Source organism: Tuberibacillus calidus DSM 17572 (assembly GCF_000430685.1).
GTDB lineage: Bacteria > Bacillota > Bacilli > Bacillales > Sporolactobacillaceae > Tuberibacillus > Tuberibacillus calidus.
Window position 1 is genome coordinate 1 of sequence record NZ_AUMM01000028.1, and the last position, 50,561, is coordinate 50,561.

Annotated in this window: 44 protein-coding genes and 2 riboswitches; of the genes, 27 read left to right on the forward strand and 17 right to left on the reverse strand. The window is 44.9% G+C overall.

Annotated features, from left to right (window positions below; all coding sequences use genetic code 11):
- Positions 1-294: transposase (locus H532_RS18290; RefSeq protein ID WP_245566436.1), on the forward strand; the 294-nt coding region annotated here is incomplete at its 5' end.
- A 470-nt stretch (positions 295-764) separates the two neighbouring features.
- Here H532_RS18290 and H532_RS0108265 read toward each other — a convergent pair.
- Positions 765-2,240 (reverse strand): amino acid permease, encoded by a 1,476-nt coding sequence (locus H532_RS0108265; protein WP_051263221.1) that lies wholly within the window; start codon positions 2,238-2,240, stop codon positions 765-767.
- Between the two features lie 104 nt (positions 2,241-2,344).
- A riboswitch (Lysine riboswitch) is annotated at positions 2,345-2,537 on the reverse strand.
- Between the two features lie 517 nt (positions 2,538-3,054).
- On the opposite strand from H532_RS0108265, the gene H532_RS0108270 reads away from it, so the two are divergent.
- On the forward strand, positions 3,055-6,231 hold the full coding sequence (locus tag H532_RS0108270) for an efflux RND transporter permease subunit (RefSeq protein WP_027725092.1): 3,177 nt from the start codon (positions 3,055-3,057) through the stop codon (positions 6,229-6,231).
- Positions 6,232-6,289: 58 nt separating this feature from the next.
- On the opposite strand, the gene H532_RS0108275 is transcribed toward H532_RS0108270, so the two are convergent.
- From H532_RS0108275 to H532_RS0108290, 4 genes are all read right to left on the reverse strand, one after another.
- Complete coding sequence (locus tag H532_RS0108275; RefSeq protein ID WP_027725093.1) at positions 6,290-6,481, reverse strand: alpha/beta-type small acid-soluble spore protein; 192 nt, start codon at positions 6,479-6,481, stop codon at positions 6,290-6,292.
- Positions 6,482-6,649: 168 nt separating this feature from the next.
- A complete protein-coding gene (locus H532_RS0108280; protein ID WP_155995014.1) occupies positions 6,650-7,381 on the reverse strand; it encodes a hypothetical protein in 732 nt (243 codons plus the stop codon).
- Between the two features lie 556 nt (positions 7,382-7,937).
- Positions 7,938-8,597 carry a SurA N-terminal domain-containing protein gene (locus H532_RS0108285; protein ID WP_027725095.1) on the reverse strand — a complete coding sequence of 220 codons (660 nt, stop codon included), beginning with the start codon at positions 8,595-8,597 and terminating at the stop codon, positions 7,938-7,940.
- Between the two features lie 14 nt (positions 8,598-8,611).
- On the reverse strand, positions 8,612-9,118 hold the full coding sequence (locus H532_RS0108290; RefSeq protein ID WP_027725096.1) for a hypothetical protein: 507 nt from the start codon (positions 9,116-9,118) through the stop codon (positions 8,612-8,614).
- A 355-nt stretch (positions 9,119-9,473) separates the two neighbouring features.
- Between H532_RS0108290 and H532_RS0108295 the strand changes: the two genes are divergently transcribed.
- The 10 genes from H532_RS0108295 (at position 9,474) to H532_RS18295 (ending at position 20,060) form a co-directional block, all read left to right on the forward strand.
- Positions 9,474-9,662 (forward strand): hypothetical protein, encoded by a 189-nt coding sequence (locus H532_RS0108295; RefSeq protein ID WP_027725097.1) that lies wholly within the window; start codon positions 9,474-9,476, stop codon positions 9,660-9,662.
- Positions 9,663-9,887: 225 nt separating this feature from the next.
- Positions 9,888-10,751 carry a proline iminopeptidase-family hydrolase gene (locus H532_RS0108305; RefSeq protein WP_027725098.1) on the forward strand — a complete coding sequence of 288 codons (864 nt, stop codon included), beginning with the start codon at positions 9,888-9,890 and terminating at the stop codon, positions 10,749-10,751.
- 453 nt (positions 10,752-11,204) lie between these two features.
- Entirely contained in the window at positions 11,205-11,543 is a 339-nt protein-coding gene (locus H532_RS0108310; protein WP_027725099.1) for an SCP2 sterol-binding domain-containing protein, read from the forward strand.
- A gap of 331 nt (positions 11,544-11,874) precedes the next feature.
- Positions 11,875-13,020 carry an acyl-CoA dehydrogenase family protein gene (locus tag H532_RS0108315; RefSeq protein WP_027725100.1) on the forward strand — a complete coding sequence of 382 codons (1,146 nt, stop codon included), beginning with the start codon at positions 11,875-11,877 and terminating at the stop codon, positions 13,018-13,020.
- Positions 13,020-14,234 carry an acyl-CoA dehydrogenase family protein gene (locus H532_RS0108320; protein WP_027725101.1) on the forward strand — a complete coding sequence of 405 codons (1,215 nt, stop codon included), beginning with the start codon at positions 13,020-13,022 and terminating at the stop codon, positions 14,232-14,234. Before H532_RS0108315 ends, H532_RS0108320 begins: the two co-directional genes overlap by 1 nt.
- Before the next feature lie 75 nt (positions 14,235-14,309).
- Positions 14,310-15,107 (forward strand): enoyl-CoA hydratase/isomerase family protein, encoded by a 798-nt coding sequence (locus H532_RS0108325; protein WP_027725102.1) that lies wholly within the window; start codon positions 14,310-14,312, stop codon positions 15,105-15,107.
- Between the two features lie 17 nt (positions 15,108-15,124).
- A complete protein-coding gene (locus tag H532_RS0108330) occupies positions 15,125-15,967 on the forward strand; it encodes an SDR family NAD(P)-dependent oxidoreductase (protein ID WP_027725103.1) in 843 nt (280 codons plus the stop codon).
- A 13-nt stretch (positions 15,968-15,980) separates the two neighbouring features.
- Complete coding sequence (locus tag H532_RS0108335) at positions 15,981-17,126, forward strand: thiolase family protein (protein ID WP_027725104.1); 1,146 nt, start codon at positions 15,981-15,983, stop codon at positions 17,124-17,126.
- Positions 17,127-17,152: 26 nt separating this feature from the next.
- Positions 17,153-18,058, forward strand: coding sequence for a R2-like ligand-binding oxidase (locus tag H532_RS0108340; protein ID WP_027725105.1), 906 nt, complete (start codon positions 17,153-17,155; stop codon positions 18,056-18,058).
- 154 nt (positions 18,059-18,212) lie between these two features.
- Complete coding sequence (locus tag H532_RS18295) at positions 18,213-20,060, forward strand: AMP-dependent synthetase/ligase (protein ID WP_038111877.1); 1,848 nt, start codon at positions 18,213-18,215, stop codon at positions 20,058-20,060.
- 87 nt (positions 20,061-20,147) lie between these two features.
- On the opposite strand, the gene H532_RS0108350 is transcribed toward H532_RS18295, so the two are convergent.
- A complete protein-coding gene (locus H532_RS0108350; RefSeq protein WP_027725106.1) occupies positions 20,148-21,674 on the reverse strand; it encodes a response regulator transcription factor in 1,527 nt (508 codons plus the stop codon).
- Positions 21,675-21,832: 158 nt separating this feature from the next.
- Between H532_RS0108350 and H532_RS20610 the strand changes: the two genes are divergently transcribed.
- The 6 genes from H532_RS20610 (at position 21,833) to H532_RS0108380 (ending at position 27,360) form a co-directional block, all read left to right on the forward strand.
- Positions 21,833-21,982: a hypothetical protein gene (locus H532_RS20610; RefSeq protein ID WP_169721027.1), complete on the forward strand. Its 150-nt coding sequence runs from the start codon at positions 21,833-21,835 to the stop codon at positions 21,980-21,982.
- 170 nt (positions 21,983-22,152) lie between these two features.
- Entirely contained in the window at positions 22,153-22,794 is a 642-nt protein-coding gene (locus H532_RS0108360; protein ID WP_051263222.1) for a response regulator transcription factor, read from the forward strand.
- On the forward strand, positions 22,794-23,921 hold the full coding sequence (locus H532_RS0108365) for a sensor histidine kinase (protein ID WP_027725108.1): 1,128 nt from the start codon (positions 22,794-22,796) through the stop codon (positions 23,919-23,921). Before H532_RS0108360 ends, H532_RS0108365 begins: the two co-directional genes overlap by 1 nt.
- Before the next feature lie 175 nt (positions 23,922-24,096).
- Complete coding sequence (locus tag H532_RS0108370) at positions 24,097-25,041, forward strand: ABC transporter ATP-binding protein (RefSeq protein WP_027725109.1); 945 nt, start codon at positions 24,097-24,099, stop codon at positions 25,039-25,041.
- A 50-nt stretch (positions 25,042-25,091) separates the two neighbouring features.
- Positions 25,092-26,213 (forward strand): ABC transporter permease, encoded by a 1,122-nt coding sequence (locus H532_RS0108375; protein WP_027725110.1) that lies wholly within the window; start codon positions 25,092-25,094, stop codon positions 26,211-26,213.
- 1 nt (position 26,214) lies between these two features.
- The gene (locus tag H532_RS0108380) at positions 26,215-27,360 is read left to right on the forward strand and encodes an ABC transporter permease (protein ID WP_027725111.1); all 1,146 of its coding nucleotides are present in this window, start codon (positions 26,215-26,217) and stop codon (positions 27,358-27,360) included.
- Between the two features lie 77 nt (positions 27,361-27,437).
- Here H532_RS0108380 and H532_RS0108385 read toward each other — a convergent pair whose 3' ends face one another.
- The 11 genes from H532_RS0108385 to H532_RS0108440 form a co-directional block, all read right to left on the reverse strand.
- Positions 27,438-28,277, reverse strand: a complete 840-nt coding sequence (locus tag H532_RS0108385) for a MetQ/NlpA family ABC transporter substrate-binding protein (protein WP_027725112.1) — start codon at positions 28,275-28,277, stop codon at positions 27,438-27,440.
- A gap of 28 nt (positions 28,278-28,305) precedes the next feature.
- A complete protein-coding gene (locus H532_RS0108390; protein ID WP_027725113.1) occupies positions 28,306-28,968 on the reverse strand; it encodes a methionine ABC transporter permease in 663 nt (220 codons plus the stop codon).
- Positions 28,969-29,997: a methionine ABC transporter ATP-binding protein gene (locus H532_RS0108395; RefSeq protein WP_027725114.1), complete on the reverse strand. Its 1,029-nt coding sequence runs from the start codon at positions 29,995-29,997 to the stop codon at positions 28,969-28,971.
- A gap of 83 nt (positions 29,998-30,080) precedes the next feature.
- Positions 30,081-30,191: riboswitch (SAM riboswitch) on the reverse strand.
- Positions 30,192-30,492: 301 nt separating this feature from the next.
- Positions 30,493-31,017: a hypothetical protein gene (locus tag H532_RS0108405; RefSeq protein ID WP_027725115.1), complete on the reverse strand. Its 525-nt coding sequence runs from the start codon at positions 31,015-31,017 to the stop codon at positions 30,493-30,495.
- Entirely contained in the window at positions 31,014-31,559 is a 546-nt protein-coding gene (locus tag H532_RS0108410; protein WP_027725116.1) for a PilN domain-containing protein, read from the reverse strand. Before H532_RS0108410 ends, H532_RS0108405 begins: the two co-directional genes overlap by 4 nt.
- Positions 31,559-32,509, reverse strand: coding sequence for a type IV pilus biogenesis protein PilM (pilM, locus tag H532_RS0108415; RefSeq protein WP_027725117.1), 951 nt, complete (start codon positions 32,507-32,509; stop codon positions 31,559-31,561). Before pilM ends, H532_RS0108410 begins: the two co-directional genes overlap by 1 nt.
- Before the next feature lie 15 nt (positions 32,510-32,524).
- The gene (locus tag H532_RS0108420; RefSeq protein ID WP_027725118.1) at positions 32,525-33,274 is read right to left on the reverse strand and encodes a prepilin peptidase; all 750 of its coding nucleotides are present in this window, start codon (positions 33,272-33,274) and stop codon (positions 32,525-32,527) included.
- Between the two features lie 18 nt (positions 33,275-33,292).
- The gene (locus H532_RS0108425) at positions 33,293-33,712 is read right to left on the reverse strand and encodes a prepilin-type N-terminal cleavage/methylation domain-containing protein (RefSeq protein ID WP_027725119.1); all 420 of its coding nucleotides are present in this window, start codon (positions 33,710-33,712) and stop codon (positions 33,293-33,295) included.
- A 37-nt stretch (positions 33,713-33,749) separates the two neighbouring features.
- Positions 33,750-34,958, reverse strand: coding sequence for a type II secretion system F family protein (locus H532_RS0108430; RefSeq protein WP_027725120.1), 1,209 nt, complete (start codon positions 34,956-34,958; stop codon positions 33,750-33,752).
- A 1-nt stretch (position 34,959) separates the two neighbouring features.
- Positions 34,960-36,006 carry a type IV pilus twitching motility protein PilT gene (locus H532_RS0108435; RefSeq protein ID WP_027725121.1) on the reverse strand — a complete coding sequence of 349 codons (1,047 nt, stop codon included), beginning with the start codon at positions 36,004-36,006 and terminating at the stop codon, positions 34,960-34,962.
- On the reverse strand, positions 36,003-37,673 hold the full coding sequence (locus H532_RS0108440; RefSeq protein ID WP_027725122.1) for a GspE/PulE family protein: 1,671 nt from the start codon (positions 37,671-37,673) through the stop codon (positions 36,003-36,005). The genes H532_RS0108435 and H532_RS0108440 overlap by 4 nt, the downstream gene beginning before the upstream one ends.
- A gap of 274 nt (positions 37,674-37,947) precedes the next feature.
- On the opposite strand from H532_RS0108440, the gene H532_RS0108445 reads away from it, so the two are divergent.
- From H532_RS0108445 to H532_RS0108490, 9 genes are all read left to right on the forward strand, one after another.
- Entirely contained in the window at positions 37,948-38,361 is a 414-nt protein-coding gene (locus H532_RS0108445) for a type IV pilus modification PilV family protein (protein WP_162142920.1), read from the forward strand.
- An 11-nt stretch (positions 38,362-38,372) separates the two neighbouring features.
- Positions 38,373-38,801 (forward strand): PilW family protein, encoded by a 429-nt coding sequence (locus H532_RS0108450; RefSeq protein ID WP_162142921.1) that lies wholly within the window; start codon positions 38,373-38,375, stop codon positions 38,799-38,801.
- A gap of 8 nt (positions 38,802-38,809) precedes the next feature.
- A complete protein-coding gene (locus H532_RS0108455) occupies positions 38,810-40,279 on the forward strand; it encodes a pilus assembly PilX N-terminal domain-containing protein (protein ID WP_027725125.1) in 1,470 nt (489 codons plus the stop codon).
- 262 nt (positions 40,280-40,541) lie between these two features.
- Positions 40,542-42,269: an ABC transporter ATP-binding protein gene (locus H532_RS0108460; protein ID WP_425426251.1), complete on the forward strand. Its 1,728-nt coding sequence runs from the start codon at positions 40,542-40,544 to the stop codon at positions 42,267-42,269.
- Complete coding sequence (locus tag H532_RS0108465) at positions 42,266-44,095, forward strand: ABC transporter ATP-binding protein (RefSeq protein WP_027725127.1); 1,830 nt, start codon at positions 42,266-42,268, stop codon at positions 44,093-44,095. The genes H532_RS0108460 and H532_RS0108465 overlap by 4 nt, the downstream gene beginning before the upstream one ends.
- A 17-nt stretch (positions 44,096-44,112) precedes the next feature.
- Positions 44,113-45,156 carry a threonine aldolase family protein gene (locus tag H532_RS0108470; RefSeq protein ID WP_038111885.1) on the forward strand — a complete coding sequence of 348 codons (1,044 nt, stop codon included), beginning with the start codon at positions 44,113-44,115 and terminating at the stop codon, positions 45,154-45,156.
- Positions 45,157-45,272: 116 nt separating this feature from the next.
- Positions 45,273-48,401 carry an alpha-mannosidase gene (locus tag H532_RS0108475; protein WP_027725129.1) on the forward strand — a complete coding sequence of 1,043 codons (3,129 nt, stop codon included), beginning with the start codon at positions 45,273-45,275 and terminating at the stop codon, positions 48,399-48,401.
- A gap of 447 nt (positions 48,402-48,848) precedes the next feature.
- The gene (locus H532_RS0108485) at positions 48,849-50,102 is read left to right on the forward strand and encodes a DHH family phosphoesterase (RefSeq protein WP_027725130.1); all 1,254 of its coding nucleotides are present in this window, start codon (positions 48,849-48,851) and stop codon (positions 50,100-50,102) included.
- A 111-nt stretch (positions 50,103-50,213) separates the two neighbouring features.
- Complete coding sequence (locus H532_RS0108490) at positions 50,214-50,405, forward strand: hypothetical protein (protein WP_027725131.1); 192 nt, start codon at positions 50,214-50,216, stop codon at positions 50,403-50,405.
- The last annotated feature ends 156 nt before the right edge of the window (positions 50,406-50,561 follow it).

Genomic DNA, 50,561 nt, shown 5'->3' on the forward strand with positions numbered 1-50,561 from the left:
CCGAAACTGGGCCGGCCTTTAAAAGACAGTGAGGAAGACAGCGCCCAAAAACGAATAGAATACCAGGACGCCTTGGATCGGAACGCCGTCGAAGGCAAATTTGGCGAGGGCAAGCGTACATATGGGCTTGGTCTTATTCGAGCACGCCTTCGACAGACAAGTGAAACCGTCATTGCCCTGCAGTTTCTGGTTATGAACCTTGAAAAGATCCTTCGGGATACTTTTTTTTCCTTTTTTCACTTGATCATTCGTCAGGTATTTTCATGTCACAAACTGCGAGTGGTAAGCTTTTGATCAAAATGTAGGTTGTTCAGTAGTCCCTAATTAGCTGCCGGCTTACCTAATGGTGTGGGAGATATATAGCAGGTTACCTTAACTTTTTTATTTTTATCGGTATACTTCCTAAACCTCCAGAAAATATCCTTCACCTGAAGCACATTATCTTAAGCCACCATGGCAAGCAGGAGTGGGGCTCTCCGGTGCGCCCAATGACACCGGAAGCATCCCCATATCCTGTCTTACCCTCTCAAGATACTCCGTCGCCACATGCATATGTCCTAATAGTTTCCCAAAGAAAAACATACCGTTGTTTTTTACGGGTTTCGGTACTCTCTCAGTTTTCGGTATAGGAATTTTAGTTTCAGGTTTCGTATAGAAGCATGGAATGTAATTAGAAAGCATAAGTAAAAAGGTTCGGGTCGTTTTTATAGACGTCCCGGACCTTTTTCGTAAGACCATTATTTTTGAAGTATTCATCGTGCTATTTATTTTACTTCCAAATCACATTTTTCAAGCGGGATCACTTTTGTTTTCTTTGTCCATTTATAACCGAGCCATAAGATGATGAAAAGCGGCAAACCGATGTAGGAGACGAGCACGCCTTGCCAGTCAATATGCCCGCCGATAAAAGCCGGATAATTTTGTCCCAGAATAACGATGGCACAAAGGACGAAGGCGAAGATCGGACCGAACGGATAAAATTTGGATCGATAAGGTAGGGCACGCAAATCTTTGCCTTGTTTCACATAGGCGCGGCGGAAGCGGTAATGGCAGATGGCAATGCCGAGCCAAGCGATAAAGCCGGACATGCCGGAAGCATTGAGCAGCCATGTATATACAACCCCGTCGCCGAAGAAAGAAGCTAAAAAGGCTAAAGTGCCGACAAGCGTTGTGACAATCAAAGCATTCACCGGAACCCCGCGCGGATCCAATTTGGCAAGAAACTTTGGCGCTTTTCCTTCCCGAGCCAAATCCCAAAGCATGCGGGTTGAGGCATACATGCCAGAGTTTCCGGCGGAAAGCACAGCGGTCAAGATAATCGCGTTCATGACTGATGCCGCAAAGGCAATCCCGGCCTTTTTAAAGACCAAAGTGAACGGACTAAGCGTGACATCACCTGCTGCCAGATTGTCATTTGTAAAAGGAATAATTAAGCTGATGATAAGGATGGCGAGCACGTAGAATAACAAAATTCGCCAAAAAATAGACCGCATCGCCCGAGGAATGTTTTTCCCAGGATTGTCGGTCTCACCAGCCGCCACCCCAAGGAGTTCGGTTCCTTGGAACGAAAAGCCTGCCGCCATAAACACACCAAGCATCGTGAAAAACCCACCGTGGAATGGGGCATCACTGATCGTGAAGTTTTTAAGACCAATCACCTGGCCACCTAAAATCCCCACAATCATTAATAAGCCAACAATAATAAAAACGATAACGGTAGCCACTTTAATGAAAGAAAACCAGTATTCAGCCTCACCGAAGCCTTTGACGGATAAATAGTTCAATAGAAACATGATGACAAGGCTGATGGCGCTCCAAATAATGGAGGGGGTATGTGGAAACCAAAACTTCATGATCATTGTCACGGCAGCGAGTTCTGCCGCAATCGTAATCGCCCAGTTATACCAATAGTTCCACCCAAGAGCAAACCCGAGTGCCGGGTCAACAAATTTTGTAGCATACGTACTGAATGTCCCGGAAACCGGCATGTAGGCGGCCATTTCCGCAAGGCTTGTCATTAAGAAATAAACCATGATTCCGATGAGGACATACGACAAGAGAGCTCCGCCGGGTCCCGCGGTATGAATGGCACCGCCGCTTGCCAGAAATAAACCCGTGCCAATGGAGCCGCCGAGGGAAATCATCGTTAAATGGCGTGATTTTAACTTCCGCTTTAACTGTGGTGTTTCTATAGAAGCGGATGGCTGTATGAATTTTTCGTGTGCATTAGATGAAAACATAAATAAAATCTCCTTTTTAAGTTTTTCTGAAGGAGACGGCATTAATTAAAAAAACCGTTGAACAGTAGTCAACGGTTAAATTAAAAAATCCCGCATCATACCCTTCGAAAGATAGCGCAACACGTTTAGTTGGGTCCTAAACGTGACAGTTCTGTTCCTGTTCGGAGACAGCCCCAGCCCACCCATCCAGAAAAAATGAGTGGACTTCGGCGACTTTTCCTTTCCAGCCAACCTCAAGCGATGTTTTCTGCATCTCGGTTGACTTTACTCATAAAAGCCGCGACCTCTACCTCACCGATTTTGATGAGGATTTAACTATGAAGTTTTATCAGTTAGCTATTCTAGTTGTTCTATCTCTATTAGTCAAGTGAAAACCATGAAGAAAGTGGCGGTTGCTCTCCATTTTCCTAGATATAGAAGTTGTAGGCAAGTGATTTTTACCGAGAAAATGTGGTTTTCGCGTCAATAGTATTCATTTCTATTAAAACTTAATTATCCGGTTGGGTATTGAAGTCCGTTTTTGTCTGGTTGTGGTTAATCTCAAAAAACACTTCTCTCTCTTGGTTTGGTGCAGGCGTACAGTTCAACGGCCCCATCCTCCATGAAACCTTTAATGTACTTGAACCGTAAGTCTTGTTGAAAATTCACTGCCTGTCCATTCGGTCTTCACATTTCCGACACATCTCGGGGTGGGAAGGGCATAAGGCGTTCGTTTCGGTTTGAATTTGCCACGGTTTAGCGCTATATTCTTATTATCATGACTGGCCGGTCAGTCGGGCAGAAATAGTTTTAATCAGTATCAAGGAGTGACAGCATGCGAGGAATCATTAATTTTTGTATGAAAAATAAATTAGCGGTATGGATTTTGATCGTGATCGTTGTGGCGGCTGGTCTTTATTCGGGTATGAAGATGAAACTCGAAACCATCCCGAATATCAATATTCCGGTTTTATCTGTCGTGACGACGTATCCCGGGGCTTCGCCGGATGAAGTCGATGAAAAAGTGACCAAGCCGATTTCCCAGCATGTCCGAAGCCTGCCGGGAGTAAAGGTGGTCAGCTCGACCTCTCGGGATAGTGCGTCGGTCATTCAAATAGAATACAGCTATAAAAAGGATTTAGATCAAGCGGAGACGGAAATTAAGGAAGCCTTGGGGCAAATCAATCTTCCGGACGGAGTCGGCGACCCGAAAGTTGCTAAACAAGACTTTAATGCGTTTCCGGTCATGGCTTTCAGCATCTCCAGTAAACATCAATCCCTCGCTGATTTGACCGATCGGGTCGAAAATGACATTCTGCCGGCGATTGAAGCCATTGACGGTGTCTCTTCCGTGCAAATTTCCGGGCAAGAGATACAGGAAGTCGATATTAATTTTAATAAACAAAAACTGGCGCAATACGGCCTCAGCGAAGATACCATTAAAGGCATCATACAAGGTTCAGCGGTTAAAGTGCCTTTGGGATTGAAGCAATTTGGTCAGACTGAAAAGACCGTTGTGATTGACGGGGACGTTACAACCATTAATGATTTGAAAAACTTGCGCATTCCGGTCTCGGTGGGGAAGCAACCTGACGTGGCGAAAACCGGCACTGATGGAAATAGCCATATGACAAAAGGTGGACCGCAAACGAATGGAGCGATGCTGGGGCAAGCACAAAATGCATCGCAGCTCGCTGGTCAAACCCCTGCATTCAACGGGATTCCAACGGTTAAGTTGAGTGACATCGCGACAGTAAAACTCGTGTCCAAGGCGGAATCCATTTCCCGAACGAACGGAAAAGATGCCATCGGATTTCAGGTCGTCAAAGCCCAAGACGCCAATACGGTGGATGTCGTCAACCAAGTGAAAGAGAAATTGAAAAAGATCCAAGCCGAAGACAAGGACCTCAATATCGTGACCACCTTTGACCAAGGGCAGCCGATTAAAGAATCGGTAGATACGATGTTAAACAAAGCGATGTTTGGAGCGATTTTTGCGGCCCTGATCATTCTCCTTTTCTTGAGAAATATTCGGACGACCTTGATTTCTGTTGTCTCGATTCCTTTATCCATATTTATCGCACTCCTCCTTTTAAATCAAATGGGGATTACGTTAAACATCATGACATTAGGTGCGATGACGGTTGCCATCGGGCGGGTCGTCGATGATTCCATTGTCGTTATTGAAAACGTCTATCGGCGCATGTCACAATCCGGTGAAAAATTGAAAGGCAAGGCATTGATTCGCGAGGCGACGAGAGAAATGTTTTTGCCGATCCTGTCATCCACCGTCGTGACAGTGGCCGTATTCCTCCCGCTTGGGTTTGTGCAAGGGACCGTTGGCGAGCTGTTTTTACCCTTTGCTTTGACGATTGTTTTTGCATTAGCAGCTTCATTATTGATCGCCATTACGGTCGTACCGATGCTTACTCATACGCTTTTTAAAAGAAAGGCCGTTAAAAAGACAGGATCTGAAGGCGAACCGTGGCGCCTGGCCCGCTCTTATAAAAAAGTGTTGAACTGGTCGCTCAATCATAAATTGCTCACCTTTGGGCTTGCGATCTTGCTGTTAGTCGGGAGCCTGTTCCTAGTACCTTTAATCGGGGTCAGCTTCCTGCCCTCAGATGAGCAAAAAATGGTGATCGCCACCTTCAACCCGGCCGTCGGTGAATCCAAGCAAGATGCGGAAAAGACGGCGGCAATGGCCGAAGACTTTTTCTTAAACCGGAAAGGTGTGCACACCGTTCAGTACTCCCTTGGTGGGGAAAACCCGGTGAACCCAGGCGCATCCAACCAAGCGCTATTCTTTGTGGAATACGATAAAGACACGCCGAATTTCGATCAAGAATCGGAGCGTGTCATCAAAGAACTTAACCGAAAGACGGAAAAAGGCGAGTGGGGCACGCTCGATATGTCCCCCACAGGCAGCAACAATTTAGAGCTCTACGTTTACGGCAATGATGAAAAGGACATAAAGGACGCCGTTAAACAAGTGACCCATGAGATGGAAAAAGAGAAAAACCTCACCGATATTGATTCCGGCCTGGCACGCGCATATGATCAATATACACTAGTGCTAGATCAAGAAAAGTTGAGTCAGTATGGGTTAACCGCCGGCCAAGTCGGGGCTTCCCTCAGTTCCGTCGGGGAGCAAAACGCCTTGACGACGCTCAAAGTAGACGGGAAAGACGTCAACGTTTATGTCCAAGCGAAAAAAGGAACGTATACGGATGTCAATGACTTGTTGGATACTGAGATTCCAACACCACTTGGAGGAAACGTCAAGCTGTCCGATATTAGTGATGTGAAGAACGGCAAGGCACAAGAGACGATTACACGCCGCGATGGGAAACTCTATACTTCCGTTCAGGCGAAAGTGAAAACGAATGATGTCGGAAAAATGTCGGCGGATTTGCAGAAAAAAATCGATAAAATGGATTTGCCTGACGGCGTGTCGGTCGAGTTTGGCGGCGTCACCCAGCAAATCAACGAGTCGTTTTCGCAGTTAGGGCTTGCGATGCTTGCGGCGATTGCCATTGTCTATTTCGTGCTTGTCGTGACATTTGGTAATGGTCTTGCGCCGTTTGCGATTCTCTTTTCATTGCCGTTTACGGTCATCGGCGGTTTCTTGGCGCTATATTTAACAGGAGAAACGATAAGCATCTCCGCGATGATCGGCGCGCTTATGTTAATTGGTATTGTCGTGGCTAACGCCATCGTCCTCATTGACCGGACAACGCGAAAACAAGAAGAAGGTCTCTCCACTCGCGAAGCGTTGTTGGAAGCGGCTGGCACCAGGTTGCGGCCGATTTTAATGACGGCAATTGCCACGATCGGTGCTTTATTACCGCTTGCGTTCGGTATGGAGGGCAGTGGCCTCATCTCGAAAGGTCTCGGCGTTACCGTCATAGGCGGTTTGGCCAGCTCGACCCTTTTGACTTTGCTGATCGTGCCGATTGTCTACGAATTTTTAATGAAGTTCCGCCGGAAACATCCAGCAGCAGATGAATAAAGTATGATTTGGTGTTTTAAATCAAATGAAAGAGGCCAGACATGCCGGCCTCTTCTTCTTATTTTTCCCTGCGCAGGTTTTCTTCGGCGAATTTGATCATTCGTTTGACCATCTCGCCACCCACTGATCCGTTCGCCCGTGCCGTGGTATCCGCCCCGAGGTCCACGCCGAATTCATTGGCAATCTCGTTTTTCATTTGATCCAGGGCATCTTCAGCCCCCGGCACTAACAATTTGTTGTTATTGGCCATACGGGATCACTCCTTGTGGGTTTTGAACAACAAAATGTTGTTCAGTAATAAATTCTGAAGATACCCGCTTTTTTATACTAGATAAGAAAGACTATTACTTTTCAAGCTAGGATATGAACAATTCAAATTCTTTTTTCGCCCAAAAGGCTTGGCAGAGCCCCATTTCCTCTAATTTACCGCCTCACCGTTTCGGGCGAGGAGATCAAAGTACATAAAAGCTATGCTTACGTTTGGGATAAAGTGCACGAAAAGCGCAATAATATCCTTGAGTGCCTCGCGGACTAATTCGGCTTCGAACAACAATCCAAACAGGATATTCAGAATGCTTTCAATGATAGTAGCAATGATGTTTAAAACAATAAACCACAGAAATAACCGCCAAAAATGATCTTTCGTTAGCTGCCAGCTCTTTTTCAAACCTGGCACCGCCTCACCAAAAAGGACAGCTGGAGCAAAAAAACTCCAACGGGTATCAAGGAAGATTAGAAAAGCCGCAACCACCAAAAATAAAATGAAAGTGATGGGTCCAACAGCGAGACTCACCCAAAAAATGAGTAATCCTGCGAGTACTAACAGACCATAAAAAATAAAGGCATAAACGACATTGCTTCCAATCAAAGGCCAGTAGCGGGAAAATGCAAAGGTCATCGCGCTTTGAGCTGTGACCGTTTGGTTTTCTTCATCCTTCTTGAGTAATGCGACGATTGAGGCGGAAGCCATGGGTGTTAAAAAGATATAGCATAAGCTACTCAAGAAAAAAAATAAGCATTGTTGAAGACTCCAATGGAATTCAAACGATAATTTTCCTGTTTTTCCAGTGAAGTAATCGGTGAATGACGTAATAATAGTTTTAGTAAGATCTGATTGAGTTGCGAACGCACTTCCGATTAAATCAAACAAATAATATGGGCCTGCCAATGCAAAAGTGATGAGTGTGAGTGCCACAAAATGCTTTTTAATAAATTTAAACGTTTCCCCGAGAAGTTCCCTGAGCGTCATCGGCTCCATCCAGCCGCCCCCCTTTTATCTATTTGCTTTATTTTACCACGGTTATCCTTAAAATAGGTATTTTTCTTTATACTGGTAAGAACATTTATTATTTTTATAGTCAGCATAAGCACAACTCTAGCAAGTTTAACGAAGAACAAGTAACGATGTTCGGAAACAGCTTGCCGATGTATGGCCTGGTCATCTGTTTGAACTTACTCCATTTATGTGTATCTTGAATCAGACATCAATAACGGACAAAGTAAGGGGATAATAAAAATTTGTTTTTTAATCCACCTAAAAGTGGTTGGTACAAAAGGGGTAATGAGGTTGCTCGAATCCCAAAAAAATAACCCCTTATCACTCTAAGTGGTACAGGGTTATTGGTTTTAATGTAACTTTATTTATATAAGTGGGGACTAAATTTTTTGAGGAATTGGTTTATGTCCAAGCCCCTTCTTTATATTTTCTATTGTAATTCTTTGACAGATGCAGTTGTGGCTTTTTTTTCTGTATAATTCTCCCATTCTTTTAAAACTGTGTTATAAGGTTGGTGTTTCCATTTCATACTATTGAAGAACGACTTTTTTAGTTTTACTATTGTAAGGTCTTCTTGATACATCGGAATAGCATAATCATTCCAATATTGATCTTCAGTTAGCCCAAGTGCTTCCCTAAAATTCTTAATTTCTTCTCTTACTTGTTGGTCACTAGGCTTAGTTGAATTCTCTAAAATTTCCCTAACGTGATTAGCGTATTCTGATGCTTCTTCTTTGGTTGTATAAAGCTTATTTTTTTTAGCTTCGTCTAATAAAGCCTTTCTCTTAATAAACTCATGTTTTGCTTGTTTTTCACTCAATGCTGGTTTATTGTCCTCAATTTGAGCTAAGTCTCTTCTAGCTTTAAACTTTTCAAATTCTTTATTTGTATATTTGGTTCCATTTATTTCAATTATATAAGTTGCTTTTTTATTGTTAATTTTTTGGGTTTTCTCCTTAAAGTCCTTTAATGCTACCTGCTTAATTGATTCTGCGTCTGCCTTATTTACTGGATTGAGTTTGTTATAAGCAGTAAATCCAAACACAATAATTACAGCAAAGATCAATACAAACAAAAATGACTTTTTCACATTTTTCCCTCCTTTCAATCAACTACAGCTTCTGTTGTATCAACTAAGATGTAACTTGGTATTGTATCTGCACTGGTGTAAACAGATGAACCAATGGCTTTATAAGTGTACTTAGCCGATAGATCTGAATATGGATTATTTGCTTTATAATCATCTACATAACATGAACTAGTAATATAAGTAACCGGTGTAGATGGTCGGTGTGTTGATAAATATGCCCCATTTTTATAATATTTTATAGTATATGTGTTTAAGCTAAACGAAAATGGGTATTCGCAACCTGTTTTATTGACTGTATACAGTTCTTCTCTTGTTATTACTTTATCAGCCTGCCTAACTGTTATATACATATATAGGTCGATACCAACTGGCCACGTAATCCAGTCGGAATCTTTAACAATATATGCTTCATAGTCATGAGAGATGTTAGTATGTGTTTTGGCATGGGAAATATTTGGTGCAAATAACAATTCTAATAATAGTAGGATTGCAAAAGAAATTGGAAAAAATTTTTTTAACACATTATCAACTCCTTTTTTAGTGAAAGTAAATTTTGGCAAATACCTTAGTTTAAGGTAAAGTATACCAATAAATTGAATATTATCAATACAAAATTTTCATTCTCTACAAAAATAGGAAATTATACCCACCCATAAAGTTTAATAGGCAGATCTTTAGACCTATATTTTGTATATTGGTTTGAATAATAACAACAGAATAATTAAAATTATTATTAAACATAAATGTTATTACATGCTACTAAACGAAGATGGCGACTGAGTAGATGATTCATGAAAAAAATAAGTTAGTCATATGGGAGAGACGAAAGTCTTTATGAAGTTAATTTTCGACTAGAAATTTAAAGGAGGCTTTAATTTGGACAAAGAGCCCAAACCGTTTAACGATGTGATTGAGCACTTGGAAAAAATTGAAGGATTTCCAATTAGTCCTGCAAAAGTTAAGCTAAAAAGCTTGCCTAAGCCTATTAGAGTTTTCGGGTATATCGTGATAGCATTTTTTTCTATATCCTTTTTGTTAATAATTATATTAAATATATTAAACTGACATAGCCAAGAAAGAAGTCGATCGCTTTTTAGTCTTTTTTCGTGATATTATCTTTTTTATAATAAATATTATCCTGATTTTCCGGGTACGGTGTAACCAGGTTCGGTTCATCCGTATCCTTTTTTTTAGGAAACGGAGTTCTTCCCATTCCCTGATTTTCAGGAAATGGCTTAATCGTTTCTGAGGCTAAATTTTTCATATCTTCAGGTGGAGAGGAGCATTTAAATGGAGGAAGGCTACATCAAGGTTACAGGCGGAAAGGTTTTTTATAAGAAAGTTGGCGACGGGGCAAAGCCACCGATTATTTTACTTCATGGCGGCCCCGGCGGCACGCATGTGTCAATGCGCGCCCTTGAAGCTTTGGGAGATGAACGCCCGGTTATCTTTTATGACCAGTTGGGTTCGGGAAAATCGGACAAGCCCACGGATAAATCTTTGTGGAAGCTGGAAAGATTTGTGGATGAGCTCGGTCAAATCCGGGAGGCGCTTGGCCTTAGGTCGCTACATATTTTGGGGCATTCGTGGGGCACGATGCTTGCTGCCTCGTATTTATTGACTCAGCCCAAGGGCATTCGCAGCGTCATTTTTTCTGGCCCTTGTTTGAGTGCGCCGCAATGGATGTGTGACCAAATCGCTCACCGTAAGGCGCTTCCGCAGGATGTTCAGGATATTTTGGCGAAGCACGAAGCCGCCGGCACAACGGATTCAGAGGAATATGAAGCAGCCGTCAAGGAATTTAACAAGCGTTTTGTCAACCGGATGGAGAAAAAACCGGAATGGCTGGACACCGAAAATGCTCAGTCCAATAAAGAAGTCTACCTGACGATGTGGGGACCGTCGGAATTTTACGCAACCGGAAATTTAAAAGATTTTGATGTGACATCTCGCCTTTCTGAAATCAAGTTGCCAGCCCTCTTTGTTTGTGGCCGTTATGATGAAGCCACTCCAGCCACAACCGAAGCCTATAGCAAGCTGATCCCTGGCGCCAAATTCCATGTATTTGAAAACAGCGCCCATGTCGGTTACTTAGAAGAGCCGGATGAATATGTTCGTGTCGTTCGCGAATTTTTAAGGGAAGTCGAGGCATAATCCCATCTTCGTGGTGGTGTTTGTCCGTTTGGATTCTAGTAGAATGTGAAGGCTTTTAATTGATAAAAGGTACATACGGGATTGCGAGACGCCATTTTCCAAGCTTTGCATCCTGTTGAGCATATTTTAGGAGTATGAATGGGACGCCATTTTCGCTTGCGTCCCATTTTCATTTTGATTTGACAGAGAAATGGGATCAAAATCCCTTTTAACGGGCCATCCAAAAGGTTGATCCTCTTCAAGTGTTTGATGTCACCACGCCGTTAAGGAATTCTTTTGGGAGGGTTGCGGAGGGTATTTTCTATAAAAATAGGGATGGTTTCGTTTTCGAGATGTGTATATCACGACAATTATCGGAATTGGTGTCGGATTATTCGAATTATATAATCATTACTGAAAGCACCGCCGCTTTAAAACGGTGCGCCCAAACAAATTTTTTGAGGAGGAAACGTCATGCCAACTTTGGATGAAGTGTTTCAAATGATCAATACCGCACTTAAAGAAGATCCGAGCCGTTCCCAAGGCTTAAATGCGGTTTATCAGTTCAATTTAAGCGGGGATGAGGGAGGGACTTATCAAGTCGTACTTCGTCCAGATGGTAGCTATGCGGAAGCTGGGGAAAAAGAAAAACCGGATTGCACGCTTTCCATGGATTCGGAGGATTTTAAAAAACTCGCTCAGGGTGAGATGAACGGAACACAGGCTTTCTTAAGCGGGAAACTCCGCATTGAAGGGGATATGGGGCTTGCCTTAAAGCTGCAAGACGTTTTATCGGCCTATTACGCGTCCTGATAAATCGCTCTCGATCAGAGCCACTTTTGCGTTCAATCAAGCTGGTTCATCTCTCGTTGTCGTACCATTTTGCGTTCAACTAAGTCGGATTATCTCTCGGGCTCGTCTCATATCGGGTCCAGCAGTCGGTACCTTTATGTGTGTCTGGACGGGTGGGCTGCTTGATGTCCAATCTGGTGTGCATACGGGAGTGATGAGGCGAGCGGCTAATTTTCTCCCCTATTGCTTTAACATGGCGGGTAACGGCGAATCTCGCCCCCAGCGATGGCATAAAGCTGTCGTGGCATTCGGTCCGAGGGAGTAGCCGGCTTAGATTGTGAGGAGGAACGTCATGATTTCATTTCAGCCCACTGATGAAGAACAATCGTTTGCGGAGATGGCGCTTGATTTTGCCATCAAACACATTCGCCCGAATGCGAGGCTTTGTGAAAAAGAACGAACAGTTATTAGCGATATCGCACAAAAAGCCGTCGAACTTGGATTTAGCACGCTCGAACTTCCGGAAAGCTGGGCGGGGTTGGAACTGCCTTTAATTTCTCAAGTACAAATATGGCAAGCGCTTAGCTATGGTGATCTGGCGGTCGTCCAAGGGATACCAGGCGCAGGTGATGCCGCATCTCTTATACGGCTTGATCCAGATGCCCCTCCCTTGCAGGCGTATAAAGACCTAGGCATGGGAAGAGACAGCTGGCCGCCAGTTGCCTTTATTGATGTCCTTAATCGGGAACGGTTGTACAAGTCCGACTTAACCCTAACCCCCTCTGGCAGCGGTTACGTGCTCAACGGGACTTCACCGCCCGTCATACAAGCTCGTACAGCGGAATCCGCGGCGATCGCAGCCGTGGATGACCAAGGGGAAGCGGCCGTATTATGGCTGAATCATGGTGGCTGGCAGGTGAAGGAAGGTGATTTTCGCCTTGGCCTGTTAGCAGCTGGACTAGGCCGACTCTCCTTTAATGAATACCATGTCGGTGCTGAAGAAGTCATTGCGAGGGGTCAGGCCGCTTTAGAGCTGATGAAAAAAGTTGAAAACCGCATCCGGGTTTTGCAGGCGGCTAAGGAAGTCGGGCTCATGGAAGCGGCATTGAATTATGTTGTGGAATATACAGCCGGTCGCAAAGCGTTTGGCCAAGAAATCGCCAAGTTTCAAGGGGTATCGTTTACCGTCGCTGATATGGCTTTTGAGACGGCCGCATGTCGCCACTTGGTTTGGCGGGCGGCGTTAAAAGTGGAAGAAGAGCCAAGCGATTCGTTAGGTACAAGCCTCAGTGCCTTATACAGAGCCCATAAAGCCATGCGTTTTGTGACGGATTCAGCCGTACAACTCCTCGGCGGCCATGGATATGTGCAAGAATATCCTGCAGAAAAATGGATGCGTGATGCCCAAGCACAAACCGTCCTTTATGGCCGTGAAAAAGACCTTTTAATGAGGCGCGGAGAAAAAATTTTAGAAACGGCAAAGGAGGAGATTCGCTGATGATTTCTTATGAGATGTCTCCTCAACAAAAGCAAATAAAGGAACTCGTCCATTGGTTTGCCGAAAATGAAATGCGCCCGATCTCCTTGGAAGCCGACAGGCAAGAGAAAGTGCCCGATGAATGGCTGGAAAAAGTCAATCGGATGGGCATTCAGTTAAATACTTCCTCTTTCGTCGGAAGTGCGCGCTCCGGTGATACCGAAAAAAGTGCCAAGAAAAAGGAAAGGGAAGGCAACCGTTTGGCCGTGATCGCTTCTGAGGAAATGGCTTGGGGGGACCCGGCGATTGCGCTATCGCTTCCAGGTCCGGGCCTAGGTGGTCCACCTGTACAAAGCAGCGGAACCCCGGAGCAAAAACAGCGTTTTCTATCCATTTTTACAAAGGATAAACCGCGCTGGGGCGCATATGCCCTGACAGAACCGGAGGCAGGGTCGGATGCATCCGGCATTCGAACAACGGCTAAAAAAGTCGATGGCGGCTATGTCTTAAACGGTCAGAAAATCTTTATCACAAACGGCGGTCGAGCTTCGTGGGTCGTTGTCTTTGCCACCGTCGACCGCAATCTGGGACGTGCTGGCCATAGAGCATTTGTCGTAGAAAAAGGGACGCCCGGCTTCCGCACGACACATCTCGCCCATAAAATGGGATTGCGCGCAAATGAAACTGCTGAGCTCTTATTTGAAGATTGTTTCGTCCCGGCAGAAAATCTTCTAGGCGGAGAAGAATTGTATGCAAGTGCGGGCAACCGTCCGTCCGGGTTCCAAGTCGCGATGAAAACGTTTGATAGCACGCGGCCGATCGTCGCTGCCATGGCCGTTGGCATTGCTAGAGCTGCCTATGAATACACCAAGGCGATCGTCAAACAAGAGTACCCAAAGCATGGTCAACTGTATCATCAAGCGGTGATGATGCTTGCCGACATGGAACAAGAAATTGACGCGGCGCGCTATCTCACATGGGAGGCGGCGTGGCTCGCCGATGTCGGGAAGGCCAATGCCAAAGAAGCGGCAATGTGTAAAGCCGTAGCCGGGAAAATGGCGCTGAAGGTTTGCGCCGAATGCTTGGAACTGCTTGGCCCAGAAGGACTGGACGGCCATTTAGTGGAGAAATTATATCGCGACGTGAAGGTATTCGATATTTTTGAAGGCACAAACCAAATCCAACACTTGGTGACGGCGCGTCGGCTATATGCGCCGTATGGGGTGCATGTCTAGTTCGGCGGATGATCATGCTGCCAATTCCCCGATATGTCCAAGCGGATCACTTTTATAAAGAAAGAAGGATCGTACGTGTCCTACCAAACGCTTCATATTGAAAGACGTGAAAAAGGCATTGCTTGGGTTACAATCGACAACCCTCCGGCGAATGCCATCAGCGAGACATTAATGCAAGACCTTGAAAGCTGTGCAGAGGAACTCGGCTCAGACGATGCTGTGCGTGTCATTGTCGTCACCTCCGCCCATCCTAAGACGTTTTTAGCCGGTGCGGATCTTAAAGGCATGATTATGAACGGGGCGCAATACGCTGGTGATGAGAACGGTATTGCCAAACAAAGTGCGAGAATGCAAGCTTGTTTTGACCGTTTTGCCAAGTTACCAAAGCCTGTGATCGCCGCGATTAATGGTTATGCACTGGGCGGAGGATGTGAGTTTGCCCTTGCTTGTGATTTTCGCCTGATGGGGAAAGGAAAAATCGGATTAACCGAAGTATCGCTCGGCTTGATTCCTGGAGCAGGGGGGACGCAACGGTTGACACGTCTCATCGGCAGAGCGAAAGCGACAGAACTTATCTTTTTGGCTAAAAAGTTGGAAGCCCAAGAGGCACAAGAAATTGGCCTCATTACAAAAGCTGTGCCACCGGAAAACTTGGAGCAGGAAGCGATGGCGTTTGCCGAACAGCTTGCTGAAGGAGCCGTGAAGGCCATGGGTCTCGCCAAAAGAGCGATTGATAGAGCAGAAGGCCCGATCGAACCGGGTTTAGAAATAGAGGCACTTGCTTTTCAGGATACGTTTAAAACCGGTGAGCCCGGCGAAGGGTTACAAGCCTTTTTTCTTAAAAGAAAACCGCAATTTCTTCGTAAGAAATGATAAGGGGTGAGAGAAACATGTCATCATGGGATCAGCTTTTGAAAGGAAAAGTAGCCATTGTCACCGGCGCCTCGCGCGGCATTGGCCGTGCGGATGCCTTGGCGCTTGCCGAAGCCGGAGCGGATGTCGTCATTACGGATATTCTTATTGAATCCGACGAAGAGAGCGGAAAAATCGCGCAAAAATATGGACCTCTGTCACAAGTCATGCAGAGCACCAAAGTCGTCTACGCCGAAAAAACGGCGAAAGAAATTCAAGAGATGGGGCGGCGGTCTTTTGCCATAAAAATGGACGTGACAGACCGCGAGCAAGTCAAGGAAGTTTTTGCCCGCGTGAAAGAAGAATTCGGTTCCATTGATATTCTCGTAAACAATGCCGGTACACTTGATCATGTGTCGCAAATCGAAAACCAGAGGGATGATTTCTGGGAACGCGACTTGAATGTCAATCTCACCGGTGCATATAACTGTACAAAGGCGGTTTGGCCGTATATGAAGGAGCAAGGTTGGGGCCGGATCATCAATATGTCCTCGGTGGCGGGCACGCTCGGCGGATTCGGTCAGGCGAGTTATTCCGCGACAAAAGGAGGGCTGCTTAGTTTTACCAAAAGCATGGCGCTTGAAGGAGCGCGCCATGGCATTAATGTGAACGCCATCGTGCCTGGCATTATTGCCACCGAAGCTTTCAAAATGACAAATCCAAAAATGAATGAGCGAATGATTAACCGCACAGCCTTCCGCCGCCCTGGTGAGCCAGAAGACATCGCTAACGCCATTGTCTTTCTTTGTTCGGACAAAGCCAAGTACATCACCGGCATCGGCTTAAATGTTTCGGGCGGCATTGAATTATTCACTTTCTAAGGAGGGAAGACGAATGACAGAAGCCGTCATTGTCGATGCCGTGCGGACGGCGATCGGCCGCCGCAGGGGGATGCTTGCGGAAACACATCCGGTGGACTTGCTTGTCCCGGTTTTAAAAGCTCTTGTTGAAAGAAATGGTTTAGACCCTCGCGCCATAGATGATGTCGTGGCGGGCTGTGTCACAGAAACAGGTGAACAAGGCGGCAATATTGGCCGCCTCGCAGTGCTTGCGGCTGGTTTTCCTGTAGATGTTCCGGCTTTCTCATTAAACCGAATGTGCGGCTCCAGCCAACAAGCTATTCATACCGCGGCTCAAGAAATTTTGTCAGGAGACAGTGAGATTGTCATCGCCTGTGGCGTGGAGAGCATGACGCGTGTACCCATGGGTAGCGACTTAGGCAAATTTAGCCGCAGTCTGACGGATCGATACAACATCATACCCCAAGGCTTGTCAGCCGAGATGATCGCAAAAAAGTGGAACTTATCACGGACAGAGCTTGATGAATTTTCTCTGGAGAGCCATGAAAAGGCGGCAAGGGCAACGGATCGGGGAGATTTTAAAAGGGAAATCATCCCGATTGAAGTGACGCATGAAAACACTACGGTCACCTTTGAACAAGATGAGGGCATCCGTAGGGATACATCGATGGAGAAATTAGCAGGGCTTGCTTCTCCCTTTCAACCAAATGGCGGGGTTGTGACCGCCGGTAATTCCAGCCAAATCAGTGATGGTGCCGCAGGGTTACTCTTGATGTCTAAGGAAAAAGCCGAATCTCTTGGGTTAAAACCACGTGCCCGCATTGTCAGCCGCGTCGTTGTCGGAGAAGACCCGATTCTCATGCTGACAGGGGTGATTCCAGCGACAAGAAAAGTGCTGAAGAAAGCAGGGCTCCGTTTGGATCAAATCGATTGTATTGAAATCAATGAGGCGTTTGCAAGCGTCGTTAAAGCCTGGGAGCGGGAACTGGAACCCGATATGAAAAAGGTGAATCCTCGTGGCGGAGCCATTGCTTTGGGTCATCCATTAGGGGCAAGCGGTGCCCGCATTCAGACAACGCTTCTCCATGAACTGGAAGATACAGGCGGTCGCTATGGGCTACAGGTGATGTGCATCGGCTTTGGAATGGCGACGGCAACCATTATCGAACGGCTGGACTAACTCGTGCGGGGAGGAGCATTGAAGAGATGGTTCATGAAAGCTTTCAAACAGTAAAAGGCCAAATCAATTGGGATCATCCGATGTATCGATTATACGAAAAAGCGAAGCGAAACGGCCGTTGGAATCCGGCTGACATCGACTTTAGTCAAGACAAGGAAGATTATAATCGTCTACATCTGGAAGAACGCATTTCGATTTTGCCGCTCATTTCTTCGTTTTCAGCCGGGGAGGAAGCGGTTACCCTGGATATTTTACCGATGATTCACGTGATGGCACGACTCGGTTGGCTTGAAGATACGATGTTTTTGACAACGTTTTTGCACGATGAAGCAAAACATACAGAGATGTTCAGCCGCTGGCAGCAGGCCGTCGGTGTTTTCGACATCGATTTGTCGGTTTTTCATAGCGATAGTTACAAACGCATTTTTTACGAAGCACTGCCGGAATCGATGGAACGTTTGTATACGGATGATTCACCCGAAGCGATCATTCGCGCGGCAACTGTCTACAATATGATCGTTGAAGGTGTTTTGGCGGAATCCGGCTATTATTCATTCCGGCAAATTTTTAAAAAAGCAGGGCTATTTCCCGGTATTTTGCAAGGCATTGATTATTTAAATATGGATGAGGGCCGCCACATCCAATTTGGCATTTATACCATTCAACGTTTGGTAGTCGGGCATGACGATCGTTTCCGATTATTTCATGAGTATATGGATGAGCTTTGGGAACATGCCTTTGGGGTGGTCAATTACTTAATCAATCTTGCCGAAGAGCAGCAAAAACTTGCCACAGCACCAACCATTCTTGAATTTCACCCCGATATGATGCGCGATTATGCGGTCAAACAATTCGAAATTCGCAAAAGTAAAATTGATCGAGTGAAAAAATATGACAGCTTGTCGGAACTTGAAGCGGCGTTAGGCTCTTAAAAAACATTGGGAATGCAAATGCTATTAAAAGGCATTCTATAGCAACGACCTTGTATGTCCCAACAAGGGGTAACGCTGCGATGCTTTTGACATGCCTTTCTTTTTAACCGTAAATGTCGGAAAATTCAATCATAATTAAACGGAGGTGTGATGGATGAAGCCGCAAAGCTTGATCGAGATGTTAAGCTTAACGGTCAATCAATATCCCGACAAAGCAGCGCTGATGTGGAAGCGTGACGGCAGTTATCGCAGTATGACGTATCGCCAACTTTGGGACAGAATTCACCGCTTTGCGTCGGGGCTCAGTCAGCTTGGCATCGGACGTGACAGTAAAGTGGCGATTTTATCGGAGAACAACCCAATGTGGGCGATCACCGATTTTGCCGTAGCGAGTCTTGGTGCCGTCAGCGTGCCGATTTATCCGACTTTGCCAGCTGAGCAAGTCCACTTTATTTTAGATAACGCCGATGTAGAAGTGGCAGTGGTGGAAAACGAGGAGCAGTTGCGGAAGATTGCGGACGGTAACACCGATGTTCGTTACGGCATCATCATGAACCCGCCGAGTGACTGGGTCGCAACAGACAAATGGCGTACCTTCTCGGAAGTTGAAGAAGATGGTGAACATGCCTTGTTAAGAGACTGGGAGGATGGTTGGCGGAAAATTGAACGGGATGATCTAGCGACGATCATTCATACTTCGGGAACGACTGGACCACCTAAAGGCGTGATGCTTACCCATGGGAACTTCCTGTCGAATATGGAAGGGGTTCACTTTTGGGTCATTGAACTTTTTCCGAGTGATGTGGCTCTTTCTTATTTGCCACTATCACACGTGTTCGAGCGTATGGCCGGCCATTTCATGCCACTATCCAGTGGTTGCACAATCGCCTATGCTGAAAGTATTGATAAAATCCCGGAAAACTTTTTGGAAGTCCGTCCGACCATTATGACAAGTGTGCCCCGCTTGTTTGAAAAAGTTTATGCCAAAGTGCTGGAAGAGGTGGAAAGCGGCTCCTCCATTAAAAAGAAGATTTTCAACTGGGCGGTTGATGTGGGGCGGAAGCGTTATGAACTCTATCTCAAAACACCGATTAACGAGCTCCTGCTTCGCGACCCGATGCCGAAAAACTTAAAACGGAAATGGGCGCTTGCTGATAAGCTTGTGTTCCAGAAGGTTAAAGCCCAGCTCGGCGGCCGATTGCGCGGTATGGTGTCTGGCGGCGGGACGCTGAATCCGGAGATTGCCAGCTTTTTCTGGGCGCTTGATATCCCCATTCTTGAAGGTTATGGGTTAACGGAAACGTCACCGGTCGTAACGACAAATCCGATGATCAGAGCAAAAGTCGGGACGATCGGCCGGCCTTTGCCGAACTTGGAAGTAAAGATCGCCGAAGACGGTGAAATTCTCGTTAAAGGTCCGAATGTCATGAAAGGATACTATAAAGATAAAGAAGCCACCGAAAAAGATCTGGTTGATGGTTGGTTTCATACGGGGGATATCGGTGAGTTCGATGAAGAGGGCTACCTTAAAATCATTGATCGCAAAAAACATCTCTTAGTGCTGTCCACCGGGAAAAATGTTGCGCCGGCTCCGATCGAAAATGCCATCAATGAAAGTCGCTTCATTGAAAATTCGGTGCTTGTCGGCGACAAGCGGAAATTCGTTTCGGTGCTGATTAAACCGGATTACGAAAATCTCATCCCATGGGCGGAAAAACAGGGCATCCCGACCGATTCCCGAAAAGCATTGTTGCACCATTCGGAAGTCGTGAATTTACTGCATGGGGAAGTTGCCCGGCTCACCCGGCATTTTGCTAACTTTGAACAACCAAAGAAAGTTGTGATTATTGAAGATGATTGGACGGTGGAAAGCGGCGAACTAACGCCGAAACTCAGCATTCGCATGAATGCGATTCAGGAAAAATACGGGGCGTTAATCGATGACCTTTATGCCAATGCCGAAAAACCCGAAGCTGAAACTGCCGCCGGACTTCGCGAATAAAGGAAGGGGCGATTCCCCTTCCTTTTTAAAAGCGCTTACACCAAACATACACATGACGTGTTCCTTATAAATGGAGAATGAGGCTGACTATATGATATGGTCCCGTATCGCTTTGACCACGGCTTCCGTGCGGTTACGGGCATGCATCTTTTGCAGGATTGAAGAAATATAATCACGCACCGTATATTCGCTTAAGTAAAGCTTTCGCGCCGCTTCATAAGTGGAAGCCCCTTCGGCCATCAATTTCAGCACTTCAATTTCGCGTGGCGATAAGTGCGGGATCGATTTTTGCCATGGAGGGCGCTCACCTTTGCGTTCGAATTTGACGAGTAATTCCCCAGCGCTTTGTCCGAATTTCATTAAGGCCATATACGTCTCTCGGTTGACTTTAAAAGATTTTCCCGGCCCTTGATCAAGAATGGCGGCACCAAGCAATTTTCCTGCTGAAGGAGCAAAAATTGGTGCAATGATAACCGATTCAAGCTGAAATTGCCGTACATATTTTTCAGGCAGTCCTTTTTTTGCATCCGAAATATGAATCGGCTGTAGCTTATTGGTCTTCTCGCTAATAAATGGCACTTTCCGGATGAGATCATAAATTAAAGGAATGTTTGTGATGTTCTCGCGAATGCTCTGAATCGCCTCGCTGTTGATATGGTAGCCGAATAAACCGAAGCCGCTCATATCACGGTCGGAATAGGAGAATAAGGCGCAACGTTCGAACGGCAAATAATTCACGAACCCTGATGTAATATTTTCCACGGCCTCATTGATCGTTAACGAACGCATAATCCATTCGTTGAATAGGATCACGGCGTCCTTCCATAGATGGTCTTGCTTGTAAAAGCGGTCAATTTCTTGTCCAACATGGAACTGCTGCAGCGCGAATGTGATAAATGGCAGAATATGCGGTTCTGATTCACTGGTGCAAAGGAGTATCGTTTCGTCTTTCCACGGAATGGGTAAAATACGCTTACCTTGTCCCTCATCAAGAGGCATGATTTTAAGAAGTGATTCGGACAGCATATAAAGAGTATCAGCGCATATTTCGGCAGGGCTTTCGATGAGAGCATGTGGTTCGGTTTTACTGAAAATCTTATAAATGCGAAAACCATTTTCGTCTTTTCGGGCCTTAGCAACCCAATGAATCGGCAATTGGCGGCTTGAGACGAGCTGTTCCAAAAAGGTATCCATCTCAAGTTGTCGGTTTAAAGGGTCTGGAAGCAAAGCCTCTATCATTTTTGTAAAAAGGTACTGTATCGCTTGATGTTTGCGATAAAAATCCTGTCCGTCCGGTTCGATGGCTTCGTGGACGGCATTTTCGAGAAGCGTGATAATAAAAATGGTATGGTTCGGTCGGAAGCGAATCGGCAATTCTCCCCATAAAATGGGTAATTGTCTAAAAAAATTCTCTAAATCCTCTTCCTCGGAAAATAACCAATCGGAAAAAAAGGTGACAGCGACTTCTAGCTCTTCAGCCATTTCATTTTGATTTTCCCTGAGATAATGCGGCATATCACTCCATTTTGCAAGGATGTCGGCCTGGTGTTGGCGAAGGGTGTAGAGACCGCTTTGCAAAATCGTTTTAACCCGGCGATTGAGGGTCAAGGACATCGGCATCCTCCTCTCTTTGAAGTTTTATGTATGTTGTATGACTATTATAACATTTCTGCCATTCAAGTGCGTTTTACATCTCTCAATGATGATCTTGCATAAAACCACGTCGGTCGCTGGAAGCTAAAATGAACAGACGATTGAAAGGGGAATGAGGCATGGTCAATAAAGAAAGGGACCTTAACAATATGTTCAAAACGACTGGAAGAAGCGGCGAGCATCGTAACGGACGGCTTGCCCAATTAAAAAACCACAGCTCGGAAGGTTCCGAAGTCCCAAACGAGTATATTAGTAAAAAGGAAAAATAAAAAACCTAGCCGCCTCTCGAAGCTCGGATGGTGACGAGCACCGAGGCGGCTTTTTCAGTATCATTTGGAAATCAGCAGAAAACTAAAATCGGATTTCATCTTAAACTTTTTAAAATTCCACAATGATGTAAAATAGCTATAAAGAGCAGCCATTGAAGGGAAGAGGGAAGATGATAAAAATATTGATTGCCGACGATAATTCTTTCGTTAGAGAAGGGATGAAGATTATTTTAAATACATATGAAGACTTTCAAGTCGTCGGCACTGTGGAGAACGGGGAGGAGGCAGTGGCGTTTTGTCAAACTCATGAACCGGATATCGCGTTGCTAGATATCCGCATGCCCGTCATGAACGGGGTGGAAGCAACGAAGCTGTTGACGGAGCGTACAAAAACCAAGCCCTTGATTTTGACGACTTTCGATGATGATGAATATATCCTGGATGCCATCAAAAACGGCGCCAAAGGGTATTTGTTAAAAAATACGGATCCAGAGCGCATCCGTGATGCCATAAAAAGTGTGTACTACGGACATACGATCATGCCGGATACCGTTATGGAGAAACTAAAAGGTAATCTTGGCAGCAATAAAGATGAGAATCGCCCGGTATTTGATAAAAGTTTATTTACGGAAAGAGAGCTCGACATCATGGCGCTGATAGCCAAAGGCTTATCCAATAAGGAAATTTCGAAACAACTGTTTATTTCAGAAGGAACGGTGGCCAATTACATTACGTCCATTTTAGGAAAAACAAGTCTCGAGCACCGCACGCAGATCGCCATTTATTACTTGAAAGGACATGTCGATTCGTAATGGAAATTTGGATGACAGCGGTCAAGGTTGTATTAGTGTTATATCTCATTATCTCCTATGCCGGCTCCGAGCTAAAGGAAGCGCCATGGTTTGTCCTTTTTATCCTGATTTATTTCAGTATGAACATTACCATCTATATTTTTAAAAACACAAAAGTGCGGGCCGTTCTGCACATAGCACTCATTTTCCTTATATTGGTTGCTCAATATCGCGTTTACCCTTTACTGATTATTTTATTGTCCATAAATGTATTTGAACTGGGAAGGCTTTTTAAAAAAGAAAAACTCGTGATGTTATTGTTAACCATGATTCCATTGTTTTATCTTCATCAGAACGTTTTCACGGCTTATTTTCTCGCCACAACGCTCTGTTTCATGATTTATATGGTGATTGACTTATATTCAGAAAGACTGAATAGGCTTCGCGAGCAAACCGATGTTATGCGAAAGAACATCCAACGGTTAGTTAACAGATTGAGCAGCAACGAAGAATATCTCAGACAGTCGGAATATACCTACCGGCTTGAAGAAAGAAACCGCATATCCCAAGAGATTCATGACCACATCGGTCATGCCATGACAAGCGCCTTAATTCAAATGGAAGCCTCAAAGCGGCTCATGGAAACCGGTGAAACGGAGCAAGCGTTAAGCCTCCTACAAAATGCCATTCAGATTTCCAAAGCAGGCATTGAACGCATCCGCGTGACTTTGAAAAATATGAAACCGGCCAAAGAACAAATTGGGATCAACCGCATCAAATTAATGGCTTCCGAGTTCGCTTCCAAACATCATATCGCCGTTCCGTTGACACATAAGGGGAATTTGGATGTGATCACACCCCTTCAGTGGAAGGTTTTATATGAAAATGCCAGTGAGGCTCTAACTAATGTCTTAAAATATGCGGAAGCGACGATGGTGTCGATTGAAATACACGTTTTCAATAAATTTATTAAGATGGTCGTGAAGGATAACGGAAAAGGGGCAGAAAAAATAAAAAGAGGCTTAGGTATTATTGGGATGGAGGAGCGGACGGCGGCGCTGAACGGACAAATTATTACAGATGGGTCCGATGGCTTTTCAGTCACCACCTTGCTGCCGCTTGATGAGGTTTCTCATAAAAAAATATGAAAGACTTCATGTTGGAAAGGTGAACTTCTGCACTGCCGGAGGCTCACCTTTCTGTTTTATAATTTCCTTACAAAGAGCGCTTGGTTTTACCAAGCCTTTTGGGAATGTAAAGCTTTTGTTGTCTTGAGAAAAAAATGCCCTTTTTTACCAATACAATAAATCCGAGGTGAAAAAAATGAAAGTCTTGGAAATGCAAAATGTCACGAAAAAATTCGGTGATTTTGTCGCTGTGGATAATGTGACGCTATCGGTTGATGAGGGGGAAATCTTTGGATTTCTCGGTCCGAACGGAGCCGGTAAAAGCACATCTATAAACATGATCGCCGGGCTATTAAGATTAAACGAAGGCAAGATCAAAATTTTAGGAAAAGACATTTCGAAATCCAATCAGTTTGCTAAAAAAAATATCGGGATTGTGCCTCAAGATATCGCCATTTATGAGGAATTGACGGCTTTTGAAAACGTGAAATTTTTCGCGGGTTTATATGGTTTGCGTGGGGAAGCACTGAATGAGCGGGTGGAGGAAGCTCTGGAATTTGTCGGCCTCAGCGATAAAGCCAAAAGTCATCCAAAAGATTTTTCCGGTGGCATGAAGCGGAGGCTGAACATCGCTTGTGCGATCGCTCATCGCCCGAAGCTGATTATTCTCGATGAACCAACCGTTGGCATTGACCCGCAGTCGCGGAACTATATCTTGCAATCCGTCCGTAAGTTGAACGAAATGGGCTGTACCATTATATACACGAGCCACTACATGGAGGAAGTGGAAGAGGTTTGTACGCGGATTGCGATTATCGATCATGGAAAAATCATTGCCGAAGGAACGAAAGCGCAGTTGAAGTCAATCATTACAAACACGAAGGATGTTTGGGTCGGGGTTACGTCTTGTCGTGAAGTTGACCCAGATGAGCTGAAAGACATCGCCGGGGTTCAAGAAGTGCAAATCAATTGGGAAGACAATGTCATTAAGATTAATTCTGCGATTGACGTCAATAACTTAAACAAGATCATTCGTTATTTCATCAATCACAATATTGAAATTCGGTCATTGGAAGAAAAAGCGCCGAACTTAGAAACCGTCTTTTTGACATTAACGGGCAGGAATCTCCGTGACAAATAATCAGGCAGGAACGTTTCAAGATTTAAAAAATAGAAGGAGGTTTCGAGGACGTGAAAACATTAAGCATTGCCACTAATGAAATCAAACAATCATTGAGCAATAAAAGAACATTGGTCTTTTTACTCGCTTTTCCGATTTGTTTGATGCTCATTCTCGGGCTCGCATTATCAAATGCTTTCAACTCATCGATTAAAATTGAAGATTTTCGTGTTTTATATCTTGTCAAAGGGAACACGGAGGTGGAGCAAGCTTTTCAATCGTTCATTAAAGAAGTGAAAAAAAACGGGGTGCAGTTTACTCGAACAAATGACGAAATAGACGCAAAAAAGGCCGTTAAAGAAAATAAATATGTTGGTTTGGTTGAGGTTACAGACCAAGGGATCCAATTGTACGAGAACAATGCCAACGCTATTAAGGGCAGTCTTTTGAAGGGCATGTTAAAAACCTTTGCGGATAAAGTGAATCTTGCTACCACAGTCGCAAAAACCGATCCCGGCAAAGTTCAAGATGTGTTAGCCGACAGCGGGCAAAATAACTATGTTCAAGAAACATCGATAAATTCTTATAAAGAGCCGCATGCCATGGATTACTATGCCGTGGCGATGACCAATCTGGCTGCTTTTTTTGGGATGATGTCGGCGGTCTATCTGATTAGAGGGGAGCGCCAGCGAAAAACCGATATTCGGCTTTCGGCTGCACCGATTTCAAAAATGGAGATTCTCTCGGGTAAGGTTTTAGGGGGAATTCTGACCAATGTCCTCTGTATGTTGATCATTGTTCTAGTTAGTAAATGGGTTTTTAAAGCGAGTTGGGGAGATCATCTGGCGGTAGTCTTCTTAGTCTTACTTTCAGAAGTCATTTTAGCCGTCAGCCTAGGGGTTGGAATCAGCTACATGATCAAAACGGATAACACCGTGAACGCGATAACGATGGTTTTTGTTCAAGTCGCGGCCTTTTTCGGCGGCAGTTATTTTCCCATCGATGATGTGGATAGCTTTGGCGGTATATTTACGCGACTTTCTCCGCTTTACTGGGCAAACAATGCCATCAACAAGGTCATTTATCTCAACGACATGACCCCGGCGGTTCATACAATGATGTGGAACCTCGGTATAGCAGTCTTATTCTTATTGATATCAGTAATATCCATGCGCAGACGGGAGGGGCTCTAAGTTGAAGGATATTTTCTGGCTCGTCAAAAATGTATTCAAAATCCTATTGAAAAAGAAGTTCAGCTTTCTCATTATCGTAGGTCTACCCATCGTCGGCGTGATTCTTTCTTTCCTTATGTACGGGAGTTCGGACAGAACGGAACTGCGCGTCGGCATTGTGAATAATGATTCAGGAGAAATCTCACGTGATGTGGTATCTTTCATTAAAAGTCAAGAGCATGTCAAAGTCAGTGAGATCAAGAATGCCGAAGTGAATGACCGCGTCGCAGGTGGAAAACTGGATTGTGTGGTGATCATTGACCGCGGATTTTCCCAAAGCGCCATGAGTGGGAATCCCGACCCTGTACGGATTATTTCCATTAAAGGGGAAGCGGTAACGAGCTATATTAAATCCTATTTGAACAATTATATTGGCGATATCGCCGCTTTCGGCCGATTGGCAGGAAATAATCAGGATAAATTTCATCAACTATACGAAGACTATCAACGATCCACATTTAAGGTTCATAGTGTATCTTTACAAGATACATCGAAATATCAAAACATGACGTATCAGACGATTGGTTATCTTGTCATGTTTATGTTGTTTGCTGCCGTTAATTTATCTAATATGATGACAAAGGAAAAAGAAAGGCGGACGTATTTCCGAATTCTTTCGGCGCCAGTTACCGCCAAAGCGTATGTCTTATCCAATATCCTATCCAACTTGATCATCATGGTCATTCAAATATTGGTGACATTAACGGTGATGACGAAAATCTTCCATATTAATATTGGTTTTCCGTTTTGGGAAATGTTCGGCGTCCTCACTTTGTTCGCATTGATCGCCATCGGCTTGTCGCTTGCCATCGTTGCCCTCGCTGACAGTTCAGCAGCGGCGGGGGCTTTCGAAAACCTGGTGGTTGTACCGACGTGTTTAATTTCTGGTTGTTTCTTTCCCGCTGACATCATGCCGGAAGTGTTGCAAAAAATCGCTGATTTCACGCCACAGCGCTGGCTGCTTGATACGATCACGAAACTTCAACAAGGGGAAGCCTTCTCCCATTTATATGTGAACTATCTCATCCTTATTGCCTTCGCTGCAGTCTTTTTCCTCATCGCCGTCTATAAAATCGCTAGGCAAAACGATGTCAGGAATTTTGTGTAAACGAAAGTCTTGCGATACGCAAGAAAAAGGTTGACTCATAGGGGGAATATCCCACCAGTGAGTCAACCGTATTTGTTTTAATACTTCGTGGCTTCATCAATCGGCATGACGACCGGCACAGCCGCACCTTTGTATTGTTTCTTAATGAAGTCTTGGACTTCTTTGGAATGGAAGATGTCGACGATTTTCTTATAGGTTTTGTTGTCTTTATCTTTCGTTTGGGCGGCGATGATGTTGATATACGCTTTGCTGTTTGCGTCCTCGCGGAAGATTGGGTCTTTTGTCGGGTTCAGACCGGCATTAATCGCCATATCACAGTTGATAATGCTAGCGGCGGCATCGTCAAGACCACGCGGTGTTTGCCCGGCTTCAACCGGTGTAATTTTTAAGTGTTTCGGGTTATCTTTAATCGCTTCAACGCCTTGCGTGCCATTGAAATCATCCGACAATGTCAACAAACCCGCTTTAGCCAGCAAGGCAAGCGCCCGGGCTTCGTTCGTTGCGTCATTCGGTATGATGATTTGATCGCCGTTTTTAATATCTTTAATGTCTTTAACTTTTTTGGAGTAAATCCCCATCGGCCAAATTGCAGTTGTGCCAATCGCGGTTAAGTCTAGATGATGTTGTTTCTTAAAGGCATCAAAATAAATGATCGTTTGGAAGGCGTTCAAATCAAGGTCACCGTTATTGAGCGCCAAGTTTGGTTGAACGTAATCGCTGAATTTCACAATTTCAATGTCAATGCCGTCTTTTTTGGCGAGTTTTTTGATGAGATTCCAAGTCGGCAGTTCAGCCGGAGAAATCCCGACTTTGACGACTTTGTCACCGCTTGCGCTTTTATTGTCGCTATTGTTTCCGCAGGCGGTGGCGGCAATTAAAGTGAAAAGAGATAGGATGATAACAAATAGTTTTTTCAATTGAGTAACCTCCAATGGTGTTTTTTATTTAATGACGGCGAATTTTCTTCGCCAGGACATTACCTAAGGATTGAATGAGCTGTACGAATACGACTAAAAGGACAACGGTGATCAGCATGACGAGAGGTTTGAATTGCTGATACCCGTAGGTGATGGCCAAATCCCCGAGGCCGCCGGCACCAACTGCACCGGCCATGGCGGAAGCCCCGACGAGGCCGATAAAGGCAATCGTTAACGCCAAAATAATGGATCCGAGAGCTTCCGGCAAAAGGAATTTCCAAATGATTTGCCAAGTCGTGGCTCCCATGGCTTGGGCCAATTCAATGACGCCCTGGTCAACTTCAAGGAGCGAGTTTTCGACGAGCCGCCCAATGTATGGCGCCGTAAAAATGACTAATGGAACGATCGCCGCTGTCGTCCCGATGGCGGTTCCGACAATGAGTCGTGTAAAAGGAATAATAGCGACAATCAGAATAATAAAAGGAATAGAACGAAAGATGTTAATGACGATATTCAAGATCGAAAAAATAATACGGTTAGGCAAAATCCCGTTTTCTCTTGTAATAACGAGAATCACACCGAGCGGTATGCCGATGAGAACGGCAAAAAGAAACGAAACACTTACCATATAAAGGGTTTCTTTGATAGAATCGATGATTTCGGGTCCGAGCCAAGTCCAATCCGTTCCCATTTATTCCACCTCCTTGACGGTGACGTTTTGTGATTGGATATAACGGATGGCTTCGTCAACCGTCTCCTTTGGTCCGTTAAATCCGACAATCAAGTTACCGAAGGGGCTGCCTTGGATTTCGGTGACCATCCCGTTGTAGACGCTGAGGTCAATCGGGAATTTTTTCGCCACGGTGGATAAGAGCGGGTCGTTCGTGGCATCCCCTTTAAACAGTAACCGGTAAATATGATGTTCCTGATCATCGCGTTTTTCGGCAATCAAACGTTTCACGGAGTCCGGCAATTCGTCATTCAACACGGTGCGGACAAAGTTTTTGGCGATCGGTGTCTGTGGGTCGGTAAAGACGTCCAAAACCGAACCCTGTTCGACGATGACCCCGCCGTCGATAACGGCCACTTTGTCGCAGATGTCGCGGATGACATTCATTTCATGCGTGATCATGAGAATCGTAATGCCGAGTTCGTCGCGCACCCGTTTTAAAAGCCGTAAAATCGACCGCGTCGTATCCGGATCAAGTGCCGATGTCGCCTCGTCACACAAAAGAATATGCGGGTCGGTCGCTAGCGCACGGGCAATGCCGACGCGTTGCTTTTGACCGCCGGATAGTTGCTCGGGGTATTGATGGGCTTTGTCTTCCAATCCGACGAAGCGAAGCAGCTCCATCACTTTTTTCTTAATCTCGTCTTTCGGTTTGCCTTGAAGTACGAGTGGCATCGCAACGTTAGCGAACACCGTCTTGGCATGTAAAAGGTTAAATTGTTGAAAAATCATGCCGATTTTCTTGCGCTCCTCGCGCAGTTTTCGTTTCGGCAGACTTTGTAAATCAATACCATTAACGAGCACTTTTCCGGATGTCGGGCGTTCCAGCAAGTTCACGCAACGAATGAGCGTGCTTTTCCCAGCGCCACTGAAGCCGATGACCCCAAAAATCTCGCCTTTTTTGACTTCGAGGTTAATGCCTTTAAGCGCCTCGACCTTTTTGGTTTTATCTTTTCCGTAAACTTTACGGACATCTTGAAAAATAATCAACGAAGAGCCCCCCATCGCACCTACTTACCTTTTATCCTAAACAAAAAACCTCTTTCCATTCGAAAGAGGTTTCATCTATGAGAACCTTATCTTTCAGAATGAAAATCATTCTGCAGGACGGAGCACCTTTTCCCGAATAAGGGAAGGTTGCCGGACGTCATAGGGCCTGGTCCCTCGGTCACTCTTGATAAGATCTTTTTTATTAGATTGTCAGTTAACGATATTTATCATAAAACGCGCAGAAAGACATGTCAATATATAAAATTTTCATCGAAAGGTGTGGCAGCGCTTACATCGGCACCGTGACAAGAAAAAATTTTTTTGAGTAAAATCTGGCATGGAGGGTTTTTAGTGAGATTTAAAGTTTCGAAAGGCTGCAAAATCTGGTGTGTGCTTAAAAAGGAGGAAAGGGGGCAGGCGGAATTTCACAAAAAACGAGAGGCACAAGTAGTTTGAGAAAAAAACACCCACCTTAAACGAGTTTTGGAGGGTGTTTTATTCCTTATAGTAGTAAAGCGCAAGGGAACAATTAGCACTGACGGCATCGTTTTGTTCGTCAATTGATAAGAGGTGGATGATAAGGGTGTGCGGTGATTTCTCCAAACGCTTAAGAAAATCTGTCATCGCTTTCATGGTGGTCGATTGTGCGTTTAATTTCATATTGATTTTTTCTAATCCGCTTTTTGCCTTTTCGGGTTCGGGATGTCCGAATGTCAGATCAGAGATGTATATACCCGAAGTCTTTTCGATGCCATTCAAATCATTTAAAAAAGCTGTAAGGTCGGAGTTGCGCGGCAGATTTTTTTCAACGTTTCCCTGCTCTTTAGATTTTGCTGCTTCGTTCTTTTCTAGTTGGTAGATTTTCACAAGCTGCTTTTCCGTTTTCAGTTCGTTCGCCATTAAAGTGGTCTCGTTTTTTATAGGTTGTACGGCTTTAACATAAAAAAGAATGCTAGCAATCATAAGCATAAGAGGGACGGCTGTGCCAATGACCATTTTAAGATTGATGGCTTTTCTCACGGTGATGTCCCTCCTTTTTCTGTCACCTTAAACTGAACCGAGAACACGGCAACGCGTTGCGATGCCTCCGTTGTGATGTTTATCAACTGGGCTTGCGAAATATCCGGCGCTTGGACTAGTCGATCAAGATAATCCGAAACTTGATTAAGAGTTTGAAAACGCACATCAATGGTAATATTTCCATTATCCTCATAATCCAACGCAATGATCGATGTGTTTTGGGGCAATAGATGTGTCAGTCGGTCCATGCGCGCCGTTGTAAAGGTCGGCAAACTGTCAACATAGTCGGCTGCTTGTTGGTAGTGCAGTGATGCCTCCGACTGCCGTGTCAATGCCTCCGCTTGCTGCTGAAGTTTGATTCTCGTTTGTTTCGTTATCCCGAGTTGTCCTTCAATATCTGTCAATTGCTGTTTTTGATAGATGTACAGTCCAACAACTAAGGCTAGGACAAGAACGGCAAGCCCGGTTGTGATTGAAAAAAAGATTATAAACGCTTTATTGTCTTTTTCCTTTTCCGGCAACAAATTGATATTGACCAGCATCATTTTACTCCTTTTAACGCCAGCCCAATTGGCAGTAAAAATTCGTGGGGGATCGGTTCGCCTGATGATGCACGAAACTTGTACCGCTTTAAATTTTTAACCGGTACATTCGTCAAATTTTCTAATTCCTGTTCAAAGTCACTAAGGAATGGGTGATCCCCGATAATAATAATCATTGAGATTTGAACATCCCCTTGATGTAGCGAATACGTATAAAAGCTTATAATGCGGTCGAGTTCTGTAAATGTTTCTTCTAACTGAAGCTGTGTCGTCTTGCTGATATCGGCTCCGTTTTCATGTATAAAATATTGAAATGCTAACTGTCTCGTGAAAATGGGTTGATGGTCGTGAAAAAGACTGACCATGGCGTTGTTTTGATGCAATTGAATGCACATAATATGGTCATTTGGCTCTGTCATTCCTAAAGCATACAATAATCGGTAGACAGATAAGGGAGTAATATCGGCGCAAACTGGTTTTAATCCGGCGCTTTGTAGCACCTCCGCGTAATCAGTCAGTAAAGGTTTTGGTGAGACGAAGAGCAGGATTTCTTTTTTCTCTCCCGCGCTTTCTGAAATGGGAACGTAATCAAATACCGGGTCTTCAAAGGGGACGGGAATGCTGATGCCGACTTCCATATATAAGTAGCCTTTAATCTCCTCAAAGCTGACAGACTCGGGAAGTTCCACCTTGCGAAGAAAAACGAAAGGATCCGGCACGTGAAACCGGACTTCACGATGTTTAATCTTCCATTGCCGCACACTATTTCTTAGGATGTTGGCTAATGCGTCTTTATCAAGGATTTTCCCTTTGTCAATAATACCGTCTGGCAGTTCGCATGATCCAAAGGCATGGATGGCATGAAGATCCGGATCCTTCACATCTACATAGGTGATCAAATCGTCTTGAATGTCTAAACTGATTGGTTGACGCCTTCGCGTAAATCCCATCGCCTTTTACCTGCCTTAAAAAAGTTGTAAATACCAATGCCAAAGTGTCTCTCCGTAAAAATAACTCGTCAAAGTGCCAAAAACAATATACGGTCCGAAGGGGATTGGCTGGCCGCGTTTAATTTTCCCTACTAAAAGGGCGGAAGTGCCGATAACAGAGCCATAAAGGCATGAGAAAAAGAAGGCCAATAATACCCCCTTTACTCCTAAAACAAATCCGAGAACGGCGAATAGTTTAATATCGCCACCGCCCATGTTTCCGCGGCTGATAACGGCAATCAACAGCAGGGTGCCAAAACCGATGCCGGCTCCGAGAAGGCTATCCAGCCATGGGCGGAATGGGATAAACAGCCGGATGACAAGAAAAAGCAGCGCAAAAAAGATTAAAAGTTTATCAGGTATAATCCGATAGCGGATATCGGTCACGAAAATGATCATGAGTAGGGAAATCAATGCCCATATCACGATCAACGTCTCATTTAATCCACTATACATATAGGCAAACGCAAATAACCCAGCGGTCAAAAGTTCAATAAACGGATAGATGAAAGAGATTTTGCTCTGGCATGAACGGCATTTCCCGCGTAAAAAAAAGTAGGAAACGACCGGGATGAGATCCCCGGCCGTAAGCCGCCGACCACAGTTCGGGCAATGAGATGGCGGGGAGATGATCGACTCCCCTTTCGGAACCCTTAAACCGACTACGTTGAAAAATGAACCCAGTACGGCGCCGAGAATAAAAGCATAAATTGTGAAGGCGGTCATAATTACTGATACCTATGACTAATTGCTAGTTTGATTACTGGATTTTTTACCAAGATACTCAAGCAGGTCTTTTTCGGAAACAGGATCACCTTTGTTAACGATGCCAACTGCATCATGACCGCTAATACTATAAGAGGCGTGACCGCCGTCGAAAGTTACATGAACTGTGTAATTTGTATCATCAACATTATCTAAATAATCCCCAAGTTTGTCGTTGCCAAGCTCTGTATTTGAATCAATCCCTTCCGAAGCCACATACAGTTTGGCGGCATCAATAATTTGGACCGCTTCAGAGACCTTAGCTTTGTCATCAGTTTTGTTTATAATATGCCCGATAGCCGGGATGGCAATGGCCGCGATGATCCCCAAGATAACGATAACAGCGAGTAGTTCGACAAGTGTAAAGCCTTTTTGGTTTTTCATCCAACGTTTTAACATAAAATCTCTCCCCCTAAATGAAATTTTTTATTTTGTATTAACCAAGTTGGTTATAGAGTTTGAACATCGGCAGAAAGACAGAAAGGACGATGAAGCCGACGATGCCGGCAAGAATGAGGATCATGACCGGCTCGATTAAAGATTTGAGGCGGTCAGTCGTATGCTCCACTTCGCTTTCATAAAAATCAGCCACTTTTGCCAACATCGAGTCCAGTGCACCGGTCTGTTCGCCGATGGCCATCATTTGGGTGACCAAAGGAGGAATCACCACACTGTTTTTCATTGAACTTGCGATTGATTCGCCACTTTCCACAGCCACCCTTGTTTCAATCAGTTTTTTTTCAATGACTTTATTGCCGACAACTTTTCCGACCATATCCACGGCCTGTAAAATGGGAACAGAACTGGCAAGTAAGGAACTTAATGTGCGACTGAATCGGGCTATTGCAGCTTTCTGCAAGAGTGGCCCGAAGATCGGCATCTTAAGCTTGATACGATCGATTTGATAATGGATGCGTGACTGTCTGCTGAGAATATACATTGAAATCACCAGGGCGCAAATGATGATCATAATAAGCCACCAAAAAGTTGTCATCCATCGGCTCGTCCCGAGAACCATCCGGGTTATCAACGGTAATTGGGTATTAAAACTAGCAAACATCGCCTGAAAGCGTGGGATGACGAAGGTAAGCATAAAAATGATTACGGCGACGGCAATAATTGAAACGGAAATGGGATAAACGAGTGCCGATTTTATTTTTTGAGTCGTGGCATGCTGCTTTTCATAGTAATCCGCAAGCCTTTCGAGTGACGTTTCCAAATTCCCGCTTAATTCCCCGGCTTTTAGCATGTTGACAAATAGGAGTGGAAAAATTTTAGGGTATTTAGCAGCACTTTCGGAAAAGGGATGACCCGCCCGAAGTTCCGTTTCAATGCCAAATAATGCTTTTTTCAAAGCAGGGCTTTCAGTTTGTTCTGCGAGTAAACTCGTCGCATCAACAACGGGAACACCCGCATTTAATAATGTTGAGAATTGTCTTAAGTACACCACGAAATCTTGTGATTTTACGCTTCGCTCTAACGTGAGCTCGCGGTTCCATAAGGTTTCCTTGACCTCAGTCAGGTTGATGACGGCAATGCCTTTTTCCCTTAAAGCCATCGTGACATCTCTCGGCGTAGCGCCGGATGCCTTCCCGCGTTTGATCTTTCCGAAGCGGTCGCGGCCTTGATAGCGGTAGTTCGGCATATCAGGCACTTCCCCTTCTTAGGTAAGATTGCGCGGATTTCGCGGTAATTTTGCGTTCTTGAAGCAATTGATTAATACTCATTTCCAGTGTGCACATGCCTTGCGCACGGCTCGTCTGCATGATGCTCATGATTTGATGAATTTTCTCGCTTCGGATGAGGTTGGCGATTGCCGGGTTGTTCACTAAAATTTCCAGCGCGGCGACTCTGCCGTTACCGTCTGCGGTCGGGAATAGGCGCTGTGAAATAATGGCCGCAAGTTCTGAAGCCAATTGGATGCGGATTTGGGATTGTTGAGCGGCCGGAAAGACATCAATAATTCGGTCAATGGTCGATGGGGCCGTTGAAGTATGTAATGTCGCGAGCACCAAATGGCCGGTTTCTGCTGCTGTGATGGCCGTTGCGATCGTTTCAAGATCACGCATCTCGCCGACGAGGATGACGTCAGGGTCTTGCCTCATCGCCGCCCGCAGCGCACCGGAAAAACTTTTCGTATCCAGCCCTACCTCTCGCTGATCAATCAAACATCCGCGGTGTTTATGCAAATATTCGATTGGGTCTTCGAGCGTAATGATATGACGGTTCATCGTCTCATTCATATAATTAATCATTGCTGCGAGCGTTGTCGATTTCCCGCTTCCGGTCGGGCCAGTAACCAGAACTAAACCCTGAGGCCGTTCTGCAATTTTTTTTAGAATTTCCGGCATTCCCAATTCCTCAAGGCTCGGCACTTCGGTCGGGACGATTCGGAAAGCTAAAGCACAACATGAGCGCTGGCGGTAAATATTCACACGAAAACGCGAGACGCCTTGAATGCTATAGGAAAAATCAATTTCCCCTTTATCCGAAAATGCCTGTCTAAGATTGTCCGGAATGATTGCCATGGCTATTTCTTCCGTATCATTTGGAGCGAGGGTCGGATGGTCTAGGCGCCTCAATGTCCCGTTAATGCGCAAAGTAGGCCGAGCCCCTACTGTTAAGTGCAAGTCAGAAGCACGACTGTGAAAAGCATTGATTAACAGAGCGTCTATGCGTTCTTTTGCCGTCATAATGTTTCAGCTCCTGTGACGACACGAATAACTTCTTCGGTCGTCGTCATCCCATTTAAAACTTTTAAAAAACCATCATCGATGAGGTACTTCATCTTCTTTTGCGTCAAATAGTCTCGGATTCGATTCGCATGTTCATGATCCATAATGAGCCTTCTGATTTCCGAATCTACCGAAAGCATTTCGTGAATGGCTATGCGGCCGCGGTAGCCGGTCATATTGCAACTGCGGCATCCTTTTCCCCGTTTCACCTTGTCCAATGTGAGCCCGCGCGCGGCAAAAATTTCTTTTTCGCGATCGGTTGCGGCTTCGTATTCCGAACAATCGCGGCAAACCGTGCGAATGAGCCGCTGCGCAATCACCCCGGTTAATGATGTGGCAATTAAAAACGGTTCCACTTTCATGTCGAGTAATCGGGTGATTGTACTGACGGAATCATTTGTGTGAATAGTGCTCAAGACTAAGTGGCCGGTTAAGGAGGCCCTTATCGCAATATCTGCTGTTTCCGTATCGCGAATCTCACCGATCATAATGATGTTCGGATCTTGGCGCAGTATAGAGCGCAATCCGCTGGCAAACGTCAAACCAATTTTCGGATTGACTTGGATTTGATTGATGCCGTCCAAATGAATTTCCACAGGGTCTTCAATCGTGATGATGTTGACTTCCTCTTTATTCAAATGGTTTAAAGCGGAATATAAGGTTGATGTTTTTCCGGAACCCGTCGGACCGGTGATCAAAACGATACCATTTGGTTTTTCAATAAAACGGATAAACGTCTTTAAGTTTTCTGGTGTCAGCCCAATTTTTTGCGGGTCATGAACCGTGTTTTGCAAATCCAACACCCGCAAAACAATTTTTTCACCATGAACCGTCGGTATTGTCGAGACGCGTAAATCAATCGGGTGTCCCTCAACCGTCAGCTTCACCCGCCCGTCTTGGGGCAGGCGGTTTTCGGTAATATTTAAATTGGACATGATTTTAATTCTGGCTGTGAGCATGTTCTGCATATCTTTTGGCAGTTCACGGTCGGTTTTTAAGTCGCCGTCAATGCGATAGCGAACCGTCACCCGGTTTTCATGAGGGTCAATGTGGATGTCACTGGCTCGTTGATCAATGGCGTTGAAGAGAATGCGGTTTGCGAGTTTGGCGATGGGTGAATCATTGTCGACGGTTTCGCCGGTGTCTTTATTGTCTTTAGCGACTTGACTCATTAGTTCGTTCAACGTGCTGTCCGATTCATAAACCTTACTGATGGTTCTGCGAATTTCTTCTTTCGTCGCAATGACGGGTTCGATTTCAAATCCGGTCATCATCCGTAATTCTTCGATTGTAAATAGGTCAAGCGGGTCGGCCATGGCAACTGTCAACCGGTTGCTTTCTTTTTTTATAGGGATAATTTCCTTTTGTTTGGCTTCTTCTTCTGAAAGCACCGTCACTAAGCTTCGGTCAATCGGAAACTTATATAAATTGACATGTGGGACACCTAGTTGAGCCTCGAGTGCTTCAATCAGTTGGGTTTCGGTAATCAAACCGTTCTGGATTAGGGCATCACCGAGTTTTTGATCCGCTTGTTTGGTTTCCAATGTTTTCAGAATATCTTCAGGTGTCAATAGACCCGATTCAACTAATATATCGCCGAGGCGTTTTTTAGAGGTTAGAACCATGTTCATCCCCTCCTTACTTAAAGTCTCACTTAATAAATGCCTACCATTCGTCACTTTTCTTTTAGTATTGATAAATTATATAATATTTTTACAGATAAGTTATTCATGTTTTAGGAAAAATGTTTTTTGCAAGTAAAAAATGTCATATTTATAGGTCTTTATGTCTATTATAATCGATCTATTAAAAACTGCTATAATTTTTTTCTGAATAATTTCTAGTGAAAGGTTGCCGGTAATCGTGAATGGAAGGGAAAAATCGCCGAAGGGTCTTATATTGAACCAGAAAGGCCTAACATTAGTTGAAGTACTGACAGCTATCACGATTCTGTCAATGATCGTGATCCCTTTTATAATGGTTACCTTAAATTTCGCCAGCACCAGTGGGGAATCTAAGACACTATTAGATGCGACCTATGCCGCACAAACTCAAATAGAAAAGATTTATAACTTAAGCACGCAGTATAGTCTTGATGATGGTATAAAGCAGTTGGAAAGTGGCGGTTTTTCTATAGACGATCATTGCGAACGGGACACTTGTTATTACAAAGTTGAGAGAGATTACTATATACGCGTGGAAATACAAATAAAAGATGAGCCCATGACCGATGTATTAGTAAGAGTATACAGTGATCCATCCATGAAAAAAGCTATGGCACAAATGGAAAGATTAGTCATATGGAAAGGTTAGCGGGTGATTCGATGATAAAAAATAATAATGGGTTTACCCTCGTCGAAGTGCTGACAGCTATTAGTCTGCTAGCCTTGGTTTTTCTAATGGCAAGTTCCATCTATTTTCTTATGGAAAAACAATGGAATCTGCAACTTGATCAAGTGCAAGATCAATCCAATATGCGATTAGCGATGAATGTTTTAACGAAAGCACTTCGCAGTGCCGACCATGTGGATTTTCCGGACAACCATACCATGATTATCAATAACAATGATGTCTATCAGTTTAATGCAGCACATGATAGCTTAGAAAAAAACGGTCAGACGATTGTCAATGGCCTCTCGAACGTCACATTTACTCCTGGTGAAAATAAAGTCACCATTAAGATTACGGGGGAAAACGCAAAAGGAAATGGAAAAGAAACGTTAATGACTTCTATTTATATTGAAAGGGAGTAAGTATACCCATGCGCTTCCGTTTGAAAAAAATGTTGCGAAATGAAAATGGGGCGGCTTTGGTCATTGTGTTATTGATTGCTACCATTGCGATGATCATTGGATTAAGCAGTGCTCAAATGGCGCTTTCAAACACGAAGTTTAACGCTAAAGAGCGCCAATATCAGGCTGTCTATTATATTGCCGAGTCGGGCCTCACCTATGCCAAAAACGAAATTCAGCATATCGTCAGTCGCTATCAGGATGTTAAAGATAAGACAACTTATTTTCAATCCATTGAATCGGAAGTCATGACTCTTAATGGCAAAGATTATAAGGACTTTGAACCATCATTCGGTGAGAAACCCAAGGCAAAGATAGACATGGTTTTAGTCGATGAAAATGACGATGACAACATGCGGGAATATAAAGTGATATCGACTGGGTATATCGGTGAACATACATATAGGAAAGTTGAACAAACGGTGCGTATTTTTTGGAACGATCAAAGCAAACAAATTCATCTACCACAATCGATGACCGTATTCGCAAATGGAACTATTGATTTAAGTGGTGGCGCCAGTATAAAAGGGGATGCAGGAACAAATTTATCTGGTTCAAAGTCCATCATTTTGGATGGTGGTGCTAGCATCAGCGGCGACATTTATGTCGGAGAAAACGGGGGAAGCTCATCCATTGATGTACCAGACTGGTATAATTTAACGAATAAAATTATACCATTACAGGAAACCGTCATTCTCAATCGCCCTGAATTTCCGAGTTATCCCACGTATGATTTAGCCGAAGATACTAAAATACAAGATGGAAATTATGTCATTAAAAACGGGAATTTGAGTATTGAACAATATTGGGCCGATAACTATACGCTGCAATTAGATCGTGATATGGCTTTTAATTCTATAAGTCTATCAAGTAACTATACCTTATATATTGATGTAGGGAATTCTGACCGAAGTATTGTAGTAAATGATTTGGATATAAAGAACGGCCATATAGTCTTAAAAGGGACAGGGAAATTAACCATCTATATAAGAGATGAGTTTAATATGGGTGCCGGTAGCACGATTAATGATTCTAAATCGGTCGATAAGCTTCAAGTGTACTATAAGGGCGCTTCCCTTAAGCTAGATGGTGCACAAAAGATTTTTGGAACCCTGTTTGCCGAAAATACCGATATCATCATGAGTGGTGGCTCTGGTTTTATTGGCACCATTATTACGCTCGGTGATAACTTTAAAATTAGTGGTGGCAATTCGACCATATCCCAATTGATATATGCCCCTTATGCTGATGTTGAGATGAGCGGAGGGGGCACGATCATAGGGACCATTTTTTGCAAAACATTTAAAGCTACAGGAGGAGCGACAGTTATACACGGAAAAAATGAGTTTCCGAATCTTCCCGGAGGCGATTTACAGGAAAATAATGATAGCGGCACAGATTGGGAGTTTAGTCCAATAAAAGAAATAAAGAACCAATAATAAGCGCGTTCATAAAAGGAGCGCTTTTTTTGTCAGGTAAGAAAGTATAAAATTTTTTCAGTCCAGCATGAAGTGCAACGAAGGCTCCGCCAAGTCTTTTAGGCAAAGGTGGAGCCAAGTTTTCTTTATTTGAAAGAAAACCAATCAACTTATTTATTTCGGATATCGAAATTAGTGTATAATCTTTATAACATCATTTACCCTTAAACGTGCACTCATTTGTCGGACTTTTCTGTTACATCTTAGGGATTCACCGGAGGTTATGTTGATGCTTGTTTTTAAATACTTAAAACCGCTCCGTTGGACGGCGGCCATCGCCTTATGTTTTATGCTGATCGAATTGATGGTCGAGCTCATGCAGCCGCTCCTTATTGCCAAAGTGATTGATACAGGGATTTTGAAAAAAGATCTCGGTCAAATTTTACTTTGGGGGTCGGTGATGCTCGGGATCTCCCTCGTATCATTCATCGGCAGCATCATCGGATCTTTTTATGCGGCGCATACAAGTCAGACCTTTGGTTATTCGTTAAGGGTCGCCGTTTTTAAAAAAATCCAGTCCTTTTCCTTTGCCAACTTTAATCAGTTTCCAACATCTTCGTTGATTACGAGAATGACCAACGATATTACGCAAATTCAAAACACCGTGTTTACGAGTTTGCGCATCATGTTGCGCGCACCATTAACTGTTGTCATCGGAACCGTCATGGCCCTACTTGTTGATGTGAAATTAGGGTTGTTTATTGCCGTAGTCATCCCCTTTCTGATCGCTTTTTTAATCTGGGCGATGAATAAAGGCGGCCGCATGTTCCGGAAGGTTCAGGAAAAACTTGATTTCGTCAACCGTGTGATGAGAGAAAATTTACAAGCGATTCGCCTGATCAAAGCTCTTCTCCGATCCGATTACGAAAACAGGCGGTTTGAAGAAGCAGCGGACGACTTGAAAAAACGAACGGTTTCAACGCTTCGTTTGATGGAGACGACCATGCCGGTGCTGACACTCGTTATGAACCTTAGTATTATCGGCATATTATGGTTCGGTCATGGGCAAATCCAAGCTGGAACGGTCAAAGTCGGGGAAGTTGTCGCGATCATCAACTATGCGACTCGGATTACCGCTGCTTTCTCCCCGTTATCTTGGATTATCATGGCCGTCTCCCGAGCGATGGCTTCAGCCGGACGGATTTCCAAGGTGCTTGCGGCCGAAATTGATCTTAAAGAAGCGGAGACAACCATTGCCTCCATTCCAAATTTTAAAGGCAAGGTGTCATTTGAAAATGTTTCGTTCCGTTATCCGGGAACAGAAAAACTGATGCTGAAAAACGTCTCTTTTACTGTTAACCCCGGTGAGACGGTCGCTGTCATGGGGGCGACGGGTTCCGGGAAATCGTCTTTATTTCAACTCATACCGAGGTTATATGATGTGACCGAAGGCGGTGTATTTTTGGATGATACAGACGTCCGGCATCTAACTTTCGCGGAAATCCGCAGGCAGATCGGATACGCGCCGCAGGAAGCTTTGCTTTTTACAGGGTCCGTAAGAGATAACATTGCTTGGGGAAACCCCGACGCCACTTTTGAAGAAATTATCGAAGCCGCTAAAAATGCGCAAATCCACGAGACGATTATCCATTTGCCTGACGGGTTTGACACCATCCTAGGGCAAAAGGGCGTCAATTTGTCTGGGGGACAAAAGCAGCGTCTATCCATAGCCCGTGCCCTCGTCCGCCGGCCGAAAATATTGTTGTTAGATGACAGTACAAGCGCCCTTGATTTAAAGACGGAGGCAAAACTGCTTTCCGCTCTCAAAAACTATCAGTGCACCACTTTTATCATTACGCAAAAAGTGACGACGGCGATGGAAGCGGACCGCATTTTGTTAATTGACGATGGGGCGCTCTTGGCCGAAGGGACGCATGGCGAGCTTCTTAAGGCTACCCCGCTCTATCAAAAAATCTATGAATCTCAGTTAGGAAAGGGTGTGGCGTCATGATCAAGGCAATCAAAGAACCCTTTCAACATAAACGGCTGACTGCACCTGCTAAGGCATCTGTGGAAACGAGGAAAAAGGCGCCAAAGCCGAAATTTGATACGATTAGACGCATTTGGAAGTATTTAGCCGAAAGTAAACAGCTGCTTTTCATCGTAGTGCTGATGGTGATCGCGAGTTCCGTTTTAGGTCTACTCGGGCCGTTTTTAATCGGGCGGGCCGTCGATCGCTTTATCGTTGCTGGAAAATTTGCCGGCTTCGCTCGCGTTTTAATTGAACTTGCCATCGTCTATTTTTTGTATGCCGCCTTTCAGTGGTCGCAAAACATTCTCATGATCGGCATCGCCCAGAAGACCGTTTATAAAATGCGGATCCAAACTTTCAGCCACTTGCAAAAGCTTGCTCTGCCGTTTTTTGATAAGCGTCAATACGGCGAATTGATGAGCAGGGTAACAAACGATATCGACAATGTGAGTTCGACTTTAAATGATTCCGTCATTCAGATTTTCTCAAGTGTCATCATGTTAACGGGTACGATCTGTGTGATGATTTGGCTCAGTCCGATCATGACGATTGTGACGTTATTGATTGTGCCGCTGATGTTTATGGGCATGAAATGGATCACCAATCGCACCGGGCGATATTTTAAAGAACAACAAAGGTGTTTAGGGGATCTCAATGGCTATATTGAGGAAATCGTATCGGGACAGCGCGTTGTCAAAATGTTTTCCCAAGAGGAACGGGCCATCGAAACCTTTACGGAAAAAAGCAAACGGCTGCGCGATGCCGGTTTTTGGGCGCAATGTGTCTCCGGATTCATCCCCAAGCTGATGAATGGGTTGAATAATTTAGGTTTTACGCTCGTTGCGGCGGTTGGCGGCCTCCTCGCGCTTCATGGCATGGTTTCGATTGGGATTATCGTCACTTTTGCGGAATACACCCGCCAGTTTACGCGGCCGCTTAATGATCTGTCGAACCAATTTAACACGTTGTTATCGGCAGTTGCAGGGGCTGAGCGCGTCTTTGAGATTTTAGATGAAGAGATCGAAACGGCTGATGAAAAAGAGGCGCACGAGTTACCCGAAGAAATTAAAGGCGAAGTGGAATTTCGCCATGTGTCTTTTTCATACGAAGAAGCTTCGAAAACAATCAAAAATGTCAGCTTTAAAGCGGCACCCGGCGAAACCGTTGCCCTCGTCGGTCCGACCGGTGCCGGAAAAACGACGATCATTAATTTATTATCCCGATTTTACAATGTCGACCATGGGGCGATTCTCGTTGATGGCATTGACATCTCAACGGTAAAACGGGCAAGCTTGCGGAAAAAGATGGGCTTTGTCCTTCAGGATTCGTATTTATTTCAGGGAACGGTCATGGAAAACATTCGCTACGGCCGTTTGGATGCGACGGATGAGGAAGTGGTAGAAGCTGCAAAACTCGCCAATGCGTATTCTTTTATTATGAATCTTCCCAATCAGTTTCACACAGTGCTGACTCAAGATGGCGGCGGCATTAGCCAAGGCCAGCGGCAGTTGCTCGCTATTGCTCGGGCCATCTTAGCCCGTCCATCGATTTTAATTCTCGATGAAGCAACGAGCAACATCGATACGGTCACAGAAATCAAAATCCAAGAAGCCTTGGAGCGCTTGATGGCCGGACGGACGAGTTTTGTCATTGCCCACAGGCTGAATACCATTCAACGCGCCGATCAAATCCTCGTCATTAGTGACGGAAAAATTATCGAACAGGGTTCTCATGCCGAACTTTTAGAGAAAAAAGGGGCCTATTATGACCTCTACACGAGTCAGTTCAAAGAGGCGCTAGCCTAAAAAAGGAGTGATGTGGAATGGTTTACATTAGAAGTTTTGCCAGTGACAATCATGCGGGCATTCACCCGGAAGTATTAAAAGCGATTGAGCGCGCCAATGTTGGAGATGCCATCGCCTACGGCGGCGATGTTTATTCGGAAAGAGCCAAGCGGTTGTTTCAAGAGCATTTCGGCGATGATTGCGAGGTGTATTTCGTCTTTAATGGGACAGGGGCCAATATCACCGGTCTAAAGGCTGTGACACAGTCATATCATGCCGTGATTTGCGCAGAAACCGCGCATATTCACAGCGACGAATGCGGGGCGGCCGAAAACGTCATTGGCTGTAAGCTCCTCACCGTTCCATCAGCGGACGGAAAAATCACCGTTGACCAAGTTCAGGGTTTTCTTCATGACATCGGCAATGCCCATCACAGCCAGCCAAAAGTCATCTCCATTTCTCAGGTGACGGAATATGGGACGGTTTATCGGCCGGAAGAAATTCAAGCATTGGCCGATTTCGCCCATGCCAACGGGCTTTACCTTTACATGGACGGCTCGCGTCTTGCCAATGCCGCCGCCTCCTTGGGTGTCGAGTTTAGGGAAATCACGACTGATGTCGGCGTCGATGTTCTTTCGTTCGGTGGTACCAAAAATGGCTTAATGGTCGGTGAAGCGGTCATTTTTCTGAATAAGGCGCTCGGCCAGGATTTTCCGTTTATTCACAAGCAAAGCTTGCAATTGGCATCGAAAATGCGCTTCATCGCCGCGCAGTTTGAAGCCTTATTGACAGATCGCCTCTGGTATCGCAATGCTTGCCATGCTAACCGAATGGCGAAATTACTTGCGGATGAGCTAGAAAAAATCCCAGCCGTGCAAATCACGCAAAAGGTGGAGGCGAATGCGGTATTTGCCATTATCCCGCCGCCGATTGTCACCAAGCTCCAAGAAAAATATCTAATATCCCTATGGTCCGAGGCACGTTCGGAAGTCCGACTGATGGCGTCCTTTAATACTGAAGATAGGGATATTCATCAGTTGGTGGATGATCTGCGGTCGGCGATAAATGCCACCCATATTTAGTGAGGATTTTGAGAGTGGCGCATTATTGGAGGCATGAGTCATCAAATAATGGGGATCTTGAGATAGACACTTTATTGGGGGTCATGAGTCATTAAAATGGAAAGGAGTTGTCGGTGATGTTTTGGACTGAGCAGAAACTTGCGGCAAGAATTAAAGCATTAGGGCCTTATCGCTATCGTGAGGCACGCGATATTTCCAGTTTTCGCTTTCAGCTTGATGAAGAGGGGGCAGTCGGCGCACGGCCACCAGAAGACGGGTATGGGTCTGTCATTCGGATCGGTGACCGCTGGGAAGGCCGCGACCTTTATGCCTGGCTTGCGGCTGAAGTCCAGATTCCTATCGAATGGCAAAACAAAACCGTCATCGGTTTGTTTGATTTCGGGAAAACGGATGGCGGCACTAATGCTGGTTTTGAGTCTTTATTATATTTAGACGGAAAACCTTATCAAGGCGTGGACGCAAATCATCAGGAAGTGTTTTTCCCTGATCATGTTGCCGGAAAAACGGTCAAGCTTGTCTTCCGGATCTGGTCAGGGCTCGAAGGGGGCGGCGTGCCTGTCATTCAAGAACATAAAATAAAAACCGCCCAAGTGGCTTACCTGGATGAAGCAGCTGATGATCTATATTTTACTGGTAAAGCCATCATTCAGGTGGTGGAGATGTTAGATGACCATCACCCCGTGCGGGAAGATCTGCTCGGGGCGCTTAACCGGGCTTTTAATTTAATCGATTGGCGCCTTCCAGGGTCAGCCGAATTTTATCAATCTATCGAACGCGCTCGCGACACATTAAATAAAGAACTGGAAAAGATCGAGAAACGTCATCCCGTTACGGTTCATGCGGTTGGCCATACTCATATCGATGTCGCTTGGCTTTGGCGATTAAAGCATACTCGTGAAAAAGCGGCGCGGTCGTTTTCAACTGTCCTACGTCTGATGGAGCGTTATCCAGAATACATTTTCCAACAAGGTCAGCCCCAGCTCTATGATTATATTAAAAGAGACTATCCCGAAATCTATGAACAGATAAAAGCAAGAGTCAAAGAAGGCCGCTGGGAAGCAGCGGGTGGTATGTGGCTTGAGCCGGACTGCAATTTACCGTCGGGGGAATCCCTTGTGCGCCAGCTCTTACATGGCACGCGCTTTTTTAAAAATGAGTTCGGCACAGAATGTACATATCTCTGGCTGCCTGACGTGTTTGGCTACAGCTGGGCATTGCCGCAAATCTTAAAAAAATCCGGAATAAAAACGTTTGCGACAACCAAAATCAGCTGGAATCAGTACAACCGCATGCCTCATGATGTCTTTAAATGGCGCGGCATTGATGGCACGGAAATTTTAACGTATTTCATTGCCACCCCCTATCCCGGAAGAAAAGGGTGGGGTGCCGACTACAATGCACATATCACGGCAGAAACCGTACAAGGTGTTTGGAAAGCTTTTAAAGACAAGGCGTTAACCAAGGATTTATTGATTTCTTATGGCTATGGAGACGGCGGCGGCGGGGTGACTCGCGAGATGTTGGAGATGCGTAGAAGACTGGATCGCCTGCCAGGCATACCTAAAGTCGTGACGGATCGCGCCGATCAATATTTTGAAAAGCTGCACCAAGACATTAAGGAAACCGACCGCTATGTCCACACATGGGACGGAGAGCTTTATTTGGAATATCATCGCGGCACTTACACGAGTCAAGCCTATAATAAAAGAACGAATCGCAAACTCGAACTGCTTTATCGGGAAACGGAATTTTTAAATGTGGTCGCTGCTTTATCGAGTACTTGGGCGGCCTATCCGGCACAAACGCTCAATGAAGGTTGGAAAATTCTTTTGCGCAATCAGTTTCACGACATCTTGCCGGGTTCATCCATCCATGAAGTTTACGAGGACAGCCGAGAAGAATATCGCGGGGCTGAACGGCTAGTTAATAAAGCCAGAGAACGGGCGATTAAGGCGCTTGTTCAAGCAGAATCCCCGCGGTCATTTACGGTTGTCAATGACGCTTCGTGGCAGCGAACGGCGCTTGTCCGGATTTCTGCTGCAGCCGGCTTGAATCGCGGCACTTGGACGGATGAGGCTGGGGAAGTTCTAGACAGTGCCTTGTCCGATAACCATTGGCTAATTAAGGTCAACCGTGTGCCGGCCATGGGGTTTTCTGTGATTCACTTCCATCCGGATGGTCCATCCCCCAAGAAAAAAGAGCCGTTTACAACCACCGAATTTACAGCGGAAACCCCATTTTATTTTCTCGAATGGAATGATAAAGGGCAGCTCATTCGGTTGTATGACCGCCGTGCTGGTCGGGAAGTGCTTGCAGAAAACGAACGCGGCAATGTCCTCCAAGTGTTTGAAGACAAGCCGCTGCGCTTTGATGCTTGGGATATAGACCTTTTTTACCAAGAAAAAATGACTGAAGTGACGGACATTCAAAACATTGAAGTCGTTGAAGTGAATGCCTTAAGAGCGGTCATCCAGATGACGTGGAATTATCAGCATTCACGAATTAAACAAAATATGGTGTTGTATGCGAATAGTCCCCGCATTGATTTTGAAACCGAGGTTGATTGGCATGAACACCATCAGTTGTTAAAAGTGGCATTTCCAGTGGCGATTCGGGCGACGGAGGCGACTTATGATATTCAGTTCGGCAATGTCAAGCGGCCGACACATTGGAACACGAGTTGGGATTACGCGCGTTTTGAGACCGTTGGCCACCAATGGGCGGATCTTTCGGAAACAGGTTATGGTGTCAGCCTGCTCAACGACGGCAAATACGGTTATGATATTAAAGACAACATCATGCGCTTGACATTGATTAAATGCGCTACTTATCCAGACTACGCCCAGGACCAAGGATTGCACCGCTTTACGTATGCGCTTCTTCCGCATGAAGGCGATTGGGTCAACGGACAAACAATTCAGGAGGCATGGGATCTCAACCAGCCGCTTAAGTTCTTTGAAGGCGCAATGGATTACGCCCCGAGGTCACTGTTTAGCCTTTCCGCAGACCATGTCGTGATTGATGCGGTGAAAAAAGCTGAAGATGAGGATAAGGTCATTTTACGGCTGCATGAATCCACTGGCCGCCGCGGCCCCGTTGAAATCACCAGTGATTACCGGATACAATCCTGGCAGGAATGCGACTTATTGGAACGGCCGACAGGTGAAAAAACGGCCTCCCCAACGCTCACTTTTATGATCAAACCTTATGAAATTAAAACGTTTATCATCGATTTGGTGCGTTAAAAGGCGGGAAATCCGTTGGGAGTTCGCTACAACTTCGCGAAGGAGTAACCCACCATTAGTGGAAGCGCGCGACCAAGCTTGCGTCTTATAATGGCGTTGTAGTCAAGTTAGAAAAATTGCGTTACATTTTGGCGGCAAATGCGGCTCGAAATGTAACGCTTTTTTGATTTTCGGTTTAAAAATCGCCAATATTTTTCCGAATTTAAAGATTGCTTATCAGTTATGAGGGTCTCGGGCGGGAAAATAATATGCAATTTTGGATTGCGTATCAAATTGCCGGCCGTTGGTGCGTGAAATAATATGCTTTTTTTGATTTCCGATAAAAAAACTGCCCATGGAAATCGACACCGTATTGGTTGAAATTCATGATGAAGGTATAGGATAGGTTTTTCTATCCCAATAATTAAAGTGTCATAATTTTTATTCGGATGGTGAAGGCGTTTGGTTATGATTAAGTTGTTTACGGATATTGATTTGGACGGGCTTGGCTGCGGGGTTGTGGCAAAAATGGCCTTTGGGGAAGAGGCCAGCGTATCCTATTGTTCATACAGAAACTTAAATCAGAAGGTCGACGCTTTCTTAGACGACCCGGAGGAGAAGAATACATCCCTCTATATCACTGATCTCGCCGTCAATGAGTCGGTGGAAAAAAAGCTTGCGCAAAGATACAACGAAGGACATCCCGTAGCGGTCATTGACCACCATGTAACCGCCTTGCATTTTAATGACTATGAGTGGGGTCTTGTGAAACCTGAAGATGAGGACGGAAAAAAAACGTGTGCGACGTCCCTTTTTTATGATTACCTTGTTGACAAGAAATTGATGCAACCCCATAAAGCGCTGGAAGAGTTTATCGAACTCGTGCGCCAATATGATACGTGGGAGTGGGATGAAAACAATACGCTCGAAGCCAAAAGGCTAAATGATCTGTTTTATATTATGGATCGAACGGAATTCGAAGAGGAAATGCTTTCGCGGCTAAAAGAGAATCCGGATGCTTTTTCTCTGACGGACATGGAAAACACGCTTCTTGACATAGAGGATCAGAAAATCGACCGTTATATTCGTTCGAAAAACCGGCAAATCGTTCAAACATTTATTGAAAACTATTGTGTGGGCATCGTTCATGCCGAGCAATATTTATCAGAGTTAGGAAATGAATTAAACAAACTGAATCCCCATCTGGACATGATTGTACTCGTCAATGCCGGATCAAAGAAAATCGGCTTTCGAACGATTCACGATCATATCAATGTGGCGGAATTTGCCGCCCGTTTCGGCGGTGGCGGGCATCCAAAGGCTTCTGGATGTGATTTGACGGATGAGACATTCCGGCTTTTTGTGGCGAATGTCTTCCCGCTTCAGCCGCTCAAGCCTGATCCAGAGCAAAATAAAATCAATGTGAAGGGTTCGCCTTTTGGCACGTATTACCAAAACCGCAAAGGGCATGTTTCATCGATCTTACCGACGGAAGAGGGGCATTTCGAAGTGCTCCATGAAGGCAAACGGCTGGATAAAACATTTCCGACCTTTGAAGACGCCGAACGGTTTGTCAAAAGAAATTACATGTCTTGGTTGCGATATGATGAAGACTATTTACGGCAACTTGCGGCATGTCTGCCCATCAGCAGGGACACATTGGAGGAAAACTTTGATAAAATCATGGACGCCATTCTCGATGAGGTTGCTGAATCCGAATAACTGGATACCAAATTTTCTTGCTAAGTGCACTTTTTAAATTCAGAAGGGCAATTGTTTTCCGAAGCATGTTTTCTCCGTACGCTAATACCATGTATTAAGGGGGAGATGGACATGGGAAAAGCGAATCGGGGAAAATATTTGCGCCGACTGCCTAACCGTGGCCGAGGGACATGCCCTGTGTGCCATGCAACAGGCATAAAGTTGCTTTATACGCAACATACATCGGACGGCAAGGAGTTGAAAGTCTGTAAGCGTTGTTCCAAAGCATCCCAAGAGCGGATTGATCAAGCCGCAAGCCAGTAATAAAATCGGAAAAGTTCGGGAACTATGCCCGAACTTTTTTTAAAGTCAAAGAAAACATAATAATGTAAAAAACTGGAGCGTATGCGCAAATTGAAGGTAGAACCGACCAGAAAATGAGCAAAAACCGCATTTATGCTCAATTTTCAGCTGGAAGAG

Bases quoted from the DNA above. Each gene is read 5' to 3' on its own strand.
- H532_RS0108365 (WP_027725108.1), top strand. From the start codon at position 22,794: ATGGAAATTTGGATGACAGCGGTCAAGGTTGTATTAGTGTTATATCTC.
- H532_RS0108360 (WP_051263222.1), top strand. From the start codon at position 22,153: ATGATAAAAATATTGATTGCCGACGATAATTCTTTCGTTAGAGAAGGG.
- H532_RS0108435 (WP_027725121.1), bottom strand. From the start codon at position 36,006: ATGACGGCAAAAGAACGCATAGACGCTCTGTTAATCAATGCTTTTCAC.
- H532_RS0108390 (WP_027725113.1), bottom strand. From the start codon at position 28,968: ATGGGAACGGATTGGACTTGGCTCGGACCCGAAATCATCGATTCTATC.
- H532_RS0108455 (WP_027725125.1), top strand. From the start codon at position 38,810: ATGCGCTTCCGTTTGAAAAAAATGTTGCGAAATGAAAATGGGGCGGCT.
- H532_RS0108490 (WP_027725131.1), top strand. From the start codon at position 50,214: ATGGGAAAAGCGAATCGGGGAAAATATTTGCGCCGACTGCCTAACCGT.
- pilM (WP_027725117.1), bottom strand. From the start codon at position 32,509: ATGGGATTTACGCGAAGGCGTCAACCAATCAGTTTAGACATTCAAGAC.
- H532_RS0108315 (WP_027725100.1), top strand. From the start codon at position 11,875: ATGATTTCATTTCAGCCCACTGATGAAGAACAATCGTTTGCGGAGATG.
- H532_RS0108320 (WP_027725101.1), top strand. From the start codon at position 13,020: ATGATTTCTTATGAGATGTCTCCTCAACAAAAGCAAATAAAGGAACTC.
- H532_RS0108410 (WP_027725116.1), bottom strand. From the start codon at position 31,559: ATGCTGGTCAATATCAATTTGTTGCCGGAAAAGGAAAAAGACAATAAA.
- H532_RS0108440 (WP_027725122.1), bottom strand. From the start codon at position 37,673: ATGGTTCTAACCTCTAAAAAACGCCTCGGCGATATATTAGTTGAATCG.
- H532_RS0108370 (WP_027725109.1), top strand. From the start codon at position 24,097: ATGAAAGTCTTGGAAATGCAAAATGTCACGAAAAAATTCGGTGATTTT.
- H532_RS0108330 (WP_027725103.1), top strand. From the start codon at position 15,125: ATGTCATCATGGGATCAGCTTTTGAAAGGAAAAGTAGCCATTGTCACC.
- H532_RS0108265 (WP_051263221.1), bottom strand. From the start codon at position 2,240: ATGTTTTCATCTAATGCACACGAAAAATTCATACAGCCATCCGCTTCT.
- H532_RS20610 (WP_169721027.1), top strand. From the start codon at position 21,833: ATGGTCAATAAAGAAAGGGACCTTAACAATATGTTCAAAACGACTGGA.
- H532_RS0108275 (WP_027725093.1), bottom strand. From the start codon at position 6,481: ATGGCCAATAACAACAAATTGTTAGTGCCGGGGGCTGAAGATGCCCTG.
- H532_RS0108270 (WP_027725092.1), top strand. From the start codon at position 3,055: ATGCGAGGAATCATTAATTTTTGTATGAAAAATAAATTAGCGGTATGG.
- H532_RS0108430 (WP_027725120.1), bottom strand. From the start codon at position 34,958: ATGCCGAACTACCGCTATCAAGGCCGCGACCGCTTCGGAAAGATCAAA.
- H532_RS0108485 (WP_027725130.1), top strand. From the start codon at position 48,849: ATGATTAAGTTGTTTACGGATATTGATTTGGACGGGCTTGGCTGCGGG.
- H532_RS0108305 (WP_027725098.1), top strand. From the start codon at position 9,888: ATGGAGGAAGGCTACATCAAGGTTACAGGCGGAAAGGTTTTTTATAAG.
- H532_RS0108460 (WP_425426251.1), top strand. From the start codon at position 40,542: ATGTTGATGCTTGTTTTTAAATACTTAAAACCGCTCCGTTGGACGGCG.
- H532_RS0108425 (WP_027725119.1), bottom strand. From the start codon at position 33,712: ATGTTAAAACGTTGGATGAAAAACCAAAAAGGCTTTACACTTGTCGAA.
- H532_RS0108420 (WP_027725118.1), bottom strand. From the start codon at position 33,274: ATGACCGCCTTCACAATTTATGCTTTTATTCTCGGCGCCGTACTGGGT.
- H532_RS0108450 (WP_162142921.1), top strand. From the start codon at position 38,373: ATGATAAAAAATAATAATGGGTTTACCCTCGTCGAAGTGCTGACAGCT.
- H532_RS0108470 (WP_038111885.1), top strand. From the start codon at position 44,113: ATGGTTTACATTAGAAGTTTTGCCAGTGACAATCATGCGGGCATTCAC.
- H532_RS0108350 (WP_027725106.1), bottom strand. From the start codon at position 21,674: ATGTCCTTGACCCTCAATCGCCGGGTTAAAACGATTTTGCAAAGCGGT.
- H532_RS0108475 (WP_027725129.1), top strand. From the start codon at position 45,273: ATGTTTTGGACTGAGCAGAAACTTGCGGCAAGAATTAAAGCATTAGGG.
- H532_RS18295 (WP_038111877.1), top strand. From the start codon at position 18,213: ATGAAGCCGCAAAGCTTGATCGAGATGTTAAGCTTAACGGTCAATCAA.
- H532_RS0108335 (WP_027725104.1), top strand. From the start codon at position 15,981: ATGACAGAAGCCGTCATTGTCGATGCCGTGCGGACGGCGATCGGCCGC.
- H532_RS0108465 (WP_027725127.1), top strand. From the start codon at position 42,266: ATGATCAAGGCAATCAAAGAACCCTTTCAACATAAACGGCTGACTGCA.
- H532_RS0108340 (WP_027725105.1), top strand. From the start codon at position 17,153: ATGGTTCATGAAAGCTTTCAAACAGTAAAAGGCCAAATCAATTGGGAT.
- H532_RS0108310 (WP_027725099.1), top strand. From the start codon at position 11,205: ATGCCAACTTTGGATGAAGTGTTTCAAATGATCAATACCGCACTTAAA.